Here is a 57,671-nt window from a genome sequence, read left to right on the forward strand (position 1 = left end):
GGATCTTGGCGAATATATATTGCAGTTGGCGAAGGAAACGCCTTCCCATTTGATTATTCCCGCCATTCATAAGAACAAACAGCAGATCGCCAATCTGTTCGAGGCGGATTCCGGACGTCCCTTCGAGCCGGAAACGAAGATTTTGGCCCAATATGCCAAGAAGAAGCTGCGCAATTACTTCCTTGAGGCGGATATTGGCCTTACAGGCTGCAACTTCGGTGTAGCGGAGACAGGCTCGATCTCGCTCGTTTCCAATGAAGGGAACGGACGGATGGTTACGACGATTCCGAAGGTGCATGTCGTGGTGATGGGGATGGAGCGTCTGGTGCCGAACTTCGAGGATCTTGAGGTGGTGCTCAATCTGCTGGCGCGCAGTGCGACCGGGCAGAAGCTGACCGCATATACGTCGATTCTTACGGGCAAGAAAGGACCGCAGGACCTGGACGGCCCTGAGGAGCTGCATGTTATTATTCTGGACAATGGCCGCTCGGGCCAGCTGGGCGATCCCATCTTCCAGGATGTGCTGAACTGCATCCGCTGCGCAGCCTGCCTGAATGTATGCCCGGTCTACCGCAACGTCGGCGGACATACGTACGGGTCCGTTTACAGCGGCCCGATCGGCGCCGTGCTGACACCGCTCCTGCAGCAGGATATGAAGGAAGCGGGTACTCTCGCCTATGCATCTAGCCTTTGCGGCGCTTGTTACGAAGCATGCCCGGTGAAGATTCCGCTGCATGACATGCTGGTGCATCTCCGTCACCGCAAGGTGAAGATGAAGCTGACCGGTCTGCCGGAGCGTGTGGCCTTCAAAGCATACGAAACGATGTTCGGCAATGTCACGCTTTTCAAGCTGGCGACCAAAGCCGGCTATTATCTGCAGAAGCCGCTTGTCCGCAATGGCTTCATCAAGAGCGGGCCGCCGCCGTTGTCTGGCTGGACCCAGTCACGCTTCATGCCGATGCTGCCGAAGCAGAAGTTCCGCGACAAATGGGCCGCGCTGCAGGCTGAGCTTGCCGCCAAAGCCAAGGCTGACTCGCAAAGCGGCAAGGCGCCGGTGAAGGCGGATGCTGCAGGAGCCCAAGCAAGAGCTGAAGCGATTCAGCAGAAAAACCGCAAAGGAGGCGGTAGCCATGGCGCCAACTAATGGTATAATGCATGGTAAAGAAGAGTTTATGAAGCGGATCGCCAATAATCTCGGGCGCAAGAGCCCGATGAGTACGCCGCCTGCGAAGCCGATCCGCGGCGTGCCCGATCACTATCGGGCAGTCGAGCTGACGGCGGAAGAGCGCCTGGATGCATTTATCGCCAACTGGACGGCGCTGAGCGGCAAGGTTCTGCTCGTAGACGAAGCGGATGCGCCGCATACCATCGGCCAGTATTTGCTGCAGGTTTGCCAGGATCATGATATTACCCGCACCGTGCGCTGGAATCATGACGGCCTGAATGCCCTTGAACTGGATGAGACGCTGCGCGGAGGGGGCATTGAATCCCTGATCTGGCGCGAAGGCGGCGAAGCTGATGTGAAGCCGCGCGACCTGCCGACCGGGCCCGACGGCAACTGGGCAAGGCGCAGCGGGCTGCTGCAGGCAGCCGAGCAAAGCCGCCTCGGGATTGTCTGGCCGGACAGCGTGATCGCCAATACCGGCACGCTAGCCTTGTTCAGCGAAGGCGGCAAAGGCCGTTCGGTCAGCCTGCTGACAGAGGTTCTGTTCGCGGTCTTCCGGGCAGACCAGATCGTGACCCGCATGGGAGACACGTTCCAGCTCTTCCGTGCGCTTCATCCGGATGCGGCGGCGATGCCTTCTTCCCTGAATCTGATCACGGGACCAAGCCGGAGCGCCGATATCGAGAACGATTTGACCATTGGCATACACGGGCCGGGCAGCGTGTACGCGATTATCATTCAATAAAGAGGAGCGATTATCTATGTCCAATCATGAACAATTGAAGCGCATTACCGATCGTATTCAGTCGCGTCAGGAGCCGCAGAAGCTTTCCCCCGCATCGGTGTGGGACCCGGCGCTGAGCGCTGAGATCGAGAGCCTGAGTTTCACCACCCCCACAGCCCATGCGGCCGTGGACAAGGCGATGATTGCGCTGAAGGCGGGCCTTCATTTGTGCAATGACAGTTTGGACGAGTCGCATTCCTATTCGCAGGAAATAGAAGATGACAGTACGGGCAGCTACTGGCATGGCATCATGCACCGGATGGAAGGCGATTATTCGAATGCCAACTACTGGTTTCACCGTGCCGGGGCACATTTGTCGCAGGCGAATATACAGGTCAGGGTAAGCGATTATTTGCGGACCGACGTTGATCTGGAGAAGCTGCCGCAAGGGGCTGTGCGTGAGGCATTGCAGGCAATCAGGGACGCGCAGGTCTGGCGGGCACAGGTGCTGACCGATGCCATCGCAGCCCAGGAGCGCGGCAGGGAGCAGGAAGAGACGCGAACGGTGCTGGAAATGATCCAGCGGATTGAGCTCTCGGAGCTGCTTGCTTTCACTGTGACAGCTGCAACCAAATAATAACCTCTCCTTAACCAGACGCAAAAGCCTTGGCTCACCCCCGCATAAAGGGTTGGAGCCAAGGCTTTTCTTAAACGATGTGTAAAAAGAAAGTATAAAATGTGCCTTGTCTTTTATTTTTGAGAAAGAAACTAACTTTGTCTCCATAGGACGGCGAAGTTAGCTTCTTCTTAAATATGAAATAAATCCGCTCTAGTTTGCTGCTTTTTCTGAGGGAAGAAAGCTTCTGCCCCCGCAGAGGGACTTGCGGCAGCCGTTTCTTCATTCCTGCAGGATTATTCCGTACGAACGCTGTGCGCTTTGGCTGCGTCTCCGGATACGGCCGGTGCGGATTCGCGGCGGCGTCTATTGAACGGCCACCAGTTGGCTTCGCCGACGAGATTGGCCAGAGCCGGCACCACAAGCCCCATGAAGACGGTGGAATAAAGCACCAGACCGATCACGATGCCTGCCCCGATCTGCAGCAGCGTATTCACGCCGGAGAGCATCAGCGCGGCGAAGGTGCCGCTCATAATGACCGCTGCGTAAATAATGACGCCCCCGGTCGTGGACATGGCCCGGGACATCGCGTAAGCTATTCCGCCGGGGCGGTATTCTTCCTTGAAGCGCGCCATCAGGAAGATGCTGTAATCGACTCCGAGCGCAACGATGATGAGGAAGATAAAGAACGAAGCGCTCCAGGACAGGCCCGTCTGCCCGAGCAGCCGGACAAAGATGAATTCAACGATGCCCATCGTGACGAAATAGTTGAAGCCCAGCGAGAGCAGCACATAAAGCGGCGCAAGGAACGAGCGGAGCTGAATCATCAGCAGGATGAAAATGCCGAGCAGGACAAGCGTTCCTGTACGCGTGAAATCATTTTGCGAAATGCCCTTCAGCTCCTCGATCTGCGCAGAGGTGCCGCTTACCCGTATTTGCGGGTCGGCGATGGCGCTTTTAGCCAGACTCTGCCGCAAGGTATCACGCAGACTATCCACGGTAACAAGCGCTTCCTCCGAGTAAGGATTAACCGAGAGGATCACGTCTACCTTCGTCGTCCTGCCGTCTTCGGACATGTAATATTCGAGCGCCTGCTGCAGCTCGGGACTGTCCAGCGCTTCCTTGGGCAAATTCCAGCCGGGAATCTGGCTGCCGCCGATCACCGTCTGGGCATCCTTGACCTGCGTCAATCCCGTTGAGATGTCGGAAAGTCCCTTGGCGCCGTCATTCAGACCGCTGGTTAGCTCGCTTAAGCCGCCCTTCAGCCTGGCGGCGCCATCGGCCGCCTGCGATTGTCCCTCTGCCAACTGCCCAAGTCCGCCGGAGACGCCTGCGACACCGGGGTTCAATTGGCTGAAGCCCTGCTGGATGGCTGAGGCTCCCTTGGTCAAATCCTTCAAGCCTCCGCTCAATCCCTGCTGCTTGCCGAGCAGCGCCTTCACATTGGCATCCTCTGCAAGCTCGGGATGCGCTTTAAGCAGCTTTTGAAGATCCCCGCTCATGGAATCGGCAAGCTTGGCGCTCTGCGATAACCCTCCAGCCACCTGATCGGAGCCCTTGGCTGTATCCCTCAAGCCGCCATAGATTTGGTCCAACCCTTCCTTGGCTTTGGTTGTCTGGGCCGCCATCGTGCGAAGTCCGCTCGCCAGCTTGCCGATACCGCCCTGACCGTTTGTAATGGAGCCGCTTGCGCTCGTTAAGCCATCCGCAATTTTATCGACCCCGTTCTTCATCTCATCCAGCGCTTCTGTAGCCTGGGTCAGCTGATTGGGTACGGTTAAGTCGGCGAGCTGCTCGCCGAGCGGCCGGATGGCGCTGCGCACCTCTTGAACACCCTCCAGCTGAGATAGGCTTGCGCTCGCGGTTTCAATCGCAGCCAGCGCTTCCGGCGTCCGCATGGAGCCGGAAGAGGTAAGCGCGATCGACACCGGGAATACCTCTCCGGAGCCGAATGCATGCTCAACCTGGCGGAAGCCCTGCACCGAGCTGTGGCTGGGGTCGATCTCGGCGATATCGTCGAAGGAGCGTTTGCCCTCGAACAACAGCGTAACCGGCGCAAGCACAATAACCGTGACGAGCAGTACGGCTACCGGCCTCCGCGCGGCAAGGGAAGCCATTTCGGTCCACAGCCTGGATTCGCCATGCCCCTGACCGCTCTTTACTTTCGATGGCCAGAACGTGGCGCTGCCGAAGATCATCAGCAGTGCGGGGGTCAAAGTGAGGCCCGCGATCAGGGTTACGGCTACCCCGATGGATACGCCCACTGCGGACTGATACAGCCCGAACTGGGCGAAGCCGATCAGGAAGAAGGCGACGAATACCGTGCTGGAGGAGAAAGCCACCGTTCTGCCAACGCTCTTCATGGTGCGCACCAGCGCTTCGACTTTTTCCCCGTCGCGGCTGAGCTCCTCGCGGAACCGCTGGATGAGAAGGATGCAATAATCCGTTCCGGCGCCAAAAAGCACAGCAATAAGGAAGGATTCCGTGAAAGAGGAGACAGGCATCCCGTAATTGGTTGCCAGTGCCACCAGGCCGCGTGTAATCACAAGGGACATGCCGATGGTCAGCAGCGGAATGAATGGGGTCACGGGCGAGCGGAAGACGATGAACAGGATAATGAGCACCAGTCCTACGGTAAGAAGCTCCGTCTTCTTCAAGCCTTCCTCCGAGCTTTTCTGAAAGTCCTTGGCGATAGGAGCGCTGCCTGTCAGAGAAACCTTGCTTCCGGCAGGCGCGCCCTGCACTTTCCCGTTCAGCTTGTCTACGGCTTCCTGGGTGATTGTATCGTTCTCGACCCGGTCGAAGCCGACGATAAACATCTCTGTGGTTCCGTCTTTGCTGCGGAATTTAGTGGCGAGTTCAGGGGTATCGTAAGCCGACTGAACCGACTTGAACCCTTCCTTCCCGCTTAATTCGCGAAGCTCGGCGGCTTTCTTCTCGAGCCAGGCCTGGTCGTCCTTGGTCAGGCCCGTTTCCCGTGAATAAACGACAATGGCGCTGGACTTCGTCGTAGATTCCGGATCAATCTGTTCCAGCATTTGTTTGGCCACTACCGATTCGGAGTCCGCCGGTATGAATTTCTGTTCGGTCTTGCGCACGATCGACTGCAGGTCTGGCAGTCCGAGAATGGCGACCACCGTTATGACCAGCCAAGCGATCAATACGATCCACTTCGCACGGGCCAGACCGCGGACAAAGCGTTCTGTCATGTTAGTTCCTCCCCATCTGTCTCACATTCATTCTTATTCACAAATTCACGATCCATATGAATAGTTATAGCCGATATTAAAAATAAAATCAATAATATTGTACTTACGGTCATAATTTTATTATGTGAAATTTCTTTGATAATAATAGAGTTTTTCTTTGTTTTTAATAATAGATATCAGGAAAAAAGACGAATAAGTGAACCGAAGGTCATAAATGTTTACGCTATCAAGGCAAGTATGGTAAACTAAGGCTAGCATGTTGTTATCCAGAACACGAAGCGAGGAGAACCAGCTGACATGAATCGGGAACTAAAAAAGGAACAAACGCGAATACGGATACAGGATGCTGCATATTCGCTGTTTTCCGAGCAGGGCTACGAACATACGACCATCGAGCAGGTTGCCAGGCTCGCAGGTGTCGCCAAGGGTACGTTCTTCAATTATTTTGCCTCCAAGGAGGATCTTATACATGAGCTGCAGGGTGTATTCGTCATGACGGAAATCGCGAAGCTGAAAGCGAAGCCAGGTCCGCTTATACCGCGCCTGAGAATGCTGATCTTTCAGATGGTCCAGCAATTCCCCCTTAATAAATCGTTGACGAGGGCGATGTTTCAAGCGGATTTGGCGGGAGGAGCCGCGCTAGTCAAGCACAACTGCATGGTGGAGGAAATGCTTGAGGTCATTGTTCCTACGATTGTTCTCGGTCAGGAAAGCGGGGAGCTGCGCCAGGATATGCCTGCCGCAATGATGGGGCGGCTTGCGCTGCAGACGTATTTTGGAACACTGGTCATGTGGTCCATGTCCGACGACGATGAGCCGATTGACGAGCAGATGGCGCTCACCTTCGATTTGTTTTTCAAAGGAATTGCAGGATAATTTCCTCCGACAGCAAAAGCCCCGCCGGTTTAGGATTCATGCCGGCGGGGCTTTTGCTGCAAATATAGGCTTGCATCTTATTTTCTTCCGGGTGCTTATTATTCAAAGGATGAGGGAATGACGGTAAGAGGCACCTTTTCAAACAACGGACTGACCGATTCGCTCCGGTGAATACGGCCAATGGCTTCGCCAAACAGAGGCGCGACGGAGACAATTTTGATTTTGCTGGAGCAAGCCAGATTCGGATTCTCAACCGAGTCCGTTCCGATAACAAATTCAATCGGGCTTTCTTCCAGCTTGCGGACAGCCGCCTCGGTGAAGGCAAGATGGGAAAGACAGGCGACGATGCGGGTGGCTCCCTTGATTTTCAGCCATTTGGCGAGCTCAATTAAAGTGCCTCCCGACAAGGAGAAGTCGTCCACGATCAAAGCGGTCTTGCCTTGAACATCCCCGATAATCTCCATCATTTCGGCTGCTTCATTATGATCATGTCTCGTCTTGTCGCCGATTGCGATCGAAGTGCCAAGATTATTGGCAAATTTCCTGGCCTGCTTGGCAAAGCCGGCATCGGGAGAGACAACGACCATATCCTGCAGCTTCATCTGCTTCACAGCTTCGCATAGAACCGGCAGGGCAAACAGATGATCCACCGGCTTTTTGAAAAAGCCCTGAATCTGGTGGCTGTGCAGATCCATGGCCACCACCCGGTCGGCCCCCGCAAGCTCTATGGATTCCGCGCATACTCTTGCTCTTATCGATACCCTCGGTTCATCCTTCTTGTCGCCCTTGGCATAGCTGAAATAGGGCATGATCACCGTCACAGAATTGGCGCTGGCGCGCTTGAACGCATCGATCCAGAACAAAATTTCCACAAATTCGTCATTGGGCTTTACGCCGATGGATTGCACCAGATATACATCCTTATCCCTGACGGTTTCACCAATTCGGACAAACGTGTTGCCATCGGAGAAGGTCAGCGCTTCGGAATGGCCAAGCTCCACCCCAATATAGCGGCACATTTTTTGGGCAAAGGCTTGTCCTGAGCTGCCGGCAAATATTTTTATTTCATTGTGATTCATAAGATTCCTCCGGGGTTTTAGGATATGAATGAAAAGGCTGTCGATGATGTAAGGGAAAAAATCAGTTCAGGCGGCGGCGCTGCTGTCAAAAACCGGGAAGAACGCCGTCACCGCGAATGGCCGCCGCATGATGCTTCGTATTGGGATGAAGATATCCGACGGCCTTGAAGGCCTGCCCTCCCTGGGTGACGCCGCTTAAATCCACACGAATATCCTCACTCTGCTCAAATTCGCGCAGTAGAGAGGTTTGGGTTATGCCATCGAGATCAATATACCACAGCCGGAATCCGGCTTCCGTGACAATAACAAGCTGTGCGGAGGTAAATACGAGTCTGGTTGATGCGCCATTGCGCGCAATAGTAAGTTCCGCCAGCATATAAGTCTCCAAGATGCTGCCTCCTTAAACCCTTATGATTCTTTTAGATGGCCTTTACCTTTTCTTTCAGAAGAAAACGCAGGCCATCTACTTGGCCTTTACCTTTTCTTCTTATACTACAGGATAAATGTCGAAAAAAATACGTTTGTTTCGATATTTATACGCTCATTCCATAAATCATGGACTTAAAATTTTCACACTCCTGCGATCTTTGCAACAATTTCCAATCTGGAAACGTCGATTAGTTCAAAGCCATCCATAAATATACAGAGGTTGGTTTTCGAGGAAGTTTATCCAGTTGACAAGGGGGAAGTTGGGATGCCGAAGAAAACAGAGAATGCAGCTTTATCGGCAATGAGATTGCTGGGAGTAATTGGTCTCTTCATTGGCGTACTGGTGCTCGGCGCCGCCTGTTCGTCCAATGAGAGCGACAGCAGCCGGAATGACAGTACGAACACGGCTGCATCAGCTGATCATTCGCAGGAGGGGAAGGAGGCTGCAGCCGGAGATGCGACAACGGACAGCATGTCCGAGCCGGCGGCGGGCGACCGCGCCGTGAGTTCTTCCGAGGAGCATTCAGACAGCAGCAGGCCGTTTGAAGAACCGGATCGGCGTCAGACACCGGAGCCGCAGGCGGGCATGCTGACCGCGGGCGAATGGAATGATCTTGACCGCTGGAGCGAGTGGGAGGAGCTTCTGGACACCTCTGAAGGCGCGGATAACCGCAGATACTGGTCTTTTTTTCAATTTGAACGATTGCAGGTAAAGGTAACCGGCGATGGCCGTCCGGTCCAGGATGCTGAAGTCGCCGTGATAGGTCAAAACGGGCAATCCGTCTGGGAAGCCCGGACCGATGAGAACGGCACAACGTCCGTATTTGCCGATTTATTCGAGCAGCAGGGAAACCGGGCCAATTATCTGGTTGAAGTGAAGGCAGGGGGCCAAACGAAGCGTTTTGAAAATGTGGATATTCCCCGGAGCCGGGACAGCGCCATTGAGATCAAGCTGGATCAAGGTGTGCCGGTCTCGAATACGCTTGATCTGATGCTGGTTGTGGATACAACCGGTTCAATGGGCGATGAGCTGAATTATTTGAAAACCGAGTTGAAGGATGTCGTTCAGCAGAGTCGAGGACGATAACGGGCAGCAGCTCGGGATAAGGGTCAGCACGAACTTTTACCGTGATGAAGGCGATGATTATGTCGTGAAGCCCTACCCGTTCACCGAGGATGTCGAGAAAGCCGTAAAGCAAATTTCGGAGCAGCGGGCAAATGGCGGCGGGGATTTTCCGGAAGCGGTGGACCAGGCGCTGGACAGCGCCATTTATGACCATGAGTGGAGCGAAGAGGCGCGGGCAAGGCTGCTGTTTCTAGTACTGGATGCGCCTCCTCATCACGACAGTTCCATTGTGAAGCGAATGCAGAAATTGGCCCAGGAGGCGGCAAGCCAAGGCATCCGGATCATACCCATTGCCTCCAGCGGCGTTGACGTGAACACGGAATATTTGATGCGTTTCATGGCTGTATCCACAGGAGGGACGTATATTTTTCTTACAGACCACAGCGGAATCGGGGGCGATCATCTGGAGCCGGCAGTGGGGGAGTATGAAGTCAAGGCGCTGAATAATCTGTTGGTGGACGTGATTAACCGATATTGTGAGACTGGTTAAAAAAGCGGCAGCGAATGAAATAAGCATCCTCGATTGTAGTCGTTTGTCTCATGAAATGAGCAGCTGGGGGCGCATCGCCGATACAACGGACTGTGTAAACCTGTTCCTCTGTACTCACCTGGAGAATGACGTCAGGATCAAGCTTGCTGTATGCGTTATGATCAAGCTGCCCCTCCCAGACCGATAAGGGCAGGCCGCTGTGCCAGTCCCCGATTGAGCCGTAATAGCGGATCCGCCCGTTATCCAGCCAGATCACCTGGTCTGCCCACGCCTCCCATTCATTAAGCTCATGCGTGGAGACGATAATCGTCTGGTTGCGGGCATGCGAGGCCATAAAGCGGATGAACCGCAGCCTTTCCAGAGAATCAAGCGCATTGAGCGGCTCATCCAGAAAAATATAGGCAGGTGATCCAATCCACGCTTGTGCAAGTGCAATCCGCTGCCGGATGCCTTGTGCAAGCGTTTTGATTTTGCGGGTCTTATAAGGCGCGATATGAAAAGCATTCATCAAATATTCCAAATGACGCTCGTCCGCGCCTCCCTTGAGCTCTGCCAGATAATGCAGCAGCCTGGCAGCTTTCATCTCCTCGTAAAGCTCAATCCCGGTAGGCACAAATCCGATCATGGACCTTATAACGGGCAAATCCCGTTCAGCGGTCAACCCGTCGTAGCGAATTTCACCGGCTGCAGGGAACTGGGCGGTAGCCAGCAGCTTCAGCAAAGAGGATTTCCCTGCGCCGTTGCGGCCGACCAGCAGCGTAATGCCAGGCTTAACGGCCAATCTGGGAATCCGCAGCTGGAAATCCGTACCGGCCGCGCGCCAGATGACTTGCTGGAGCTCCAGCATCCTGATTCCTCCTTTGATAAAGTAGAGTTCTCTGGGCAAATGACCAGCTTCCAGCCGTCAATTCGGGAGCAGCCTCGTGCCGAAGCTGCGGCGATATGCAAGCACCAGCAGCAGCAGACCGGCAGCAAGCACAATCGCATGAAGGGCAACAAAGTGGTGGCTGAGCGTCTGATCGATTATGGGCATTGCACGCTGCTGGGCGCCATTCCATCCTGCCCAGAGGATAAACGAGCATGCGAATGCGGCCTTGAATCCTTTCCACATCAGCACATAAGCGGCTGCACCGCTGAGCAGCAGCAGAAGCGACAGCCATTGCAGCATGAAGGGCAGCATCGGAAAAGATGCTACATGAACATTCATGTAGATGGATCCGGCAATTCCAAAAATCAGATTGAGGCCGATGACAATCATCGTTCTTACCACAAGCAGCAGTGCCGGCGGATAAGGCGTGATGCTCTCGATCATCCGCATTTCCTTATTCCAGGAGCGGAAGCTGTAGGCAAGAGAAGCCAGCAGAAGTGCGGGAAGGGCCAGTGTAAACATGCTTCCGGCCTTTTCCAGAGAGACATCATCGTGTGTGGGCAGAAGCCACAGCAGCATCACGAATACGACGAAGCTTGAACCCCAGTAAACGCGGGAGTAGGAAGACAGCTGGGAACGCAGCAGCCGCAGCAGAGACGGTCGTTTGACAAAGGGTTTCCCGCTGTGCGAGAAACGGGCATTCTCATAAGACTCCCGCAATTCATCGAAGGCGGGCTGCAGAGTCCGGATGAGCATGGCTGTATCATGGGACGAAATCGTGTTCGTCATGATTTGGGAAAGCGGCATCCGCATTTCTTCTTCCATCTGCTTTAATTCATCATCTTTTGGTGCGTTCATACCGTTGGCCTCCTTCATCGCTTTCTTCCCTGCCGGTCCGCCCTTGACCCAGCCGGGCCTTTAGTTTCCGTAATCCGCTGTACAAATGAGTTTTGACTGAACCGAGCGGCAGACTGACAATATCGGCGATATCCTGCAGCTTCAAGTCCTGATAGAAACGCAGAGTGATAATCTCACGCTGCACCTCCGGGAGCGCCTGAAGCGAATGAAGTACTTCTTTTCTGGTCTCCTGGCGCTCCGCCAGTTCCACCACGGAAGGACTTGAATCACGCTGCTCGGGAGGATCGGCAAAAGGAAATTGATCGGTTTTGAATTGGGAGCTTTTCCAGTAATCGCGGCACATATTGAGAGCTACCCGGTAGAGCCAGGCCTGGACATTGTCCGGCGGTTTTTTAAGCTGAAGCTGCTTGATCAGCTTGAGAAAGGTTTCCTGTGCAAAGTCTTCCGCACGTTCCGCGTCACGAAGCTGCCGCTGCAAAAAACCGGATAACGGAGCATGATACCGATGCACAAGCGCTTCGAAGCTTGCCTGATTGCCAGTCAACATGCCCTGAAGCAATTCCTCATCCGTCATGACTCATTCACCTGCCTTTCTCTTCATTCCAGATACGAAGCCAGTCATTCCACGTGATAAGGGGATACCGGAAAGGATTCCTGTCTATATCACTGTTGTAATAAGGCAGGTTGAGGAAAAGGTCTCTCACCTGCAATCCCTGATGCAGAAACCGCAGCAGCACGCGCTTCACGAGATCAGCCTCGCCGTTTGAGAAGGCATCGTTAATCATGGCGGCCATCAGCCGGGACGGGGGAGAATCACCCATGATCTGGATGCTGAAGGTCGGATCCGTCCCGGAATAGGCTTCCTTCTGATCAAGGGATAGAATAGCCGAGCGGATCTCCTGCACAATCGAGTAGCTGCTCTCTGGATCCGGATAATCGTCCCAATTGTTTACATTCATATAGACCTCGGTATTATCGCCGAACAGGAGAGTGCTCATGATTTTCTCCAACCCGGAAGTTGTCAAGCTGCTGTATCGATTGGCTTGAATAAGGAACATATTGCCTTGAACAATACCGCTCGCATTAGCAAAGAAGGGAAACAGGCCGCCCATTGGAAAATATAAAACCTGCTTCAGATTGTCGAGCGGCATCCCTGACCAACTGGAATAATAGCTGCGCTTCTGATTCAACTGGCTCAGGAACAAGCGGCTGTCCTTTATGCTTCCCGGTGTTGTGATGACCGTTACAGGCTCACCCGGTATTCGCACCTCTGTGAAGTCGCCGCCAAATATAAATGGAGCTTCGGCGGATTTTTGGACGAAATGCCGGACGTCCGGATTGTCATCCGGCGCTTGTGCTATCGATGCATAAATGGGTCCGGCAAATCCATGAAGCTTGACGTCAAAATTCGTACGCCAACCAGTTATAACGTCCACGCGGTCCGATATAAAGCTGCCATTTATCATTTTGAGCGTATCTCCGCCAGGAATCGGGAACCATCCCAGATGGGCGGGCAGCAGCACATTGCGGCCTTGCACAAAAGCAAACCGCGTTTCAGTGCCCCCGTCCGCCCTCCATTCATTCAGGATGCCTCCGTAAGCGATCTCGATGACATGATCATCCCTGCCGCGCTCCAGCAGATTTTTGCCGAATGAGATAAAATCGCCATCACGCCTCCATGGGGCCGGATTGCCGTCCACCTTGAGGGATAGAACCTGAAGAAGAGGATCGAGCAGGAAGGAAATCTGTCCCTCATAATGAACAGCCACCTGCCTGGCCTGACCCGATGCAGGAATAAGCTTGCCATCCCTGGTCGGAAGTACAATTCGCGCCTTCATTTCAAGTGAATTATCAGAGTGACGGACTATATCCAGGGCCATGCTGCTGATTTGAAACTGGTAAGGGATATGCTGATTAATGTTGGCATCAGGCTTCGCGGCAGCATGCATGATGCGCTGCTGGTCATACCGCTTGGACCAAAGCTGGCTATACGGAACATAAGCGGCAGCAGACAGGAGCAGACAAGCCATCATGATGATGAAGGGAGTTTTGGCCTTGTATACCGGCCTTTCCCGGGCAAAGAGCGCACCGGCGGCCGTCAGCATGAACAGACTGAATGCCGCCCCAAAAATTCCAATCATCATGTATTCCCGGCTTATCAGCTCAAATGTCCAGATTTCATTGTTTGCATAACTGGAGATGCCCATGAGCTGGTTGAGACTGAAGACTTTCACAGGATACCAATGAAGGCCTTCCACCAGCAGGCTTGGTACGAACAACGCACCGAACACCCACCCGCAGAACCCGATCGGCAGCGAGAAGCGCAGAGGCATGAGCGCCCCCAGAAGAATCCCAAGCGCAGTCCCTGCTGCAAATGACATCTCGTAAAAAAGCGAGTACCAGATTATCTCACGGAGAGCCGATGCCGAGGCGAGGTCATAATGCCAGGCTGCGGCCGCATAACTGGCTTGAATCAGCAGGGTGAATACGCTCATATAAACAAAACCTGCTGTCCACTTGCTGGCAATAATGACGCGATTGGTGACCGGCAATCCAAGACTCCACTCAAAGGAGGCATGGAGCGTGTCCCGCCGGATAAGCAGCACGCCAAGCAGGATCGGAACGAGTGTGACGAACATCATGATGGTGCCATGTGCTTCTGCGGCCTTGAGATTAAGATTTAAAAGCTGATTCTGCCGCGAATTAAAGCATTGGAGAAGCATCCATACACCTGCTGCTGGAGGAAGCAGCAGCGGCCAGCGCCGCTTGTACAACAGCTGCAGTTCCAGCCGGATTTGCAGAACCAGCGTCCTCATTGCCCATCCTCCGACGGCAAGCTTGATATCAGAGCCGTATAACCTTCCTCAACGGTTGGAGCAGCAGCAGAAGCGTACGGTGAAGGGGGCGTATCGCCAATCGCCCGGCAGTATATGCCGTCCTCTGTTTTCCGGGCGGTCATCAGCCATTCCAACGACATCGACCGCCATTCGTGCTCGGATGCTTCCCACTCCCACAGTTTGCCCTCGGCGAAACGGACGAGTCCGGCCAGCGGTCCTTCGTAATGCAGCTGGCCTTTACCCAGCACGATTACACTGCGGCAGCCCGCCGCCACATCATTGAGCACATGCGTGGAAAGCAGGACTGTGCTTCTGTGAGCGAGCTCTGCGAGTACATTACGCAGCCGGATACGCTCCTCAGGATCAAGGCCTGCTGTCGGCTCATCTACAATAACTGCCTGCGGGCTTCCGACGAGCGCCTGGGCAATGCCGAGGCGCTTTACCATTCCGCTGGAGTAGGTCCGGGCGGCACGGTCAGCCTGCTCTTCCAAATGCACGGCATGCAGCAGCCGGTCCACTTCAGCATCCTGCTCATGCCTGGTTCCGGTATTTTTCAGCCGGGCCACATGTCTCAGCAATTCCCGTGCGGTCAGCTGCGGGTACATTTGAAAGGTTTGCGGAACATAGCCGATATGGCGTCTGGCGGATACACCGCTGCGGACTGACACTCCCCGGATGGTGGCGTCTCCGGTTGACGGGGCGAGAAGGCCGGCCAGCAGGCGCATAAGCGTCGATTTTCCGGCCCCGTTAGGGCCGAGAAGTCCATACAGGCCTTTGGTAAACTCCATGGATAACGGTTCAAGCGCCCAGCTTTTTTTATATTTTTTCCCTAAATGGTCGGCCGTTAGCATCGAAGCTCCTCCTCCTGCCCAATCGACGAATGCATGGCGTAAAAAGTTTTGGGATTGCCAGCGGCGAAAGGTGCTGGACAAGACGAACCTTTATAGTACAAACTATTATGGAATGGTCTATCCTAAAAAGCAGGCATTTGCTCCATTATAACAGGACAAGTCAAGTTTAAGCCGGGGGAAGCCAAGCACGCCCACCTAAGAAGCTGCATATCCGTCTAACCCGGCAGGGATTGAAAAGGGGGGATAATTGTGTATTGATTTTCTATGGATCCGATACATATTGCAATATAAGAGAGCCGGCACTTTTTCCATGCTTTGCTTATATTTCAGCGCTTCCTGGCTTTTTTTATGAAAGGGGTCACCATGTCGATAAACCGGGCGGAAAAAATAACTTTAGGTACAGCTCTTGCTGCCGTTATCAGCTTTATTCTTATACAACTTGTTCATGGTGAGCTGTATTACCAGATTCCCGACCATCTGAATTTGCTTGTCCATTCCATCATGGAGTTTATCAACTTCGCGATCAGCTTCACGATCCTGGTATTAGGATGGCTGTTTTTCGTGAAATCATTATCGCGCCAGAGGTTGTTTACCGGAGCCCTGTTCAGTATCGTAGGCCTGTTCGATATGCTGCACGCTCTCACAATGGAAGGGATGCCTTTCTTTCATTATGTGGGAGATACGACATTGTCCCAGATTTATGCGGCTTCGGCGCAGTTAATCGGATCGGTCGGCCTGTTTGTTATTTTCCGGTGCAATGATGCCCCTATACCGGCCCTGATCAGGCGTCCGGTCGTTTTTTTCATGCTTGGCTTCGGCCTGCTCCTGGCCGTTCTTTTTTATTCTTTCACCAAGTGGACGGATATCGGCATGTTTTCCGGTACGTCGCTGGTTGTTGTGCAGGCCATGGTCGGGACGGTTGTTTTCGTTGCTTACAGCGCCAGCATCGGGATGATTCTCTACCGCAACCGCAACGAGCGGCCGCAAGCGCTTCTTACGATCATCCAGTCGCTTGTTTTCTTCCTGTTTGCCAACCTGCAGTTTTTCCTCAGCAAAAACCTCCATGACACCGATATGCTGGTGGGCCATATTTATAAGTTTGCCGGCTACTATTATCTTCTCAAGGGCATCTATTATGTAACCATTGAGGAGCCGTTCAAGGAACAGGAGCGTTCAGAGGCGCGTATCAATTATTTGGCTTATCATGACGAGCTGACAGGCTTGTCGAACCGGAGACTGCTGACGGAACGGTTGAATATCGAGATTGAGCGTGCGCAGCTCAGCAAGAATCGATTGGCGATACTGCTGCTGGACATTGACCGCTTCAAAACCATTAACGATGCGCTGGGCCATTCCTTTGGCGATCAGATGCTGCAGGCCGTGTCTGAGCGGCTGCGCGCGGCTGCGGCAATGCCGGAGCATGTGTTTCGGATGGGAGGAGATGAATTCGTCATCCTGCTGCCGGACCTGACTGAGAGCTTGGCGGCGGAGCAGCAGGCGCAGACGCTGATGGCGCTATTCAACCAGCCTTTCCTGCTGGACCAGGCTGAATATCATGTAACCATCAGTGTGGGCATTTCTTTTTATCCCCAGGATGGAAAAAGTGTGGACGTGCTGATGAAAAATGCCGACACGGCCATGTACAACGCCAAAATTCACCGGAATGAATTCTCCAGCTACATGCCGGATATGAATATGAAGGCTCATGACCGGCTGCGCCTGGAAAGCGATTTGCGCCGGGCGTTGGAGCAGGAGCAGTTCACCCTTGCCTATCAGCCGCTTGTCAATTTGGCTACGAATAAGGTCGTCGGAGTGGAGGCTTTGGTCAGATGGCTTCATCCGCAGCGCGGCCTGCTGCCGCCAGGGGAATTTATTCCGCTGACGGAAGAGAACGGCCTTATTCTGCAGCTGGGCGAGTGGGTGCTGCGTTCCGCGTGCTTGCAAAATAAAGCTTGGCAGGATGCGGGAATGCCGCCAATGATGATGTCGGTCAACCTGTCCATGCGCCAATTCCGCCAGCATCAGCTGGCTGAACGGATCAAATCGATTCTGGAGCAGACGGGTATGGCATCCCAGTATCTGGAGCTGGAGATTACGGAGAGCATGACCAGCGACGTGGAGTTCGCTACCGAGACGCTCACCAGCCTGAAGAAGCTGGGCGTGCAGATCAGCATTGACGACTTTGGAACGGGATACAGCTCTTTGGTTTATCTGAAACGGTTTCCGATAGACAAGCTGAAAATCGACCGTTCGTTCGTTAGCGATCTGACCAATGGCGGCAGCGACGCTGCAATTGTAACGACGATTACGTCCATGGCCAAGAACCTGAAGCTGAGAGTGACTGCTGAAGGGGTGGAGAACGACGAGCAGATCCGTCTCCTCCGGGAACGCCAATGCGAGGAAGCGCAGGGCTATTACTTCACCAAGCCTATTCCCGCAAGCCTGTTCGAGAACTGGTATCGTCACCGCAGTCAGACGGCTTGACTCTGTAAATCAATCACGAATTTGAAATCCTATTTCCAAACGAACAGGGCTGCCTGGTTGACCGGTGATTTCTTAGGTCATTCCAGGACAGCCCTGTTTGGTTTGTGATATCCGCTAATCTGCTGTGAACCGGAGGATGTGCGCCTGCACTTAATGCCGTACGGAAACCATACATAGGAACCTGCCATGAGGTGGACGTTCATTGGCTGCTCATTCTGCTGATGGTTCCGGCTGGCTTAGGGCTCAAATTGGTGCCGCTGTTTGCTTTATTGATTCTATCTTTGGGCCGGTACGAAGAGAGGATATTTGAGAATTCGGTCCAGTTCGTATGCCGCGATAAAGATTCCGGTACAGGAACAATGGCTTTGGATCTGGCCGTTGAGACCGAGAATATGACTGCGAAAGAAAAGAGCAGGCATACCGATGTATAGACGCCGACGCGCTTCATCCAGTGGATCGCAGAGGTTCCATCATCCCGGTGAATCCGTCTTCTGCGGGCATTTTGCCGCCATATCAGCAGGGCGGCAGCACCTGCAAGCGCTGCGATCAGGATCATCAGCTCATTCTGAAACTGAACGGGCAGCGGATATAAAATCATTGACGCATGGATGATGGCGCCCACCGTCAAGGTCTGGATCGGAACAACAAGCCTCGCCTGCGCCGCGCTGCGCCGTTTGGTCCGGTTGGCCGGGAGCTCCGGCTCATCCGCCTTCAGACGAATGATCTCCATCAGCTTGGGTCTGGAGTATATCGCACATGCCGTGAGCGGCATGGCTACCATCGGAACAAACAGCAGCGCTTTATCCCATACAAACCACCAGCTGTAGGTGGAGAAGAACAGGAATAAGGCGATCTGCCCGGAGGCGAGCAACGCCAGCAGGGCCAGCAGCCCCAGACTCAGCTTCGCGCTGCGCTGCATGTCGGCAATGGTATGGCGAAAAGCAATGCTGCCGGTTCCATAACCCGCCAGCAGAGCAACGAGCAGATATACGATGGCGAGTATCGCATTGATACCCAATATAGATTCAGACATCATGAATTCCCCCGTTCTATTCTCTGCTTTAATCTTACAGGGGATAGAAACAATTGTTATCGTCCCATGGACCAGACTGTTGCTGGACTTTAGTCGAGCATGCCAGTCAGACCGCGAGCTTACTCTTGAGAAGTTAGATAATAGATCTTAAACGATGAGGTTTAGCGCCGCCATGTATTCGCGTTACTGTTAGCTGAGCTGGCCGTCGAAACAACCGGTTGAGCATAGTTAATGGTCCGGTCAGCATACTCTTGATTGTCTAGCTTGTCAATGTTTGGGTCTAGGCCCTCTGGTCCAGTCCGAGTTCGGCAATCATGTTGTGATTTTATGGATGATAAACCATATTAAAACCCCAAGCTTGTGTGAAGACGCTTGGGGTTGCTGTTTTATACCGTCATCACACTGGAAACTGACAGGCTTTCTACAGATCGCCCCAGTTGAGATTGGACGACTTGCTGTAATTCGTTACTTTTTGCTCGAAGAAGTCGGTTTTCATTCCGTTCATGTTGCTGAAGCTTTCCACCCATCGCATCGGATGCTCGACAACCTCAGGGTAGAGAACTTCGAGTCCAAGCTTGCGCAGACGTTCATTCGACAGGAAACGGATATATTGATCGATGATCTCGTTGGTGATACCGGCAATCTGATTATTGGTGATATACTGCCCCCACTCGATCTCATGCTCAACGGCAGTCTTCATCATCTGCCGCAGCTCTTCGATCAGCACAGGTGTGAACAACTCCGGATTTTCTCTGCGGACTTCGCGGAAAATCCCTTGGAATAATGCCAGATGGGTCAGCTCGTCACGCTGAATATATTTGATCTCGGATACGGTTCCGAGCATTTTTCCTTGTCGACCCAGGGCATAGAAGAAGCTGAAGCCGCTGTAGAAATAGATGCCCTCGAGTATATAGTTGGCCATAATGGTCTTGATCAGGTTCTGGGAGGACGGGTTGGAAATGAAGTTCTCATACAGATCGGTAATGAACCGGTTGCGTTTGAGCAGATGCTTGTCCTCGCGCCACAGATTGTAGATCTGGTCGCGTGCTTCAGCCGAACATACGCTGTCCAGAATATAGGAATAGGATTGACTGTGGACAGCTTCCTGGAAGGTATGGACGGTCAGGCACAGATTCACCTCAGGCGCCGTTACATACTCATTGACGTTAGGCAGGTTGGCTGTTTGCAGAGAGTCCAGGAAGATCAGGAAGCTGATAATTTTATCATAGCTGTTCCGTTCGGAAAGCGTTAAATTCTTATAGTCCTTGGCATCCTGGGCAAGGGGAATCTCCTCGGGAATCCAGAAGTTGTTCATCATGGTGCGGTACATCTTGGTCGCCCAGTCGTATTTCACATTATTCAATTCAATAAGGTTTGTGGTGTTGCCGCCGATCATGCGGCGCTTGCCCCAGTCACGGTCGCCATCTTCGTTAAACAGCTTCTTTTTCTGCAAATCCATTGGCTTGCTGCCTCCTTTATTACTAAGAAACCTTGCCCGGCAAAATCAGTACTCAAGTCACCATTACTTGCCGGCATTGGACAACTCAAGGGTTGTGGGCAGGAAAGCTGCAGCGCTTTACGCGCTGCAGCTTTCGCAATCCTCTACTTCAAGGCTTTTATTGCGGCAATAGTAGACCGTTTTGAGACCATTCTCCCAAGCGGCCATGTATAGATCAAGAAATTCCTTCGCCGTGTATTCCGGCGTGATGTACAGATTGAACGATTGAGCCTGATCGATATGGCGCTGTCTGCGGCCCGCAGCCTTGATGCTCCAGTGCTGATCGATATGGTGCGCTTCCTTGTAGAACCAGAACGTCTCCTCATTGAGGTTAGGCGCTGTTTGCGGGATGACCGCGTTCTTTTTTTCCTCGACGAAGAATTTGCTGAATATCGGGTCAATACCAGCGGTTGAGCCGGCAATGAGCGATGTGGAGGCGGTTGGTGCAATGGCGAACATCCAGGCGTTGCGGACACCATGCTCGGCTATCTCTGCCCTTAGTTTCTGCCAGTCCGGGCTATCGTAACCGCGGCGGTCGAAAAATTCTCCCGTTTGCCATTCGCTGCCTTCAAATACTTTATATGCGCCTTTCTCCTTGGCGATCTCCATGGATGCCTTGATGGCGCAATAATTAATCCACTCGTAGAGCTCATCGGCTTTCTCCAGATGCTCTTCGGATTCCCACGCGATTCCATTGAGCGCCAGCCACTGATGATAGCCGCTTGTCCCAAGTCCGACAGCGCGGTACTTCTGATTGGTAATTTCCGCTTGAGGGATCGGGTAGTGGTTAATGTCGATCACGTTGTCCATCATCCGCATCTGGCAGGTGACAACCTCTTCGATTTCTTCACGCGACCGTGTGCGGCCGAGGTTCAGAGAGGAGAGGTTGCACACGACGTAATCTCCGCTTTTGACCCTGGTCGTGATCATGCCGTCTTCATGCGTCGATGATTCGTATTCAGTAGGACTCATGTTCTGGCAAATTTCCGTACACAGGTTGGAGCAGTAGATTACGCCTTTATGCTTGTTCGGATTGGCGCGGTTAACCGCATCGCGGAAAAAGACGAACGGCGTGCCGGTCTCAAACGAGCTGGTCAAAATACGTTTCATGATGTCAATGGCAGGCACTTCATCACGGGAAAGATTCGGATTGCCCACACATTCCTCATAACGGCTCTCCCACTCTTCGCCCCATGAATCCTCAAGCGACCAGCCCATCATGGAACGGACCTCATGCGGATCGAACAGATAGAAATTCTCGCGGTCCTTCACCTTGCGCATAAACAGATCGGGAATGCATACGCCGGGGAAAATATCATGCGCCTTCATCCGGTCGTCTCCGTTGTTTGTCTTGAGGTTGAGGAAGTCCAGAATGTCCTTATGCCAGATATCCAGATAGACAGCTACCGCGCCGGAACGGACGCCCAGCTGGTCCACCGCAATTGCGGTATTGTTATAGTTCTTGATCCATGGCACAACTCCGCCGGCAACGCCCTTGAATCCCCGGATATTGGAGCCGCGGCTGCGCACCTTGCCGATGTAGATCCCCATGCCGCCGCCGAATTTGGAAACCTGCGCGAAGCTGGAATCGACATTGTAAATTCCCCACAGATTGTCCGGCACCGTGTCGATGAAGCAGCTTGACAGCTGATGGAACGGTTTGCGGGCATTGGCAAGCGTCGGAGTGGCAACCGTCATTTGCAGACGGCTGAGCACATCGTAAAACTTGCGGGCCCAGGCGAGCTTGTCATCTTCTTTCATGGCCAGATGCATCGCGACTCCCATGAAGAGCTCCTGGGGAAGCTCAAGCACATCGCCGCTGAAGCTCTTGATCAGATAACGGTCGGCAAGCGTCTTGAGCCCGATATAATTGAACAAATAATCGCGCTCCGGCACGATGTAATTGCCCAATTCGCGGATTTCTTCGCGGGTGTAATGCTCAAGTATGTATTTGCCGTATAATCCTTTATCCGTCAGATAGGTAATCAGGGAGTAGAAATCCCCGTAGCCGAAGTAGCCATACTTGCGGTTGATTGCGGATTCTTTATAAAGATCGTACATCAGCAGCTTGGCTGCAACGTATTGCCAGTTCGGCTGTTCGATGCTTGTCTTCTCGACTGCCACCTGTGTAAGCGTACGTTGGATTTCCTTGGTGGTAATATTGTTGCGGAAATAGGGGAGCAGAGCGGTTTCGAGTTCCAGCGGATCGCAGTCACTGTATCCGACGCATGAGAAATCGATGACCTTTTTAAGCTTGGAGAAAATCAGTTCTTCTTTCTGGCCGTTCCTTTTAATAATATCCACGAGCGCAAGTCACTCCTTGTCGAAGGGCTTTGGTTACAACCCCTATATACACAATATGTTGATAATATTAAACAAAATTACACCAATATATTGTGGTTTGTCAAGGAATATGATTCGACAATAAGGGTTCCGGAACCTCTCCGAAACCGGTCTGAAAATGGATGAAAACGTACGGCTGCGCGTTTTTTTGGGCCATAAATTGAAAGATTTGGAATTCCAAAATAGTTGAACATTCCGTAGGGCCAACATTTATCACCAAATGTTCAGATTTGCAGATTGGTGTTCGGCGGAATCGTTTAGTAAACTGGAAGTTAGATATTTTGCTGCCCAGCGAGAGGACGTGAGGTTGCCGGCCATGACAGAAACAAGACGCTCGATTACCACAACATGCAAATCCTTCTTCACCCTCCTTACTGTTTTTATGATGATAGCGGTTATGCTCCTTGGCATACCGGGGAAAGCAGAAGCCCATGCGGAGCTCGAACGAGCTTCGCCGGAAGCCAATACCCGGCTGGATGGAACCCCTGAGGATGTGGAGCTTACCTTTAATGAATCGATTGAGTCCCAGGTAGGGTCGCTTGAGGTTCTGGATTCCAGGTCCAATTCCGTAACCTCCAATGAACCTGTAACCAGTCAGGACCGTAAATCACTCAAGCTTCAGCTGCCGAAGCTTGGCGAGGGTGTGTATACGGTTGCTTATCAAGTCATTTCGGCGGACGGGCATCCGATCAGCGGTTCCTATGTATTCATGATCGGTAATCCCCCGGAAGGCGTGGACGCTTCGGCTTTTGATCCGCATCAGGCTCTCGGGCACGAGGGACACAGCGCGTCCACGCAGCTGTCCACCGGACAATTCATTCTTTACGCCGTCCGGATCGCTTATTATGCCGCCCTGTTGTTTGCTGTCGGCTTGGTATTTTGGTCCGTCCTGGTACGCAAGCGCAGTACGCTGATCGAGGAGACCATGAAGAAATGGGAGCAGCTGGCGATGCGTGCTTTGCTCGTCTCCGCTCTGCTTTATGTGTTTATTCACTCGCGAGAGATTCTTAAGGACTACCCGTCCAGCGAATACAGCCGCTTGTTCCTGTCCACTTCTATCGGGCATCTGTGGATTGGATTGCTGGTACTTGCTGTGATTGGATTTGCCGTATTGCGGTTCAGCCGTCCCTTCAAGCTCATTTGGGCGGCGGCCATTCTCGGTGTGGAGAGCTGGAGCGGGCATGCTGTGGTTTTCAAGCCGAAGCTGCTGACTGTGCTCCTCGACTTCATCCATCTGGCTGCAGGCGCCGTGTGGGCGGGGGGGCTTGTGCTGGTGCTTGCGCTCTGGTTCAGCGACCGCAAGGAGGCGGGGCGTTTCGCGCTGACCTTCTCCCGGGCCGCGCTTCTTTCCATTACTTTGCTCGTGCTCTCCGGCGTAGGAATGACACTGCTTTTCCTGCCATCATTAAAATATCTGTTTTATACGTCATGGGGTACTCTGCTGCTTATCAAGACAGGGGTTGTGCTGCTTGTTCTCGTTACGGGGGGCATTCTTCATCTGCGAACGCGCAAAGGAGAGCTGCCCACCACCTCGCTGCTGCGGGTCGATGCCGGTCTGATGGCCGTCATTATCGCAGTCGCCGCACTATTTACGTATGTCAGTCCGCTTCCTGCAAATGAGCCGGTCTATTATCACAAGATGGGCGAGGATATGCATCTGACGCTGCAGATCAATCCCAACAAGCCCGGCGTTAACCAGTTAATCGCAAGAGTCTGGCTGCCGGATAAGGTGGGGGAGCCCAAGTCGGTGCTGCTGCGCCTGCGGTCAGCCGACCATGAAGAGCTGGGGCCGATCGATGTGCCTATACAGTCCTTTGTGGACAAGGAGCTGACTACCTTCGACGGCTATATCAAAACATCCTATAAGGCCGAAGGGCCCTTCATTCCTTTTGCGGGCCGCTGGATCGCCGAGGTCCGGGTCATGGACAAGGAAGATAATGAAATCGTCAGAACGTATGAGTTCCGAAATTATTAAAGCCGATCGGGCCGGAGCTGCAATGGGGCAAAAGGCGGAGGGGAGCGGAAAATGACCAAGGAGGATATAAAGGAATCGGGTATTGCGGAAAACAGCCAAACGGATACCGATGCCGGGAAGGCAAGCGGTCAACATGAAGCGGGCTTGCCTTACAGACGGATTAAATGGCTGATTCTCTGGATGCCGACCCTGACGATCGCGATGTGGGAATATTTCCGGCACACTCTCCTTCTTCCCTATCTGTCCATGGATTTGGGCAACTTACTGGCGCCGGTCATAGTTTTGACCGTTACGGCGACGCTCGGGCGGAAGCTGTTCCAGATGCTGGAGCAGACGAGCGAATCGCTGCAGAAGGAGAAAATGGCCAAAGCCGCATTCATGGAGCGTGAACAGCTGGCACGAGAGCTTCATGATGGCATATCCCAGTCGCTTTTCCTGCTGTCGGTCAAGCTCGATAAGCTGGAGCATGCGCAGGATAATGAGCGCATCCAGGAAACCAAGGAGCAAATCAGGCAGACGGTGAGGCATGTCTATGAGGATGTTCGCCAGTCTATAGCAGGCTTGCGGAGCCAACCGTCTATAACGGATGTCCAGTGGATGGAGTCGGTGTCCGCGATGGCGGAGGAGTTTCGGCTTGGAGGACTTGCCGTGAAGCTTGACTGGCAGCTGACCGAAAGTGCTTTGAGCAGCAAGGAAAAGGTAGAGCTGCTCGCAATCGTGCGCGAAGCGATGCTCAATGTCCGGAAGCATGCAGCTGCGACGCTGTTGATCGTACAGGCCAAGCCGACAGATGCGGCAGGGAAGACGGGCGGCTTTCACTGCACGGTGGAGGATAACGGTATTGGAGCCTCCGAGAGCCAGCTCTACGCCAAAGGAAGATACGGCATCCGCATGATGCAGGACCGCGCAGCGGCTATGGGCTGGACCTTCAGAGTCAGCAGCAGCTTTGCATCGGCGGATGTACAGCAGAACGGAACCCTGATCACTGTGGAGAAGGAATAGAGACGGTGAAGGAAGGAGGATACCGGATGCCGGAATCGAAAAAAATACGTGTGCTGCTGGCAGATGACCATCCGCATGGCCGGGAAGGAATCCGCGATATTGTGAGCGCAGACGATTCGTTTGAAATTATCGGGGAAGCAGTGAATGGCGAACAGGCCGTTTTGCTTGCCGCAGAGCTCGGGCCCGATCTTGTTCTGATGGATATCAATATGCCGGTCATGAACGGTATGGAGGCGACGCAGTCCATCAAAACAATCGATCCGCGGATCAAGATTGTGATGGTTACCGTCTCGGACGACATAGCCGATTTGTTCGAAGCGATCAAACGGGGCGCACAGGGCTATTTGCTCAAAAATCTCTCTCCCTCCGCCTGGATGGAATATTTGCGGGCGATCGTTATTGATGAAGTTCCTCTCTCCAAAGAGCTGGCATACAGACTGCTGCAGGAATTCAACGGCGCTTCCGCAACGGGCGGCCAAGAGCGGCCAAGATTGCCCGAAGACGCCGAAGGCGCTGCAGGAGTCATGAAATCGAGAGCGGGAGCGGCAACAAACAACTCAGCACGAGGACGTCAGACTGAAGAGCAGCAGCGGGTCATCGGGAAGCCAGACGGCAAAACGCCGTTGACTGTACGGGAAAGAGAAGTGCTCGAACGGGTTGCTTCCGGCAGCTCGAACCGCCAAATTGCCGAGGATTGCGGGATTTCTGAGAATACGGTGAAAAATCACCTCAAAAATATTTTGCAGAAGCTTCATCTTGATAATCGTGTACAGCTCACGCGCTATGCTATGGAAAAAGGGCTGCTGCCGCGCAGCGGCGATGTCATGGATTAATCACATTTGCATAGCCCTATCGAGTCATGCGTCTCCCCCGCCGCCACGATATAATAGGCAGGTATCAGGGGCCAATGCCGCTGAAATACGAAACCGTTGAACTTGCCGAAGATGGATTAGGGGGATTACGAGAAGATGAGTAAGAAGAAAAAATGGTCAACAGTTATGATGACAATGCTATCGCTGTTTTTGTTCGCCGGTATCGCCAGCGCTCATGTAACGGTACAGCCTGCTGAAACAACGCAGGGTACCTATGAAGTATTTACAGTTCGCGTTCCGAGCGAAGAGGAGAATGTGACGACAAAATCGGTTCAGGTCAAGGTGCCTGAGGGCGCAGCGGTAAGCCGTGTCCAACCCAAGCCGGGCTGGAAGGTCGAGCTTGAGAAAACGGCGGAGAATGCTATTGCTTCCATTACATGGACGGCAGAGGGCGAAGGTCTGGCACAGACCGAGTTCGATGAATTCCGCATCCAGGGAAGAGTGGCCGACGATGCCAAGGAACTGGTATGGAAAGCTTACCAGACCTACAGCGATAACACCGTAGTGGAATGGGTCGGCGCTGATGGCTCCGATCACCCTGCTTCTGTCACGACGGTATTGGCAGGTACGGCTGAAGGGGATGCTCACGGAGCGGCCGCGGCTGTGTCCGGTGATAATGCAGCGGTTCCGTCTGATTCCGACAGCAGCACAGATGCGGTAACCTTGTGGCTGGCGATAGCCGCGCTTGCAGTTTCGGTCATTGCGTTGATTTTCGTCCTGGCCAGACGCAGAAAAGCTTAGGCTCAGAGCCCGAAGTTGAATTTCATTGGGGAACCAGGGGAGCGCGGCCTTGCGAAGAGGCTGCGCTTTGCTTATAATTAGTTGATCAGGTAAATGGATAGCTATTTAACGAAGCTATAAACATGATGCGATGATGGAGAAAAGTAAGCCGCGGTTCGCGCACAGGGAGAAGACGCCATGATTGAGAGCGTCTTTGCAGATCAAACGCCGCCCAAGTTCACTCCAGAGCAGACTGCTTGAACCGCGCACCTTTTTGGTGTTGCAGTAGGGAAGTCCGGGCCCGGCCCGTTAAAGCCGGTATGAGGGATTGCCGTCCATGATTAGATGAAGGGCAATCCGAATTAGGGTGGTAACACGGTTCTTTCGTCCCTTACGGGGAGAGAGGGCCTTTTTTTGTTTTTCTTAAAACGGATATATCGATCGACTATTGACTATTGTTGAAGGGAATGAGAGTAATGAAGGAAAGATTGGAAGCCTTGCGTACGGAGGCGCTGCAGGAGCTGGGGCATGTCGCGAATCCACAGCAGTTGAACGACCTGCGGGTTAAATATTTGGGGAAAAAGGGTGCGTTAACCGAGATTTTACGGGGAATGGGCGGCCTGAGCGCTGAAGAGCGTCCCGTTATCGGACAGGTGGGCAATGATGTCCGCGCTGCGATCGAAGCTGTAATTGAGGAGAAGCAGGCTGTGTTCCAGCAGGCAGAAACCGAAAATCGCCTTCGCGCGGAGACGATTGATGTTACGCTTCCCGGCAAACGTCTTCCGGCCGGCGCGGTGCATCCCTTGAATAAGGTCGCTCAGGAAATTGAAGACGTCTTTATCGGGATGGGCTATACGATCGCGGAAGGCCCTGAGGTGGAGACGGACTTCTATAATTTTGAAGCCTTGAATCTGCCCAAGGATCACCCGGCAAGGGATATGCAGGATTCGTTCTACGTTACGGATGAAATTCTGATGCGTACCCATACTTCGCCGGTGCAGATCCGGACGATGAAGGCGATGAACGGCAAAACGCCCGTTAAAGTGATATGTCCGGGCAAGGTGTACCGCCGCGACGACGATGACGCGACGCATTCGTTCCAATTTATTCAGATTGAAGGGCTCGTGATCGGACCTAACATCCGCATGAGTGACTTGAAGGGGACGCTGCTTCAGTTCGCACAGCAGATGTTCGGCATGCAGACGCAGATCCGTCTGCGTCCCAGCTTCTTCCCGTTCACGGAGCCAAGCGCCGAGGTCGATGTGACCTGCGCCCAATGCGGCGGCCGCGGCTGCCGGATGTGCAAGCACACCGGTTGGCTGGAAATACTCGGCTGCGGAATGGTTCATCCGCGCGTTCTGGAAATGGGCGGCTACGATCCGGATGAAGTGAGCGGCTTTGCATTCGGAATGGGCGTCGAGCGTATTGCCTTGCTGAAATATGAAATCGATGATATTCGTCATTTCTACACGAACGATCTGCGCTTCTTAAGCCAGTTTGTGCGAATGTAACGGGGGGGTCAAACAGATGAACGTATCTTATAAATGGTTAAGTGAATATATCGATCTGTCGGGCTTTGACGGGGAACAGCTGGCAGAGCTCATGACGCGCGGGGGCATCGAAATCGATGTTGTCGAGAAACGCAACAAAGGGATCACCGGCGTGGTGGTCGGTCATGTGCTGACCCGCGAGAAGCACCCGGATGCGGATAAGCTGAGCGTGTGTACGGTGGATGTCGGTCAAGGGGAACCGCTGCAGATTGTATGCGGCGCGAAGAATGTTGCAGCAGGGCAGCTTGTTCCCGTGGCTGTGGTTGGAGCCAAGCTTCCAGGCGACTTTGCCATCAAACGGGCCAAGCTGCGCGGCGTGGAATCGCAGGGCATGATCTGTTCGGCGAAGGAGCTTGGCCTGAATGAGAAGCTGCTCCCCAAGGATCAGCAGGAAGGGATTATGGTGCTGCCGGAAGGAACGGCAGTCGGCAAATCCATACTGGATGTGCTTGCCATTGAAGATGAAGTGCTGGAGCTTGACCTGACGCCTAACCGTTCCGATTGTCTGAGCATGCTGGGCGTGGCTTATGAGGTCGGAGCGCTGACAGGGAGACCGGTTCAGCTGCCGGACACGAAGGTCAGCGATGCGGCGGAGGAAGCTTCCTCCCATATCACGGTGAACATTGAGGCGGAGGAGCACTGTACGCATTATGCCGCCCGGTACATCAAGGGCGTGAAGATCGGTCCGTCGCCGCAGTGGATGCAAAATCGTCTGATAGCGGCCGGAGTCCGGCCAATCAATAATGTGGTCGATATAACCAATTTCGTGCTGCTGGAGTATGGACAGCCGCTGCATGCTTTCGATGCCGACAAGGTGGAAAGCGGCAGCATTGTCGTACGCCTTGCCCGCGAAGGGGAAACCATTGTCACGCTCGATGACCAGGAGCGCAAACTGGAGCCGCATATGCTGCTCATCACAGACGGAGAGCGGCCTCTTGCCCTTGCCGGCGTCATGGGAGGCGCATCCTCGGAGGTAACCGCCAGCACAGTCAATATTTTGCTGGAATCTGCCCGCTTCAACGGCGCAACCATCCGCAAAACCTCGCGTCAGGTAGGGCTTCGCTCGGAATCCAGCATCCGTTTCGAGAAGGGCGTGGATCCTGCGCGTGTTATTCCCGCGCTCGACCGCGCTGCTTCACTCATGGCGAAATATGCGCAAGGACTTGTGCTTGAAGGGATTGTCGAAGAGCTAGCCGATTCGCCGGAGGAAGTGGTTGTCACGATGACGCTGGATAAGATCAACCGTTATCTGGGCACAGAACTTTCGAAGCTGGAGACCGAGATTATTTTCGGTCGCCTGCAGTTTCCGTTTGAGTTCGGGCCCAATGGCGTGTTCACGGTAAATGTGCCGTCCAGACGGGGAGATATTACCCGCGACGTGGATATTATTGAAGAAGTCGCGCGTCTGCACGGCTATGATGAAATCCCGACTACCGCGATCGAAGGCCCATCCACTCCCGGCGCGCTGACCAAGCCGCAGGCCATCCGCCGTGAGCTGCGCAGGCGACTGACCGATGCCGGATTGAATGAGGTTATGACCTATTCCTTCACGCATCCGGACCGGACGCGGCTGTTCCCTTCCCTCTCGGACAAGGGAGCTCAGCCGGTCAGATTGTCCTTGCCCATGAGTGAAGACCGGAGCGTGCTGCGGACCGCCCTGCTACCGCAAATGCTGGAGGTGGCGGCCTATAACCGCAACCGCAAGAACGACAATCTGGCGATCTTCGAAATCGGCAGCGTCTTCCATACCGATGAAGAGCTGCTGACACGCCTCCCGCATGAGAAGCACCGATTGGCCGTTCTTCTTAACGGCAGCCGGAATGAGGCAGGCTGGAATCAGAAGCCGGCAGCCGTGGATTTCTACGATGTGAAGGGTGTAATGGAAACCGTCACTCATATACTTGGCATTGGCGGACTGATCCATTATGAGTCTGCACAGCCTGAGCATATGCACCCCGGTCGCACGGCAGCAGTCGTGCTGACGACCGAGCGCGGACCCGAGACGATCGGGTACATCGGCCAGCTTCATCCAACGCTGCAGCATGAACATGATCTGGCAGATGTTTATGTGCTGGAGGTTGAGCTCGGTCCGCTGTACGATGCGGCAGCATTCAAAATTGCATACAAGATTCTCCCGCGCTTCCCTTCGATCGAGCGGGATATCGCCGTAGTGATCGACCGCGAGCTACCGGCCGGCAAGCTGCTTGAAGCTGCGCGCGATACCGCGGGCGAGCTGCTGGAGTCCGTGAATGTGTTCGATGTGTACACGGGCGAGAGGCTTGGAGCAGATAAGAAGAGCGTTGCCATCTCGCTGATTTACCGCCACGGCGAGCGAACGCTCACGGATGAAGAAGTAACGGATCTCCATCAGCGCGTTGTCACAAAATTAGAAGATTCTTTTGGGGCAGAATTGCGTAAATAGGCAGGAGATAAGCGAAGCCGCATCGAATTAGTTCATTGCGAACCGATATCGATGCGGCTTCGTCTGTTATTCGTTTGTTAAGCTTTGGTTAAGAAGAACGGCCAGCGGATGGATCGTGTCCGGGCAAACAGCGGGTTTTGGACGAATGGCATCGTGTGCAGCTTGTAAGGCAATAGATCGAATTGGTTTAGCTTACGCTTTCGAAGATCAGATGCTTCGAGAACTTTTTAGGAGGACATGCCCTCATGGACGCTGCCGAACGCGCACGTGTAACAGTTGACATATATGGAAATCAATTTAAATTTACCGGTCATACCAACCCTGAATATATCAAGCGGATAGCCGCTCTGGTTGATGAGAATATGCATAAATTGGCGAAAGGGTATCCAAGGCTGGATTTGCCCAAAATTGCCGTTCTTGTTGCTGTGCATATGGCGGAAGACGTTTTCCGGCTCAGCCGCGAGAACGAGCGCATGCAGGAAATCGAGGCGCGGCGGGACGCGGCGGTTGCCGAGCTTGAGGAAAACAAGCTGCTGCTTGATTCCGTAAGGGAGAAAGCGGCTGCAGAGCTCGCTGAAGCCGAGGCCGAGCTTGCCATGGCCCAGGAAATCGCCCACGAGGAATTGGAGCGGATAAGCTCTGTTCTGCAGGGCCGGCTGGAGCATGCCGCGCAGCAGGCCGATAAGGAGCTTGCCGCACAGCGCGACGCCCACCTGGAAGAGTTGAAGACGGAGAGGGAGATCGCCCGTCTGGAAGCGGAGCAGCTGCTCGCCGCGCATGACAGTGAGCTGACGAACATGCGGGAATCCGCACAGGCGGAGCTTGAACGCCTGCAAGAGAACCATGCAATGGAAGCGGATCAGCAGCGCGAGGCTGCGAATATCGAGCTTAATCATGTGAAGGAGTCGCTCAGCTCGGAGCTTGCGCTGGAGCGGGAGGCGCATGCGCAAGCGGCGGCTTTGGCAGCTGCAGAACTGGAACAGGAGCGGACAGAGCTTGCACGTCAGCTGGAGAAAGCGCAGTCCGATGCCCAGGATGAGCTTGCGCTTGTCCATGCCATTCATGGCGAGGAGCTTGATCGTGAGCGCGAAGCCGCGCGCAAGGAAGCACAACGAGCAGCTGCTGAATGGGGCGTGACGCTGGCGCGGCTGCACGCCGATCAGGCAGCTGCAGCGGAAGCGGCGCAAGCGGAGCTTGAGCTTGCCCAGGCTGTACATGACGGGCAGCTGGCGCAGCTGCGGGAGGAGCAGATAGCCGCAGGTGAAACAGCGCAGCTGGAATTTGCGCGGCTGCGCTCAGAGCTGCAGGCAGAGCTCGCGGAAGCCAAGGCAGCGGCCGAGGCCGAACTGGAGAGGGTGCGGATGGCCTCGCGCGAACGCATTGAACGTTTGCGGGCGGATGCCGACCGCGCAGCAGCGGCGGCAGCCCTGGCTGCTGAGGAGCAGCTAAGGCAGGTTCGTGAAACGGCCGCAGCCGAATTGGAGCAGGAGCGCGCGGCTTCAGCCGCGGCATTAAGCGAGGAACGCGAAATTGGGCAAGCCATGCTGGAAGAGGCGGAGCGGACAGCCGCCGCAGCCGCAGCGGCGGCTGGTCAGGCAAAGCTTGCGGAGGCGGAGCAGGCGTTTGCGCTTATGAAAGCGGAGCTGGAGGAACAGCTGACCGAGGCGAGGGAGTCGTCCCGGTTGGAAGTTGAGCGTGAGCGGGCAGCCGCGGAGACGGAGCTGCGGGAAGAGCGCGAGCTGGCGCAGGCGATGGTTGCGGAAGCGGAGCAAGCTGCTGCGGCGGCGAAAGCAGAGCTGGAGAAGCAGCTTGAGCAAGTGCGGGAAGCGGCTCATCTGGAGCTTGAGCGTGAGCGGTCAGCTGCCGAGGAAACCATTCGAGAAGAGCGCGAGTTCGCGCAGGCGATGGTGATGGAAGCAGAGCAGGCAGCGTCTGCGGTGAAACAAGAGCTTGCGGAAGCGGAGCAGTCTGCTGCGGCGGCTAAAGCAGAGCTGGAGGAACAGCTTGAGCAAGTGCGGGAAGCGGCTCGTCTGGAGCTTGAGCATGGGCGGTCAGCTGCCGAGGAAACCATTCGAGAAGAGCGCGAGTTGGCGCAAGCGATGGTTGCGGAAGCAGAGCAGGCAGAGTCTGCGGCGAGGCAAGAGCTTGCGGAAGCGGAGCGGGCTGCGGCGGCAGTGAAGGCGGAGCTGGAGAAGCAGTTGGCACAAGTGCGGGAAGCGGCTCGTCTGGAGCTTGAGCATGAGCGGTCAGCTGCCGAGGAATCCATTCGAGAAGAGCGCGAGTTGGCGCAAGCGATGGTGGAGGAAGCGGAGCAGGCAGCGTCTGCGGTGAAACAGGAGCTAGCGGAAGCGGCCCAGGCCGCGGCGATGGTGGAGGCGGAGCTGGAGAAGCAGTTGGCCGAAGCTAGAGAATCGTCGCGCCTGGAGCTTGAGCGTGAGCATGCAGATGCCGAGGAAGCCATTCGGGAAGAGCGCGAGTTGGCGCAAGCGATGATTGAGGAAGCGGAGCAGGCAGTGTCTGCGGTGAAGCAGGAGCTTACGGAAGCAGAGCAGGCTTCAGCAGCAGTGAAGGCGGAGCTGGAAAAACAGCTGGCACAAGTGCGGGAAGCGGCTCGTCTGGAGCTTGAGCGTGAGCATGCAGTTGCCGAGGAAACCATCCGGGAAGAGCGCGAATTGGCGCAAGCGATGATTGAGGAAGCGGAGCAGGCTGCATCCGCGGCGAAGCAGGAGCTTGAGGAAGCGGAGCAGGCTGCGGCAGCAGTGAAGGCGGAGCTGGAGAAGCAGTTGGCCGAGGCGAGAGGGTCGTCGCGACTGGAGCTTGAGCATGAGCGTGCGGCGGCCGAGTCCGCGCTGCGGGATGAACGCGAGTTGGCGCAGGCGATGCTGGAGGAAGCAGAGCAGGCAGCTGCGGCAGCAAGAGCAGAGATGGAGGAGCAGCTGGTTCGAGTCCGGGAAGCAGCCCAATTCAAGCTAGAACAAGAGCGGGCAGAGTCAGAGAAGACACTACGAGCGGCAAACGAGTCGGCGCAGGCCAAGCTGGAAGAAGCGGAGCGAGCCGCTGCGGCCGCTCGTGCAGATCTCCTTGAGGAGCGTGAAACCTCTCAGGCAATGCTGGAGCAAGCAATTCGCGAAGGTGAAGAGCAAGCTGAGATGATCAGAGAGGAGCTTGTGTCCGGGCGTGAGAAGCTTGAACACAGGCTTACAGAGGAACTGGACCGTCTGGCGCTGGAGTGGCAGCAGGAACGTGAGCAGCTTACCGGCAAACTGGCGCAGGTACGTCGTGACAATAATGAAGCGCAAGCTGCATTATCCGAGCAGCAGCAGGAAGTGGAACGCCTTGCAATGGAGGCTGCTGAACGCGAGGAATCGCAGCGTACGACTGTAGATATTCTCGAGCGGGATCTGCTGGAGCGCGAGATCGGCTATGAAGAGCTGCAGCGTCAATTCGCCGAACTGCAGCAGCAGGATATCCGCCGCTCCCAAGCCCTGCAGCAGCAGGAGATGCAGCTCGCGGAGCTGCGTGACCAGCTGACCATTGCGCAGCATACAGCAGATGAAGCGGATAACCGGCTAGCCCAGCTGACAGAGCAGCAGGAGCTTCTGAAGGAAGAGCTTGAGAAACATAGCGCTCAGGAACAGGATCTTCGCCAGAAACTGCAGACGGCAGAGGAACGTGCTGCCGAGATGATGAATGAAGCCAGAATGCAGATGGCAGAGGCCGAGCGCATCGCCGAGGAAACAGCAGCGGAGGCAAAGGAAAGAGAACGCACCGCTGTCTCTGAGCTTGAGCGTGCGAAGCAGGAAGCTGCCGCGCACGCCGAAGCGGAAGCCGGTTTGTACGAGCAGCTGCTCCAAAGTGAAGAGGAGACCAGCGAAGCCAGGCTCCGGATGCAGCAGCTGCTGGACAGAATCACAGAGCTGGAGGCGCTGGCGTCGGAGACAAGCTTGTCCGGTATCGATTTGCAAGCCGAGCATGAGCGTCTGCAGATTGAACATGGGAAACTGAAGACCGAGTACTCCAAGCTGCAGACGGAATACAATGAATGGATTGAACTGATCGAGGAAAGTTAAAGCCAAAAATGCCGAAGGGACGATTACGTCCTTCGGCATTTTTCGGCTGAAACGGGTCTAACTATCGAGAAAAAAAGCTCCACGCTCTATTGTGTCAACAAGAGCATGGAGCTTTTTTTCAGTTCCAGGTTAATTCCGTTCATCTATTCGACTTTGATTTTGGCAACCATTTGGGTGTGGCCATTACCGCATGGAATGTTGCAGTGAAGCTCATACTCTCCTGCATCCGCAATCGTTACATCCTGCGATTTGCCATTGGTCAGCTTAACATTCAGAGCTGGAATTTCTATGCCGTGAACCCCGTCTGCATCCAGGGTGATGGTAGTGGCTTCACCTTTTTTGATGGTGTAGACCTCTTTATCAAATTCCCAGTTGCTTGCCTTGATCACGACTTCATTAGCGGCGGCTGCGCTTGTCTCTGTTGCGGCGCCGTTCTCAGGTGCGTTGTTATTGGCACTGTTGTTCGAACCGCAAGCGGCCATGATCAGCACAAGAACGGTAACTGCGGACACCAGCAATAATTTTTTCATCTAAGTAAACTCCCTCCATTTATTCTATAGGCCAACCATGCATATTCCATTATAACTGGAATAGTTGGAAATTGCAGTGTCAAACATATGAATGGCTGATGAACAAATGATGAACATTTCAAATAAAATCACTGTAACCGTTAGTTATCGCGCTTAGCAGTAATCCATTTCTATCCGGACAGCAAAACCGGGTATAACGACGATCCGTCATACCCGGTCTTGTTGCCAGGAATTCCATAAACTTTAAGCGTGCTGTTTATCGCGGTCCCGTCCTGCATCATACGGTGTGGCCACCGGAATGAACAAGTCGATGATCCCGATGACAAGAGCGGCCAGAATGGCACCCAGCCAGGTAACATTCACCCCGCCTACGATAAACTGGGCAATCCAGATGACAACGACACTGGCGATAAAACCGACAATGCCGCGGCCGAATGGGGTAACCCGTTTGCCGAAGATGCCTTCGATAATCCAGCCAAGAGCTGCGATGACGAGCGCCAGCAATAACGCGCTCCAAAATCCGCCGACACTGAACTGAGGCACGATGTAGCCAACAATCATCAGCACGATGGCTGAAACAACGAAACGAACGACATGACCCAGAAAATGCATGTGCAAACCTCCTCCGTGTTTTTAGCAATACTCCCGCACTCATCGATAATGAGTAATTTTCGGAAGTATAGTTTAACTTCATGGGATGCATCATTATTGTCTCCCGCTTTGCTGCTGTCATTCATGGCAGCATCCGTCATGGCATACGTTGTACGCATCGGCTATAATAAGAATCGAGGGGAGTTGTGCTCGTTTTGGACAATAAAATCTTACACACACTAGAATTTTCAAAAATAGTAAATAAATTATCGCAGCACGCGTCGACCTCGCTCGGTAAAGCGGTGGCCGATGCCATTCGTCCGAGCTCCGATCTGGAAGCGGTCAAACTGACGCTTCAGGCTACGGATGAGGCGTATAAAGCGGACCGTCTGAAGGGCAATGCTCCCTTCGGCGGAATCGTAAACATTCGTCCGGCCTTGCTGCGCTCCATTATAGGTGGAACGCTGAATCCTGCCGAGCTGCTGGAAATCGCAGAGACGATTCGCGGCTCGCGGCGGGTAAAGCGTCATGTCCTTCAGCTCCATGATGATGATCCGGTTCCCATGCTGGCCGATATGGCGCAGCAGCTGACCGAGCATAAGGTATTGGAAGATGCCATTCTCAATTGCATCGACGAACAGGCGGAGGTCATGGACAGCGCAAGTAATGAGCTTGCCGGCATCCGCAGAGAGCTGCGGGGCGGGGAGGCGCGGGTCCGTGAAAAACTGGAGCAAATGGTCCGTTCTTCATCCGTGCAGAAGATGCTGCAGGACGCTATCGTAACTATTCGAAACGATCGGTACGTCATTCCCGTAAAACAAGAGTACCGTTCCCATTTTGGCGGTATCGTACATGACCAGTCAGGATCGGGAGCGACATTGTTTATTGAACCGGAAGCGATCGTTGCCATGAACAACAAGCTTCGTGAGCTGCGGTTGTCCGAGACCCGCGAAATTGAGAAAATACTGCAAAAGCTGACCTTGCAAACAGCGGAATACGCAGAAGAGCTGCAGCTGGATCTGGAAGTGCTTGGCGAGCTTGATTTTGCTTTTGCCAAGGGAAGACTCGCCCACCAGATGGGGGCGACGCTGCCCCGCATGAACGACCGCGGTTATTTGAAGCTGCGCCGCGGCAGGCATCCGCTTATCGCCCGTGAGAATGTCGTCCCTACCGACGTGGAGCTCGGCAATTCGTATTCGACGATCATCGTCACAGGACCGAATACGGGAGGCAAAACCGTGTCGCTCAAGACAGTTGGGCTGCTCAGCCTGATGGCCATGTCCGGCATGTTCGTGCCCGCCGAAGACAACAGCCAGCTATGTGTATTTGACGCGATTTACGCCGATATCGGCGACGAGCAAAGCATTGAGCAAAATCTTAGCACGTTCTCCAGTCACCTGACCAACATCATTCGCATACTGGGCAATATGACGCCCAAGAGTCTGGTGCTGCTGGATGAGCTGGGTGCGGGAACCGATCCTGCGGAAGGCTCCGCTCTGGCGATTGCCATACTGGAGCATATGCACAAGCTGGGCTGCCGCATTATTGCGACCACGCACTACAGCGAGCTTAAGGCATATGCCTATAACCGCAAAGGTATCATCAATGCGAGCATGGAGTTTGATGTGCAGACGCTCAGCCCCACTTATCGTCTGTTGATCGGTGTGCCGGGACGAAGCAATGCGTTTGCTATTGCAGAGCGGTTGGGCCTTCAGCGGTCGATCATCGATGTGGCGCGGGGCGAGGTCAGTGAAGAGGATATGAGGGTCGAGAATATGATTGCCTCGCTGGAGGAGAACCGGCTGGCGGCCGAAGCCGAACGGAACTTGGCGGAGAGATTGCGCAAGGATCTGGAAGCTCAGCAGGCGAAGCATGAAGCGGAGCGCAGCAAATTTGACGAGCAACGCGACAAACTGCTTGCCAAAGCTCAAGAGGAAGCTCATGAGGCGATTGCCAAGGCAAGAAAGGAAGCCGAGCAAATTATCTCCGATTTGCGCAAGCTTGCCATGGAGGAAGGAGCGTCAGTCAAGGAGCATAAGCTGATTGACGCGCGCCGCAAGCTGGATGAAGCTGCTCCGGAGCTGAAAAAATCAAAATCCAACAAGCCAAAGAACGCTGCAAAGCCGCAGCGGATCGAACCCGGCGACGAGGTCATGGTTTACAGCCTGGGTCAGCGCGGCCATGTCATTGAGATCAACGGCAGCGATGCCCTGGTGCAGCTCGGCATTCTGAAGATGAAGGTGGCTACCGGCGATTTGGAGCTGGTGAAACGGGCTGAAACCGCCAAGACCCAGCAGCCTAAGCTTGCTGCAAGTCTCAAGCGGACCCGCGACGAGAATGTGCGTATGGAGCTTGACTTGCGCGGGGCAAATCTTGAAGAAGCGATTGTGGAGGTTGACCGTTTCCTGGATGAATCCTTCCTTGCCGGGCTTGGCCAGGTTTACATTATTCATGGTAAGGGAACCGGCGTTCTGCGAACGGGTATCAGTGAGTTTCTGCGCCGTCACAAGCATGTCAAGACTTATAGACTGGGCAATTACGGAGAGGGTGGAGTCGGCGTCACCGTCGCGGAAATGCGTTAATTCAGCTTCATGCCAACAAACAGTATGCGTTTCCTATTTTTTGGATAAAAGGGAGGCTCTTAATGGAAAACGAAATCGACACGCTGCTCAGCAATCCTTATGCGGCGTCACTTGCTTGCGTTTCAGTCGCCATTTTGGCACTGGTCGTTTTCCTTTATTTCTTTGAGTACGTAACCCGGTACAAATGCTGGCATGAAATTAAACAGGGGAACATGGCCGTCGCCTTGGCAACGGGAGGCAAAATTTTCGGAATCTGCAATATATTCCGGTTCTCGATTCAAGCCAACGATACGGTGTATCTAAGTTTATTGTGGGGGACATTCGGCTTCCTGCTGCTTATCGTCGCTTATTTTCTGTTTGAATTCCTGACCCCCGTATTCCGGATCGATGACGAGATCAGGAAGGACAACCGGGCTGTCGGCTTTATTGCCATGATTATCTCGGTGTCCATCTCCTATATAATCGGCGCTACGCTTGCCTGATTGCCGATTGCGATCAGTACCAGACCAACAAACTTCGGAGAGGGCCTTAACGCTAATGAAATATTTATGGGGAACTTTATTTGCGCTTGCGTTGCTGTTTGTCGTGCTTGGCGTATTTTATTTAACGAAATAAAAGGGTGGAGGAGAAATGGATGGCGGAAGTTGAAAATACGGTTTGTCCGTGGTGCCAAACGGAAATCGTCTGGGATGAAGAAATAGGGCCGGAGCGGCATTGCCCGCATTGCGAGAATGAGCTGTCCGGATACCGGACGCTGCAGATCGGCCTGGACGGGAATGACGAAGACGAAGATGAAGAGGAGATTGGGGAAGAAGATTGGGAGGAGCGCAATGGTCGTGCGGAGGCGAGCGGAATAAGCCTGGCGCCTGATTTGTCGGAGCTTCGCCATTACAACCGGGACCAGCTGGTGCTCAAAGAAGCAATGGACCGGCTGCTCGACGATCAGCTTGAAGCACCGGAGTGTCCGTCCTGCCGGGAATTCATGCTTGAGGCAGGAACCCAAACCATAACGGAAGCGCAGTTCAAGCCGCGGACCCCGGCAACCATGACGGAGCCGCTTCTGACGCCGCCGTTCCAGATTGTGTTGTACGTCTGCCCTTCCTGCTTTCACACCGAGCAGCGTCTTGGGGTTCAGGAGCAGGAACGGCTGATCCAGCTATTATCAAATGAGGTCGGGAACGGAAAATAATGGGAAGTTATTCAATCCGGCATGCATTGTTGCTTTTGAGGGTACCTTACGTCAGGTAAACGCTCAAAAAGCAAACATGCGGGAGGGATAGGTTTGGAGCACAGCAAGCATGCCGTCCGCTCAAGAGGGTCCGCTCCATCCGCCCCAGGCAAACTGCGGACAGAATCCTTCGCAGGAGACGGACGCTCCGGCAGTGGGCCGGCTTTGGACAAGCAGGCTGTTCTGCTTCTTGCGGTACAGGGGCTTATTGCGATTGCCACAGCCTTGTCGGGTACTTTCCTGCCCATTTACCTGTGGAAGGCAAGCCAATCGTTAGCGCTGATCGGGTGGTTTCATTCCACCTTGTATACGGTTAGCGGACTTACGTTCTGGATTGCCGGCAAATGGGTCAAGGAGCATAACAAGATGAACAGCCTCCGGCTGGGGATTGTATTGTCGGGGGTATTTTATTTTGTTATCCTTCTGCTTGGTACCCGGGCGGTTACATATGCAATCCCGCTCGGTGTGCTTGGAGGACTTGGGCAAGGATTTTTCTGGCTGGCCTACAATGTGGTTTATTTTGAAATCACGGAGCCGGCCAACCGGGACCGCTTCAACGGCTGGACAGGGCTGATTGCCTCCGGTGCAGGTATTGTCGTTCCCTGGATATCGGGATTTATTATTACGGCTTCTACGGGTAACCAGGGCTACAGTATAATCTATACCGCATCGGCCATCATATTTGGCATTGCCACGATTCTCAGTTTTTGGCTCAAAAAGAGAGAGGCTGCCGGCCGCTATGAATGGCTGTATGGCTTCAGGCAGCTCAAAACTCCCGGTGACCCTTGGCGCCGCGTTGCGCTTGCGATTGTGGCGCAGGGCATACGCGACGGGGTATTTATGTTTCTTGTCGGGCTGCTGGTCTTTATGGCGACAAGAAATGAACAGAAGCTTGGCAGCTTCTCGCTGATCACTTCGCTGCTTGCTTTGATCAGCTTCTGGCTGATCGGCAGGCTGCTCAGGCCGCACTTGAGGAGCCGGGCGATGCTGTTTGGGGCTGCAGCGGTGACGGCGGCCATACTGCCGCTGTTTTGGCCGCAGCGCTATGAAACGCTGCTGATATTCGGGATCGGAACGGCGCTTTTTATGCCGCTTTTTATTATTCCCATGACATCGGTGGTCTTCGATTTGATCGGGCGCAATGAGGAAAGCGTCAAACGGCGGGAAGAATTCGTTGTCCTGCGGGAAACCTCCCTGACAATTGGACGCCTAGTTGGGATTGCCGCTTATTTGCTCGTACTGCCCCAGGCAAATTCCGCACCGCAGGCTATTCCTTGGCTCATGCTGATCATTGGCGCTTTTCCGTTAGCGTGCTGGTTCCTGGTACGGGGCTATGTGAACAGAAGTCCTGCCGGAAGGAAGGAACCGGTCTGACCCAAGCGGCTGGACAAATATCCGGGTGGCCTCACATGGATCAGACGATGCTTTATTGGAGAATAAGCAGAGCAAAAGGAGAAGCCCTGATAAAGCGGGGCTTCTCTTTTTTTGGGTAAGGTATATTTGCAGACTATACTTGCTTATCTTCCTCTTTGTGATCGGCAACGAGATCCTTGGCTGATGATTTGAACTCATGAAGCGTGCGTCCTACTGCACGTCCGAGCTCCGGCAGCTTGGTAGGGCCGAAAACAATCAAAACGACAACGAGAATCATCATAAGTCCGGGCAGTCCGATATTTTGCAGCATAGGATCACTCCTCTATTTTTTAATCTTGATTGTAGCGCTTGGGATAGACGGCAACAGCTTCAATTTCAATGAGCCAATCAGCATTGACCAGGGCGGCGACTCCAAGTGTGGAGCGGGCCGGTTTAACGGGATTTTCCGGTGTGTTGAAAAATTGCGCATAGGCTTCGAACCAGCCGTCAAAATCAAATTTGCCTTCTTTCAGAGTATCCTGGGCGATGTATACGCGGAGATAAGCGACATCGGCAAGCGTCAAATCCTGCTCCTTCAACTGTTTTTCAATTTCCTTCAGAATGCCGATTCCCTGGGTCTTGGTATCGCCGTATCGTTCATATACGGTTTTCCCATCCTTGTTGAGCACAGGCGGTACAGTACCGCTTGTCGAAAAAGTGGCTGAACCGGCAGGGATGGCGACCGAGCTGGAGATGGAAGAAGTGGGGCTTCCGTAGTATTCCACTTCATTAATAGGCTCCTTCAAATATCTGTTCGGGGTCTCGGGATCCCCCTGTGCGGCAAATGCGCTCACACAAAGAAAGCTGGATATGACGGCTGTGCCCATCAATAATTTGACTTTTTTCGGCAGGCTCAATAATATTCCTCCTTATGGTCTATTAGTCTTTCAGGACGCGCTGATGGATGTCCGTTACAACCGAACGGGCGGATTCAATCGCCCCGGCCTGCCAAGCCGTGATGTAGCTGATATGCTCCCCGGCAAGGTAGATTCGTCCGTCCGGCTTGCAAAGCGTAGGATAGTAGGTCTTCCGGTCGTCTCCGGAATAAGATACCCAGCCTCCGAGATTGTATTTTATTTTTTTCCAGTCGATCGAGAAGGAGGTCTGGAACTCATCATAGAATTGCGGATGAATTTTGGCCCCCTGCATCATGGCATGCTTTTCGCGTTCCTGATAGGACATTTTGCCCAGCTTGTCGGCGTTGGAGCCAAAGACATAGTAACCGAGCAGAATGCCTTTCTTGGAAAAATATTTCGTAGGCGGGTAGTACATTTGGGTGATATCCATATTGGTCATGGTATTGCCGCCGTAGATTTGCTCATCCTCTTCCCAGAAGCGGCGTTTGAACTGAAGCCCCATTTTCCCTGCGGAGGCATATCCGACGCTGGAAATCGCTTTGGCCATATTAGGCGAGAAGTCTGCCGGGATGCCCTTGAGGACAGATAAGGGGATTGTGCAGATGCAGAAATCGCCTGTCACTTCTCTGTCGACATTCTTCTGCAGATCCGTATAGACAATCCGCACTCCCGAGGAGGACTGACGGATTTCTTTAACCTCCGCCTTGTATTTGATCTGGTGTCCTACCCTTTTCTCAAAGGCTTTGGAGATCATATCCATGCCTCCGACAGGGTGGAACATCATCATTTGCATATCATAGCTGTATTCGCTGCTGAAGAAATTGCCGAAGCCGGAATTAATGATCGCTTTCATGTCAAAAGGGTCTCTCAGCACCCCGGCGTCCAGTCTGCTTCCCGGTTCGTCCTTATAGCCGCCGCGTTCAGAGCCCCGGTAAAACAAATCCTCTTCAAGATTCCCTTCCGCCTTGAGATAGTTGACCAGTTTAATTTTCTCGTCTGCCGTAATCGGGAGATCGAGCGCTTTCTGATTAACGGCTTTCGCCATCATCTCGGAAACATAACCTCTCATATCGGCTTTGGCAGCCCGTTTGCGGATCTTCTGGCCGGAAAGCGCGCCCACATTCTCGTTATAATAATAAGCGCTGTCATTCACGTTGTTGAAGGGCTCCATCTCCACGCCAAACTCACGGCAGTAGTCCATGGTCACATGAAACTGCGGAATGCGCATTGGACCTGCGTTCAGGTACATGCCGTCATCGAACCGGGCGATCTGCTTGGAAGCGCCCACCTCAGCTTCTGTCGTGCCCTTCCTGACCGACCAGTTCCGTCCGCCCGCCCGTTCCCTGGCTTCAAGAATGGTAACGTCGTAGCCGGCTTTACCGAGCTCGTAGGCAGCTGTCATACCGCCGATACCAGCTCCGAGAATAATGACTTTCTTGCCATTGCGGTTGGTTGCCGTTAAATCGCCACTTCGGGGAGGCGTGAAATCTGCTGCTTTTACGGTTTCAGGCGAAAGCAGGCCGAGTGTTCCCATAACACTGAATACGGCCGCCGATCCTCCGACTTTTCCAACGGTCGTTAAGAACTGCCTGCGGGTAATTTCATTCGGTTTCTCTTTAGTCTCCACGGCGCGACATCTCCTTCTCAAAGTAGATTCAACCTTGCAAGGAAAATGTATCACACCGCTTGCCGTGGCGAATCAAAAAATGTTAGATTATCTAACATAAATTATTTTTATGCGCAGCCTGAATTTAATAAATATTTATAATAGACTTGCAAAGATTTAAAGCGCTTGCTATAATCCGTCCCAACCCCCTTGATTAACGTCATGTTTCTTAACATTTAAGGTTATTTTACTTACTGAATTGATGTTGAAGCATTCAAACACCAAAGGAGGCTAAGCGTTATGGAAGAGAAAGTGATGTATATAGGGATGGTGTGTGAGCTTACAGGATTATCTGAAAGGCAGATTCGTTACTACGAGGAAAGAAAGCTGGTTTTTCCCGTTAGGACCAAAGGAGGAGTTCGAAAATATTCATTCGAGGACGTGGATAATATCCGTGAGATCAACCGGAATATAAAGGATGGTTTTCGGACGTTTGAGCTGAAAGGCATGCTGAACAAACGTCTGCACGGAAGAGGCCAGGCATAATTCAAATACGAAAGGGGAAACCGTGATGTTTGAAGAAAAGAAGATGACCTTAATTGAACATCTTGCAGAGCTTCGAAAACGGATTATCGGGGTAATTGTCGTTCTATTTCTGACCATGATCGGGGGCTTGATCCTTTCGCCAAAAGTACTTCTCTATCTGAAAGGCGTTCCGCCGGCTTCCGGAATTACATGGAATGTTTTCTCGCCCTGGGACGCGCTGCGTATCTATATGCAGGTTGCCTTTGTGATTTCGGCAGCCGTCACTCTCCCCTATATCCTGTACCAGCTCTGGAGCTTTATGAAAGTCGGGCTAAAGAAGGAGGAACAGGAGGCTACGCTGCGCTACATTCCCTACTCGGTCCTATGTTTCCTGATTGGAATTGGATTCGCGTATTTTGTCGTATTTCCGATGAGCTTCAGTTTTACTTCCCGGATATCCGACCAGCTGGATCTTACCCAGACGTACGGCATCGCCCAATACTTCGGTTTCATGCTCAGCATCGTAATACCCATGTCCCTGGCTTTTGAACTGCCGGTTGTTATTATGTTTTTGACAAAAATCGGTGTGCTTACGCCCAAGGTATTGAACAGCATGCGCCGTTATGCCTACCTGGGACTTGTCATTTTGGCCAGTCTGATCTCACCGCCTGAACTCATTTCGCATTTGATGGTCTTTATCCCTCTGGTTGTTCTTTATGAAATCAGCGTCTTGCTGTCCCGTGTCGTCTATCGCAAGAAGACAAAAGTGCCGGCTATCGATGCAGCTGTAATGAACGGGTGATCCGGTGCGGATAACTCTGCTTCCTATCTATCCGGCAAATTGAGAGGATAGGCATGACGACCCGTATAACCTGTATATAATGAAGCAAAAAATAAGGGGCTGCCGCGGCGGTCCCTTTTTCATGCGTCCTTGCTTTACTCTGTATTGACGAAACGATATATATTCATTAGCTGCAGGGCGTTAGATCCATTATAATTGATGGTGGAACAACAAGCGTACGCTGATCCGGCGAGCAGCAGGATTGGAAGCTAATGAAATAACGGAAGAGGATTGGGATCATGGCTAAAGTGAAGGACGGCATCATCGGTTTATGCGTTGGAGACGCTTTGGGCGTTCCTGTCGAATTTCGGTCGAGACAAGCATTGGAGCAGTCGCCGCTGACGGATATGACAGGCTTCGGCTCGCATAATCAGCCTGCAGGAACCTGGTCGGATGACAGCTCTCTTACCTTCTGCCTGATGGACAGCTTGGCGGAATGCAGAGAAATTGATTTGGTTGATCTGGCAGGCAAGTTCGGCGAATGGTGCTGGAGAGCCAAATGGACGCCGCATGACGAAGTATTTGATATCGGCATTGCCACCCGGGAGGCGATCATCAGACTGGAAGATGCGGCGCTGCCTCCGCAGCTTGCAGGCGGATCAGATGAATTCAGCAATGGGAACGGTTCTTTAATGAGGATTCTTCCGCTTGCCTATTACCTGGAGGGTCATTCCTTTGAAGAGCGCATACATGCCGTAACGCGGATATCTTCTCTTACCCATAGACATCCGATTTCGATTATTGCTTGTGTAATCTATGTGGAAATTGCTATTTCCCTGATAGAAGGGAAGCATTTAGAGGACAGTCTGGATCAGGCTAAGGAAGCTGTTGCCCGGCATTATGCCCTCAGTCCGGAGCTTTCGGCTTTCGATCGCGTTATGCAGGGGGATTTGAAGCGGCTGGGCAGGAATGAGATTCAGTCCTCCGGTTATGTGGTTCATACGCTGGAAGCCAGTCTGTGGTGTCTGATGAATTCCGGAAGCTATGAGGAAGCGGTATTGAAAGCAATCAATCTGGGCGAGGATACAGATACGACCGGAGCTGTTACAGGTGGATTGGCCGGTCTGATGTACGGACTTGACGGTATCCGCAAGAGCTGGATCATACAGCTGGCAAGGCTTGAAGAGATTATGGGCTTATGCGATCGGTTCGAAGAGGCCATAGAGCAAAGAAAGTGAAATCAGGGAGGATATAATGGGGCGTATTGTAAACAGCATAACGGAGCTTATCGGAGATACACCCGCGGTTTGTCTGCAGCGATTGACGCAGCCGGAAGACGCGGAGGTGATTGTAAAGCTGGAGAGATTCAACCCCAGCGGCAGCGTGAAGGACCGCGCGGCGTCTTCCTTGATTCTGGATGCCGAGCGAAGAGGCAAGATTCAGCCGGGGGATACGATTATTGAACCAACAAGCGGGAATACCGGAATAGGTCTGGCGATGAATGCCGCAGCCAAAGGCTACAAGCTGATTCTGGTTATGCCCGACAATATGTCGCAGGAGAGAATCTCGCTGCTTAAGGCCTATGGTGCAAAAGTAGTTCTGACGCCGGCGGCGGAGCGGATGCCCGGCGCGATCCGCAAAGCAATGGAGCTGCAGGCTGAACGGCCAGGCAGCTATATTCCCAATCAATTCGAGAACCCTGCGAACCCCGATATTCACCGGGTAACAACGGCGCTGGAAATTATCGAACAAACGGAAGGCCGACTTGACGCTTTTATTGCCACTTCAGGAACAGGGGGCACAATAACCGGTACAGGCGAAGCCTTGAAGGCGGCCATTCCCGGTCTGCATATAGCTGTCGTCGAGCCATTGGGATCGCCAGTCCTGTCCGGCGGCCAGCCTGGGCCGCATAAGCTTGTGGGCACCAGTCCCGGCTTCGTCCCGGCTATACTCAACACCTCCGTATATAACGAAATTATCCGCGTGTCCGATGATGATGCCATCCGCACCATGCGCGATCTGGCCAGACTGGAAGGACTGCTTCTGGGCCCGTCCTCCGGGGCGGCTGTCTGGGCAGCCATGCAGGTTGCCTCCCGGATAGGAAAAGGCGGGCGTGTGCTCTGCATGGCCCCGGACAGCGGCGAGCGTTATTTAAGTATGGAGCTATATTGAAAGAAGAAGAGGAGGACGCATGGATGTTTAATTTTTCCAGCTGCTCAAGGCTTCCCTGACAATAAGCCGTCTTTCATTGATGTAGTTCTTGAATACCTCCGGCTCTTCTTGAAAAGTGTGGAAGGGCCACTTTCTCGTGAAATCGTCTCTGATCGCTGGCGTAAGCTCCCCGTGCAGCTTCATCAGGACGGGCTCCAGCCGCTGTATGGTAAATTTATCAGTCAACAGCTGGTTTAGAATACGGCGATAAGCCAGCCGGCAGGAACGGTAGGATAATATTTTGCGCGTCAGGATGTTGTACCCCTTTACCCGGACCAGATCGCTGCCGCATAATTTGCCATAGCAGTTTCTTCCCCAAGTGCCCTCATAATCCCAGGGGATAATCCGGTACTTGCCGCTTGTTGTATGCTCATAAAGGGCATAGTTCTGATCAAATCCGTCATAATTTCCGGTCAGCACGGCGCCGGCAAGCCACTTCAAGTAAAGTCCGATGTCGAGCCGCTTGACGAGATAGGAACGTAGAGCTTCGCCGGCGGGGCGGTTAATCCGTCTAACGAAGCGGGTCAGGCGGACAGGTGTCTCCTTCGTCCCCTTCATCACGCGGTAACCGGAAAAAAGTGTAGATTTATGCTGATTCGTATCCGGGTCGATGAGACTGAAGTTGGCATTGTCATTAACCGCGTAGATGAGCGCCCTGGAGCCGATTTTCCGTTTTCTGAAGAAGGTCTGGTCCACGGCTTCGATATCCAGATAAACGCCGTGGGGCTGATCATTCCATTCCAGCCAGAAATGACGGGTTGAGGGTGCCGGTACCTGGATGGAGTTGAAAAAATGAAAGGAAAGGGCATTGCGCATCATCGACGGGTCGTCGAATTCAGCATTCCAATGCATGGTCTTATTATTACCATACCGCAGCTCGTAAGATTTTTTGGGATAATTGCGAGTATGGCCCCCGCGGAAGCGAAGCTGCGCCTCATAGGATTCTCCGTCCATTTCAAGTTTAACGGGAGCGAATTCATTGCTCCATACATCAGCCTGGAGCCTTGACAAATCGTCCTCATTGATCGTTATTTTGCGGGTCGGCAGTCCTTCCCCGGACATTGGACCATCTCCTTAACCAAAAGATAAAGCCTATCGGTAAAGACGATAGGCTTTTTTTATGATTCTTTACATTATGCAGGCATCAGCCTAATGGTCACTGCTGGTATGCCATGATTTACAAAGTCTGCAGGGTGAAAGGCTGCACCTTAATAGCGGTTTCCGCCGCGAGAACCTTGTGTACCTTGAGCCCCTCCGGAGCCTTGTGTACCCTGAGCCCCTCTGGAGCCTTGTGTACCCTGAGCCCCTCTGGAGCCTTGTGTACCCTGAGCCCCTCTGGAGCCTTGTGTACCCTGAGCCCCTCTGGAGCCTTGTGTACCCTGAGCCCCTCTGGAGCCTTGTGTACCCTGAGCCCCTCTGGAGCCTTGTGTACCCTGAACGCCTCTGGAGCCCTGTGTGCCGCCAAGTCCACTTGAACGGTTCTCGCCTTGCGTCCTTTGAACATCGCCGGATCTGTGCTTGTTACCTTTTGTTACATGATCCTCGCCCTCTGCGCACGGCATACCATTGGTATCTTCTTCCGTACTCTGCGCATCCTGCTTCTTTGGACTGCATTTCGCTCCTTTCCATGACTTCTTTGAAGTTTTTTTGCTGCGTTTATAACCTTTGCCATTTGTACCGCTCATGAATAATTTCCTCCTTATATCATATTTATACAGGCTATGAAAATAATCTATCTATCGCGCTAGGTTACAATCCAACTTGAACAAAATAGATATGAATCTACTTATTGTGCTGGGTTGCAATCCAACTTGAATAAAAATAGATATGAATCTAGTACCGGATTATTGCGAGATACATATAGATATATTACAAATTGCTCAACATGATGGATTTCATGGAGGCAAGTATTGGAGGGATGAAAGACGAAACGAGTCGGTTGTACCGGATTGTCAGCAGCTGAAGTTTTTTGAAGGTTGAACCTTGGAATTAGTCGCGAAGGAAAGAAAAGTGCTCTGGTGTTCATTATCCGCAATCTTTCGACTATGCGGCCTCGGATCTGATGATCGTCATTATTGAGCTATTAGAAGAAAGAACTTGTCACCGATCAGCTTCCACCAGCTTCTCTTCTAATAGTTGAAAGTATCAAACCGCTTATAATCTATTCATTCATGGAGGGATTCTTCAATGGAACATATTCAAAAAGCAAGCCATAACAAAAAAACAGTTAGCTTAAGCAGCAATGCCAGTCCTGGCAGCAAAGGACATAAAAGCTATACAAGTAATGCATCCGATGCGTCCCCTTCAATGGGCGGCGGCAGCCACTATGACAACTATCTGAACAGCCTGATCGGCAAACAAATAAAAATTAACCGCGGCGGTCCTGAGTCTCTTGTCGGCAGACTGGTTGGGGTACAAAGCGATTATGTTGCCTTGTATGCTAAAGAAGGTACTGTGTATATCAATTCAAGTCACGTAAAAAGCATTACCGAGCTTGAAGGCAGCAAAAGCCAAGGAAGCTGGACGCCCAACTATATTGTCGCATCTGATTTTGTTGGCGTTTTACACAAAATGGTTAAATCCTTTGCTCAAGTAAACTGGGGCGGTCCTGAGAAAGTGGAAGGCTTCATAGCCGAAGTGGGAAACCAGTCGCTGCTCCTTGTTGTCAACGGACAAGATTTGATGCGTATTCCGCTCTACCATATCAAAACCGTTAAATCTTCCGGCAAATATGCCAGCAGCGGAAGCAAGGGCAACAAATCGGGAAGCGGCAGCAAATCCGGAGGAACTCAAGGAAGCGGAAGCGGCAGCGGCAAATCCGGAGGAACTCAAGGAAGCGGAAGCGGCGGCAAATCCGGAGGAACCCAAGGAAGCGGAAGCGGCGGCGGCAAATCCGGAGGAACTCAAGGAAGCGGAAGCGGCGGCAAATCCGGAGGAACTCAGGGAAGCAGAACTGGAGGCAGCCAGGGCAATAAATCCGGAAGCAAAAGAAACAGTACGGGAGGAAGCGGGAAGGGCAAATCCCGCAGCAATCAAGGAAGCAGAAACAGCAGCAGCAAAAAATCAGGAAGAAAAGGATAATTACCGCACGAGCAGCATCAATCGCGCCAATTGTAACCGTGAACCTTTCACAAGGATGGGAATCAGGGCTGAATTCATGCCGGTGCCGGCATATCAAGCCGGCGCTGGCAGCAGCTTTGCCACCTGCAATTAAAATCTATCATCAACCGATTTATATCAAATGCGCCTCAATAATATCTGGATGCAAATCTCAGGATGAAAGGAGGTTGTTCTCATTGAAAAGTCGTCATCCTTTATTAGACCAGTATGTTGAGCTTGACGTTTCCGGCGCTTCTCTACCTATAAAAGGAAAACTGATCGATTTGGGCCAAGACATATTAGTCGTGCACAATGGGAGACAATTTTTGTATATACCATTTGTTCATCTGCAGCAGATGCGGTTAATCGTTAATGAGTATCAGGATATCGAAGTGCCGGAGCCGCATTTTGAGCAGCAAAATGATCTTATTTCATATCGAAAAGTATTGATGAACGCAAAAGGCATGTTTTCCGAACTGTATATTACCGGCCATCAGTCGATCCATGGCTATTTAACGAGTGTGATGAACGATTTCTTTGTTTTTTACTCGCCGGTCTATCATTCGGTCATGGTTTCCCTGAAGCATCTGAAATATTTGATACCATATAACCCCAATGTCACGCCGTATACCTTGACGCCGGAGCAGTTTCCGCTCAAGCCTTCTCCCATTACGCTTGCCCGTACGTTTGATCAGCAAATGAATAAACTGCTTGGTGAATTCGTCATCCTGGATCTCGGCGAGAACCCAAATAAAATCGGAGTCCTCAAAAGTATTGATCAGAGCATGATCGAACTGTCGAACGCGGATGGCAAATCCATTTATCTGCATTTTGACCATGTAAAAACAATCCATCTTCCTTAATCCGGAAAGATTGAATTCTTCCTGAAAAGGAGGAATTCGGATACATATAAATTTCAGGCGGAGGACATAATACGGAAGGTTCAATGAATTGGAAAAAAGGAGGGAGTTTTCACATGATGCAGCCTATCTCATCCAAGGAAATGGAATATATCGTCGATTCCATATCCAATGAGGATCTATTGATGAAGCAATGCGCTGCTGTAGCCGTTGCAGCGCAGACCCAGGGAATTAAACAGGTATGTTCGCAAATGATATCGATGCACCACCAGAACACGCAGACATTAATGAATTCACTTCAGCAGCATCAGCAGCTGGCGCCAACCCAGCCGCAAAATTAGAGGAACGGGAGGAATCCGATATGTATCAGCAGCAAAATATGCAAAATGGACAAGTTCAAATGCTCATGCCGGAAGAGGATATGGCTTATACCGTCCTGGCCGATCTGAAACGTGTGGTTCGGGAGTACGCGACAGCGGCAACAGAATCAAGCTGTCCGGAAATCCGCGGGATGTTCACCCATTTGCTGAATAATACGCTTCATATGCAGGGAGAATTGTTCAACGCGATGAAGCAGGCCAATATGTACAGCGTCTCATCGCCTGCGCTCCGTCAGGATCTGACCAAGCAGCTCCAGCAAAATCAGCAAACCCTGGTCAAGACGGAACAGCATCTGCAAAAGCTTCAGCAAAGTCAGTCAAGCCAACAAATGCAGCAGCCTTCCGGGCAGCACCAGGCTTATCAGCAGCAGCAGCAAATGCCGCAGCAAAACGGCCAGTATTATATGTAGCTTAAACAGCCCTTTGGGCCGTTTTTTTCGGAAGAGCCCCCTGATGGGGCTCTTTCCTGTTTGCAAGCCTTACATCTTTGCGCTTTGCAGGAAGCTTGGATTCGTTGTAATATATTCATTATAACTAATGACGCGAAGGCAGGACTGTCCACCATTGTAGTCCTTTGGAGGGCGGTACTGCCTGCGGTTGATTAATATTGCTTTGGGAGGGTATGACGATGAATGAGCGCAAGATGAAAATATTAGAGCTGCTAAAAGAAGATGCGCGCCGCAGTGCGGATCTGATCGCGACCATGCTGGATGAACCGGTGGCGGAAGTGAAGCAGGAGATTGCAGAAATGGAAGAAGACCATATCATCGTCAAATACGCCACTGTCGTCAACTGGAGCAAAGTGGAGGATGAGAAGGTAACGGCTTTGATTGAGGTGCAGATTACACCGGAACGCGGCCGGGGCTTCGAGGGCATCGCGGAGCGGATTTATTTGTATCCCGAAGTGAAATCGGTCTATTTGATGTCAGGCGCTTATGACCTGCTGGTAGAGGTTCAAGGCAAGACGCTGAAAGACGTCGCATCCTTCGTTTCCAACAAGCTGTCACCCATTGACGCGGTTCTGTCCACCAAAACATTTTTTATTTTGAAGAAGTATAAACAGGATGGCATTATATTCGAAGAGCATGAAGACGATCACCGTCTTCTTATCTCACCGTAAAGGGTGACCGATCATGATAAAAGACGAAGAACTTCAGCAGAGCACCCTGACAAGCCGGACTTCCATGGCTGACTATCTGTCGCCGCAGGCGCGGGTTATGAAGCCATCGGGAATCCGCCGATTTTTTGATTTGGCAAGCGGCCGCAAGGACATTATTACGCTTGGCGTGGGCGAGCCTGATTTTGTTACGCCATGGCATGTCCGCGAGGCCTGTGTGTACTCGCTGGAAATGGGCAAAACCCAGTATACCTCCAATGCCGGCACGCCGGAGCTGCGCGAGGAAATCGGTCATTATCTGAACCGTCAATTCGATGTCTCCTATGAACCCGGCAATGAAATACTGGTGACGGTAGGCGGAAGCGAAGCGATCGATCTGGCGCTGCGTGCGCTTATTGCCCCAGGGGATGAGATTCTTGTTCCTGAGCCTTGTTATATTTCCTATTCGCCGATCACCTCCCTGAGCGGAGGCGTACCGGTCGGAATTGAAACCTATGCCAAGGATCAGTTCAAACTGACGGCCGAGTCGCTGCAGGCTGTCATCACACCACGGTCCAAAGTACTTATTTTATGCTATCCCAGCAATCCGACGGGCGGTATCATGACCCGTGAAGACTGGCTGCCGATTGCAAAAGTGGTCGAGGAAAATGACCTGATCGTCATTTCGGATGAAATTTACGCGGAGCTTACGTACGGCACCAAGCATGTCAGCTTTGCCTCGCTTCCGGGCATGAAGGACCGGACTATTCTGGTCAGCGGCTTCTCCAAGGCGTTCGCCATGACCGGCTGGCGGATCGGATATGCCTGCGGGCACCGCGATCTTATAGCGGCTATGTTGAAAATTCATCAGTATACCGTCATGTGCGCACCTGTAATGGCTCAGGTCGCAGCTCTGGAAGCTCTCAAAAACGGACTGGAGGAAAAAGACCGCATGGTGGAGGCTTATAACCAGCGCCGCCGTCTCGTGGTTCACGGGTTCCGCGAAATCGGCCTGGAATGCCATGAACCCCAAGGAGCGTTCTACGCCTTTCCTTCTATTAAGGCAACCGGACTCAGCTCCGAAGAGTTCGCCACCGCCCTGCTGCTTGAGCAAAGTGTTGCCGCCGTGCCCGGAGATGTGTTCGGTCTCGGCGGGGAAGGCCATCTGCGCTGCTCCTATGCTACATCTGTCAGCCAACTGACTGAGGCGATTGAGCGGATAGGCAATTTTGTCCGCAAATATACGGCAGGATAAGTCCGTTTTGGCCGCAAAAAATTATATTCATAATTGTAATTGTTTGTTATAATTTAGTAAAACTGCAAGGAACCTAGGAACAACGAAGAAGAATAAATGAACAAATTACATCTTCCGTTGCTATATCCTTAAAGTATTGTGGGGTAAATTCCACGAAACAACAGCATTAGATCGACGACAAGGAGGGATGGCAATGGCTTTTGCGGATTATGGCCTATCGTTCAATAATGAGCCGGGCACCGTGTCAGCTAGACAGTTGTCTTCCTCGATACAATCGCTAGAAGCTGAGATTTATGCGCTCCGAACGAAGATGGAGCAATCCTATACGGAAGAAACGACATTTAATTCCGATATCGTGATTGATCTCAGCCGGAGGCTGGATTTGAAGATTAATGAGTATATGCATGTCATGAGAAAAAAGTCGAAATCATCATAATGCGGATTTTCTTACCCGGGAAGCCCCTGACGAGGGCTTCTTTTATTTTTTTTATACTCTTATTTATGCTATATTTGACGTAGATATTCGATGTGGAGGGATTATGTTGCTGCGTTTGCCGACAAGGTTTCGAGCTTTATTTGCAGGTTTTGCGTTACTGGTATTATGTATGACTCTTTCGGGCTGCGGATCCAATGCCGATCTGACTGTATTTATTATGCCCAAGGAATATTTGCCGGATGGTGTGGCTGCCAAGGTCGAGGAGCAGCTCAAAGCCAAATTTGGCGAAGAGAAGACGATTGAAGTAAACGCTTCTCCAATGTACAACGACCAGAAGCTGATTGTGGAAATTGCTGCCGGAGGAAACGGAATTCTGATCCTCCCCAAGGATACCTTGATGAGCATGATTACTCAGGGCCCGGCGATTCAGCTGGACAAGTGGTTCGACGCTTCCGCCTATCCGGAAGGTGTGCTTGAGAGCGACCTCGGCGATTCGAAGAATCCGAAGCTCGTCAAGGGCTTGTTCGCGATTCCCGTCGAAAAGACGATATTCAAGGATGCGGGCTATAACGAACCCAATATGCTGATGATTATTCCGGCAAATGCGCCGGATCAGGATTTATCCATTGAAGTCATGAAGGAGCTCGTCAAGCCATGAGATTATATACCCGAACGGGAGACGATGGGCAAACGTCGGTAAAGGGCGGACGTGTCCGCAAGGATGATGAACGTGTTGAAGCTTACGGTACGATTGATGAGCTGAACTCATTCGTTGGCCAGGCGGCGGCTGTAGCAGCGGCAGCAGGCGGGCTGGATGAGCTGGTGGTGCAGCTGGCCCAGATCCAGCAGGAATTATTCGATTGCGGTTCTGATCTTGCTTTTGCTGAACCTAAGAGCCGTCAGATGAAAATGGATGCGGAGCCGGCGGTTAGACTCGAGGGGTGGATAGACGCTCATGTGGAGGCGGCTCCGGAAGTGACCCGCTTTATTCTGCCGGGAGGAAGTGAAGTGTCGGCCCTGCTGCATGTATGCCGGACTGTATGCCGCAGAGCGGAGCGCCGCGTCGTTACATTGTCGGCGGAGCTTCCCGTCAATCCCGAGGCACAGAAATATATCAACCGGCTCTCTGATTATTTCTTCGCAGCTGCCCGTTTTGCCAATGCCAGACTGGGTGTTCCCGATACGGAGTATGTGCGCAGCGCCGAAGTATTCCGCAAAAAGAAATGAGCGGCCTCTATTATGACCCGCTGGTGCTTGAGATATCCGCCGAAGATGAGGGCAGGATGGTCCGGACGGTGCTTGAGAAGCGGCTGGGCGTCTCCCGCAAGCTGATGTCGCGGCTGAAGCTGACGGAGCAGGGACTGACGCTGAACGGGAAACGCGTGTTTACGAATGAGCGGGTCAAGCAGGGCGATTGTCTGGCCGTGCGTATGGAACAGGAGCAATCCGATGATATATTGCCTGAGCCGATGCCCCTCGATATTGTATACGAAGACCGCGAGCTGCTGATTGTGAACAAGCTTCCTGGAATCATTGTTCATCCCACGCACGGACATTACACGGGTACGCTTGCCAACGGGGTTGTCCATCACTGGCTGGAGAGGGGAGAAACGGTCCGTTTCAGACCGGTCCATCGGCTGGATGAGGAGACATCAGGACTTGTCGCAATCGCCAAGAACCCCTATATCCATCAGCAGTTGTCGGAGCAGATGCAGGCTGGCGAGATCGACAAGCGCTACCGGGCGTTTGTCTATAAATCTCCGGATCCGGCGTACGGAACGGTGGATGCCCCGATTGACCGCAATCCCGAAGAACCGCATTTGCGCGTGGTTATTCCAGGCGGGTATGCTTCGGTTACCCATTACGAGACCGAAGCTGTTTATCGGAGCGGCGGCGCAGCGAAGATCAAGCTGAAGCTTGAGACAGGACGAACGCACCAAATTCGGGTACATATGAAGCATATCGGCTGTCCGCTTATCGGCGATAAGCTCTATGGTTATGCATCGTCCAGTAGAAGCAGCGGCGGTTCAGCCGAGCTGGAAGCAGCTGTGGAGCGTCAGGCGCTTCATGCGGCAACGCTCGGCTTTACCCATCCCATGACGCATAAATATATGGAGTTTGAAGCAGCTCTTCCGCAGGATTTGCAGCAGCTGGAGAAGCTGCTTCTTGCCGGACCGCGGGTAAAATGAGGATTTTGGCTTTAACGAAAGGAAGCTTTCTATGAAGAAATTGACATTCTATGGTTATCCCAAATGCGGTACCTGCCGTGTTGCCGTTAAATCGCTGAGTGGCAAAGGCTATGAGCTGGACTCGCATAATCTGTTCGAACAGGCGCCATCCGCTGAAGTATTAACAGAGCTGATCGGGCGGAGCGGACTTGAGGTGAAGAAATTTTTTAATACCTCGGGAGAGGCTTATAAAGAATTGAATCTAAAAGATAAGCTCCCCACTTTATCAGATAAGGAAAAAATAGAGCTGCTGGCTTCCAATGGCAGATTAATCAAAAGGCCGGTCGTAACAGACGGCTTAAAGGTAACGGTAGGTTTCAAGGACGACGACTATGATCGTGTCTGGGGTAGTTGACAACGTTGGAGGGAACTGGCTGGTGACGAAGAAATGGCAGGCCGAGCGACTGTCCATGCTGGGTTCTTCCATATTCGCAGAGGTGGGACATTGGAAGAGCAAGGCGCGCGAACAGGGGCTTGATGTAATCGATTTAAGTATTGGCAGTCCGGACCTGCCTCCTTCGCAGCGGGTTCGGCAGGTATTAAGCGAGGCTGTGCTGAGAGACGGGGCCTATCAATATCCGGGATCGAGAGGAAGCGCAGCTTTTCTGGAGCAGGCGGCAGATTGGCTGGCATTCCGCTTCGGCATTTCGGTTGATCCCGAAACCGAGATGCTCTCTCTTATGGGCTCGCAGGACGGTCTTGGCCATCTGGCGCTCGCTCTGTGCAATCCCGGCGACATCGCGTTGGTGCCGGACCCGGGCTACCCCGTTTACGCTGCAGGGCTCGCCCTGGCTGGAGTAACACCGTACCATATGCCGCTGCTTGCAGAGAACGGCTATCTTCCGGATCTGGCTTCGATACCGGCTGAGGTGCTGGCCAAAACCAAATTCATGCTG

The 57,671-nt window shown here is 52.9% G+C and carries 52 protein-coding genes (2 of these 52 cut by a window edge); 34 read left to right on the forward strand and 18 right to left on the reverse strand.

Translation table 11 applies throughout. The features are described from left to right. The 3 genes in view from ACFOLF_RS27220 to ACFOLF_RS27230 are tightly spaced (at most 16 nt apart) and all read left to right on the forward strand, a layout consistent with a single transcriptional unit that may run on beyond the window. On the forward strand, window positions 1–1,144 hold the 3' portion of the coding sequence (locus ACFOLF_RS27220) for a LutB/LldF family L-lactate oxidation iron-sulfur protein (protein WP_379112912.1). The gene continues 488 nt to the left of window position 1, outside the view; only the last 1,144 of its 1,632 coding nucleotides appear in the window; its start codon lies off the left edge, out of view; the stop codon is at window positions 1,142–1,144. Beyond that, a complete protein-coding gene (locus tag ACFOLF_RS27225) occupies window positions 1,131–1,910 on the forward strand; it encodes a LutC/YkgG family protein (protein WP_210045557.1) in 780 nt (259 codons plus the stop codon). Before ACFOLF_RS27220 ends, ACFOLF_RS27225 begins: the two co-directional genes overlap by 14 nt. 16 nt (window positions 1,911–1,926) lie before the next feature. Then, the gene (locus tag ACFOLF_RS27230; RefSeq protein ID WP_210045558.1) at window positions 1,927–2,526 is read left to right on the forward strand and encodes a hypothetical protein; all 600 of its coding nucleotides are present in this window, start codon (window positions 1,927–1,929) and stop codon (window positions 2,524–2,526) included. 275 nt (window positions 2,527–2,801) lie between these two features. Here the strand turns inward: ACFOLF_RS27230 and ACFOLF_RS27235 are convergent, their stop codons facing one another. Continuing rightward, complete coding sequence (locus ACFOLF_RS27235; protein WP_210045559.1) at window positions 2,802–5,714, reverse strand: MMPL family transporter; 2,913 nt, start codon at window positions 5,712–5,714, stop codon at window positions 2,802–2,804. A 297-nt stretch (window positions 5,715–6,011) separates the two neighbouring features. On the opposite strand from ACFOLF_RS27235, the gene ACFOLF_RS27240 reads away from it, so the two are divergent. After that, complete coding sequence (locus ACFOLF_RS27240; protein WP_210045560.1) at window positions 6,012–6,590, forward strand: TetR/AcrR family transcriptional regulator; 579 nt, start codon at window positions 6,012–6,014, stop codon at window positions 6,588–6,590. Window positions 6,591–6,688: 98 nt separating this feature from the next. On the opposite strand, the gene ACFOLF_RS27245 is transcribed toward ACFOLF_RS27240, so the two are convergent. Together ACFOLF_RS27245 and ACFOLF_RS27250 are read right to left on the reverse strand one after the other, a co-directional pair. After that, window positions 6,689–7,669 carry a ribose-phosphate diphosphokinase gene (locus ACFOLF_RS27245; RefSeq protein WP_210045561.1) on the reverse strand — a complete coding sequence of 327 codons (981 nt, stop codon included), beginning with the start codon at window positions 7,667–7,669 and terminating at the stop codon, window positions 6,689–6,691. A gap of 85 nt (window positions 7,670–7,754) precedes the next feature. Next, on the reverse strand, window positions 7,755–8,057 hold the full coding sequence (locus tag ACFOLF_RS27250; RefSeq protein ID WP_379112908.1) for a hypothetical protein: 303 nt from the start codon (window positions 8,055–8,057) through the stop codon (window positions 7,755–7,757). A 306-nt stretch (window positions 8,058–8,363) separates the two neighbouring features. Between ACFOLF_RS27250 and ACFOLF_RS27255 the strand changes: the two genes are divergently transcribed. Together ACFOLF_RS27255 and ACFOLF_RS27260 are read left to right on the forward strand one after the other, a co-directional pair. Continuing rightward, entirely contained in the window at window positions 8,364–9,185 is an 822-nt protein-coding gene (locus ACFOLF_RS27255; RefSeq protein WP_210045562.1) for a hypothetical protein, read from the forward strand. Next, entirely contained in the window at window positions 9,157–9,714 is a 558-nt protein-coding gene (locus ACFOLF_RS27260; protein ID WP_210045563.1) for a VWA domain-containing protein, read from the forward strand. The genes ACFOLF_RS27255 and ACFOLF_RS27260 overlap by 29 nt, the downstream gene beginning before the upstream one ends. Here the strand turns inward: ACFOLF_RS27260 and ACFOLF_RS27265 are convergent. Genes ACFOLF_RS27265 through ACFOLF_RS27285 form a run of 5 tightly spaced genes read right to left on the reverse strand, consistent with a single transcriptional unit; the run spans window position 9,689 to window position 15,128 of the window. Continuing rightward, a complete protein-coding gene (locus ACFOLF_RS27265) occupies window positions 9,689–10,561 on the reverse strand; it encodes an ATP-binding cassette domain-containing protein (RefSeq protein ID WP_210045564.1) in 873 nt (290 codons plus the stop codon). The two genes, ACFOLF_RS27260 and ACFOLF_RS27265, sit on opposite strands and share 26 nt — an antisense overlap. A 57-nt stretch (window positions 10,562–10,618) precedes the next feature. Beyond that, the gene (locus tag ACFOLF_RS27270) at window positions 10,619–11,440 is read right to left on the reverse strand and encodes a hypothetical protein (RefSeq protein WP_210045565.1); all 822 of its coding nucleotides are present in this window, start codon (window positions 11,438–11,440) and stop codon (window positions 10,619–10,621) included. Then, window positions 11,421–12,014, reverse strand: coding sequence for an RNA polymerase sigma factor (locus ACFOLF_RS27275; protein ID WP_210045566.1), 594 nt, complete (start codon window positions 12,012–12,014; stop codon window positions 11,421–11,423). The genes ACFOLF_RS27270 and ACFOLF_RS27275 overlap by 20 nt, the downstream gene beginning before the upstream one ends. Before the next feature lie 7 nt (window positions 12,015–12,021). Beyond that, entirely contained in the window at window positions 12,022–14,256 is a 2,235-nt protein-coding gene (locus ACFOLF_RS27280) for an ABC transporter permease (protein WP_210045567.1), read from the reverse strand. Beyond that, a complete protein-coding gene (locus ACFOLF_RS27285) occupies window positions 14,253–15,128 on the reverse strand; it encodes an ATP-binding cassette domain-containing protein (RefSeq protein WP_210045568.1) in 876 nt (291 codons plus the stop codon). The genes ACFOLF_RS27280 and ACFOLF_RS27285 overlap by 4 nt, the downstream gene beginning before the upstream one ends. Window positions 15,129–15,491: 363 nt before the next feature. Here ACFOLF_RS27285 and ACFOLF_RS27290 point away from each other — a divergent pair, with 363 nt between their 5' ends. Beyond that, a complete protein-coding gene (locus tag ACFOLF_RS27290) occupies window positions 15,492–17,612 on the forward strand; it encodes a putative bifunctional diguanylate cyclase/phosphodiesterase (protein WP_210045569.1) in 2,121 nt (706 codons plus the stop codon). A 199-nt stretch (window positions 17,613–17,811) separates the two neighbouring features. Here ACFOLF_RS27290 and ACFOLF_RS27295 read toward each other — a convergent pair whose 3' ends face one another. The 3 genes from ACFOLF_RS27295 to ACFOLF_RS27305 form a co-directional block, all read right to left on the reverse strand. Continuing rightward, a complete protein-coding gene (locus ACFOLF_RS27295; protein ID WP_210045570.1) occupies window positions 17,812–18,648 on the reverse strand; it encodes a hypothetical protein in 837 nt (278 codons plus the stop codon). Between the two features lie 418 nt (window positions 18,649–19,066). Then, window positions 19,067–20,104, reverse strand: a complete 1,038-nt coding sequence (locus tag ACFOLF_RS27300; RefSeq protein ID WP_210045571.1) for a ribonucleotide-diphosphate reductase subunit beta — start codon at window positions 20,102–20,104, stop codon at window positions 19,067–19,069. 117 nt (window positions 20,105–20,221) lie between these two features. After that, entirely contained in the window at window positions 20,222–22,447 is a 2,226-nt protein-coding gene (locus ACFOLF_RS27305; protein ID WP_210045572.1) for a ribonucleoside-diphosphate reductase subunit alpha, read from the reverse strand. A gap of 355 nt (window positions 22,448–22,802) precedes the next feature. On the opposite strand from ACFOLF_RS27305, the gene ACFOLF_RS27310 reads away from it, so the two are divergent. The 7 genes from ACFOLF_RS27310 (at window position 22,803) to ACFOLF_RS27340 (ending at window position 35,097) form a co-directional block, all read left to right on the forward strand. Next, on the forward strand, window positions 22,803–24,461 hold the full coding sequence (locus tag ACFOLF_RS27310) for a copper resistance CopC/CopD family protein (protein WP_210045573.1): 1,659 nt from the start codon (window positions 22,803–22,805) through the stop codon (window positions 24,459–24,461). A gap of 51 nt (window positions 24,462–24,512) precedes the next feature. After that, on the forward strand, window positions 24,513–25,463 hold the full coding sequence (locus ACFOLF_RS27315; RefSeq protein WP_379112905.1) for a sensor histidine kinase: 951 nt from the start codon (window positions 24,513–24,515) through the stop codon (window positions 25,461–25,463). Between the two features lie 26 nt (window positions 25,464–25,489). Then, window positions 25,490–26,296 (forward strand): response regulator, encoded by an 807-nt coding sequence (locus tag ACFOLF_RS27320; protein ID WP_210045574.1) that lies wholly within the window; start codon window positions 25,490–25,492, stop codon window positions 26,294–26,296. 135 nt (window positions 26,297–26,431) lie between these two features. Further along, window positions 26,432–27,076 carry a YcnI family copper-binding membrane protein gene (locus tag ACFOLF_RS27325; protein ID WP_210045575.1) on the forward strand — a complete coding sequence of 215 codons (645 nt, stop codon included), beginning with the start codon at window positions 26,432–26,434 and terminating at the stop codon, window positions 27,074–27,076. A 455-nt stretch (window positions 27,077–27,531) separates the two neighbouring features. Then, a complete protein-coding gene (gene pheS, locus ACFOLF_RS27330) occupies window positions 27,532–28,566 on the forward strand; it encodes a phenylalanine--tRNA ligase subunit alpha (RefSeq protein WP_210045576.1) in 1,035 nt (344 codons plus the stop codon). Window positions 28,567–28,582: 16 nt separating this feature from the next. Continuing rightward, window positions 28,583–31,027 carry a phenylalanine--tRNA ligase subunit beta gene (gene pheT, locus ACFOLF_RS27335; RefSeq protein ID WP_210045577.1) on the forward strand — a complete coding sequence of 815 codons (2,445 nt, stop codon included), beginning with the start codon at window positions 28,583–28,585 and terminating at the stop codon, window positions 31,025–31,027. Between the two features lie 245 nt (window positions 31,028–31,272). Continuing rightward, window positions 31,273–35,097 (forward strand): hypothetical protein, encoded by a 3,825-nt coding sequence (locus tag ACFOLF_RS27340; RefSeq protein ID WP_210045578.1) that lies wholly within the window; start codon window positions 31,273–31,275, stop codon window positions 35,095–35,097. A gap of 143 nt (window positions 35,098–35,240) precedes the next feature. Here ACFOLF_RS27340 and ACFOLF_RS27345 read toward each other — a convergent pair whose 3' ends face one another. Both ACFOLF_RS27345 and ACFOLF_RS27350 read right to left on the reverse strand, forming a co-directional pair. Beyond that, a complete protein-coding gene (locus ACFOLF_RS27345; protein WP_210045579.1) occupies window positions 35,241–35,627 on the reverse strand; it encodes a cupredoxin domain-containing protein in 387 nt (128 codons plus the stop codon). A 243-nt stretch (window positions 35,628–35,870) separates the two neighbouring features. After that, a complete protein-coding gene (locus ACFOLF_RS27350; RefSeq protein ID WP_210045580.1) occupies window positions 35,871–36,239 on the reverse strand; it encodes a phage holin family protein in 369 nt (122 codons plus the stop codon). A 194-nt stretch (window positions 36,240–36,433) separates the two neighbouring features. On the opposite strand from ACFOLF_RS27350, the gene ACFOLF_RS27355 reads away from it, so the two are divergent. The 4 genes from ACFOLF_RS27355 to ACFOLF_RS27370 all read left to right on the forward strand — a co-directional run bounded on the left by ACFOLF_RS27355 (window position 36,434) and on the right by ACFOLF_RS27370 (window position 41,402). Continuing rightward, window positions 36,434–38,800: an endonuclease MutS2 gene (locus tag ACFOLF_RS27355; RefSeq protein ID WP_210045581.1), complete on the forward strand. Its 2,367-nt coding sequence runs from the start codon at window positions 36,434–36,436 to the stop codon at window positions 38,798–38,800. A 62-nt stretch (window positions 38,801–38,862) separates the two neighbouring features. Next, complete coding sequence (locus tag ACFOLF_RS27360; RefSeq protein ID WP_210045582.1) at window positions 38,863–39,282, forward strand: DUF350 domain-containing protein; 420 nt, start codon at window positions 38,863–38,865, stop codon at window positions 39,280–39,282. A gap of 152 nt (window positions 39,283–39,434) precedes the next feature. Beyond that, on the forward strand, window positions 39,435–39,989 hold the full coding sequence (locus ACFOLF_RS27365) for a hypothetical protein (protein WP_210045583.1): 555 nt from the start codon (window positions 39,435–39,437) through the stop codon (window positions 39,987–39,989). 93 nt (window positions 39,990–40,082) lie between these two features. Further along, window positions 40,083–41,402: an MFS transporter gene (locus ACFOLF_RS27370; protein ID WP_210045584.1), complete on the forward strand. Its 1,320-nt coding sequence runs from the start codon at window positions 40,083–40,085 to the stop codon at window positions 41,400–41,402. Window positions 41,403–41,535: 133 nt separating this feature from the next. On the opposite strand, the gene ACFOLF_RS27375 is transcribed toward ACFOLF_RS27370, so the two are convergent. Genes ACFOLF_RS27375 through ACFOLF_RS27385 form a run of 3 tightly spaced genes read right to left on the reverse strand, consistent with a single transcriptional unit; the run spans window position 41,536 to window position 43,925 of the window. After that, window positions 41,536–41,712: a twin-arginine translocase TatA/TatE family subunit gene (locus ACFOLF_RS27375; RefSeq protein ID WP_210045585.1), complete on the reverse strand. Its 177-nt coding sequence runs from the start codon at window positions 41,710–41,712 to the stop codon at window positions 41,536–41,538. A gap of 19 nt (window positions 41,713–41,731) precedes the next feature. Continuing rightward, complete coding sequence (locus tag ACFOLF_RS27380; RefSeq protein WP_379112902.1) at window positions 41,732–42,298, reverse strand: RidA family protein; 567 nt, start codon at window positions 42,296–42,298, stop codon at window positions 41,732–41,734. Between the two features lie 22 nt (window positions 42,299–42,320). Next, complete coding sequence (locus tag ACFOLF_RS27385) at window positions 42,321–43,925, reverse strand: flavin monoamine oxidase family protein (RefSeq protein WP_210045586.1); 1,605 nt, start codon at window positions 43,923–43,925, stop codon at window positions 42,321–42,323. Window positions 43,926–44,204: 279 nt separating this feature from the next. Here ACFOLF_RS27385 and ACFOLF_RS27390 point away from each other — a divergent pair, with 279 nt between their 5' ends. The 4 genes from ACFOLF_RS27390 (at window position 44,205) to cysK (ending at window position 47,382) form a co-directional block, all read left to right on the forward strand. Next, the gene (locus tag ACFOLF_RS27390; protein ID WP_210045587.1) at window positions 44,205–44,450 is read left to right on the forward strand and encodes a MerR family transcriptional regulator; all 246 of its coding nucleotides are present in this window, start codon (window positions 44,205–44,207) and stop codon (window positions 44,448–44,450) included. 25 nt (window positions 44,451–44,475) lie between these two features. Continuing rightward, entirely contained in the window at window positions 44,476–45,231 is a 756-nt protein-coding gene (gene tatC / locus ACFOLF_RS27395) for a twin-arginine translocase subunit TatC (RefSeq protein ID WP_210045588.1), read from the forward strand. Window positions 45,232–45,509: 278 nt separating this feature from the next. Continuing rightward, window positions 45,510–46,448, forward strand: coding sequence for an ADP-ribosylglycohydrolase family protein (locus tag ACFOLF_RS27400; RefSeq protein ID WP_210045589.1), 939 nt, complete (start codon window positions 45,510–45,512; stop codon window positions 46,446–46,448). 16 nt (window positions 46,449–46,464) lie between these two features. Continuing rightward, complete coding sequence (gene cysK / locus ACFOLF_RS27405) at window positions 46,465–47,382, forward strand: cysteine synthase A (protein WP_210045590.1); 918 nt, start codon at window positions 46,465–46,467, stop codon at window positions 47,380–47,382. A 27-nt stretch (window positions 47,383–47,409) separates the two neighbouring features. Here cysK and ACFOLF_RS27410 read toward each other — a convergent pair whose 3' ends face one another. Together ACFOLF_RS27410 and ACFOLF_RS27415 are read right to left on the reverse strand one after the other, a co-directional pair. Continuing rightward, entirely contained in the window at window positions 47,410–48,483 is a 1,074-nt protein-coding gene (locus tag ACFOLF_RS27410; protein ID WP_210045591.1) for a CotH kinase family protein, read from the reverse strand. Window positions 48,484–48,629: 146 nt separating this feature from the next. Then, the gene (locus tag ACFOLF_RS27415; RefSeq protein ID WP_379219558.1) at window positions 48,630–49,106 is read right to left on the reverse strand and encodes a hypothetical protein; all 477 of its coding nucleotides are present in this window, start codon (window positions 49,104–49,106) and stop codon (window positions 48,630–48,632) included. A gap of 502 nt (window positions 49,107–49,608) precedes the next feature. Here ACFOLF_RS27415 and ACFOLF_RS27420 point away from each other — a divergent pair. From ACFOLF_RS27420 to ACFOLF_RS27475, 12 genes are all read left to right on the forward strand, one after another. Next, window positions 49,609–50,502, forward strand: coding sequence for a hypothetical protein (locus ACFOLF_RS27420; protein ID WP_210037166.1), 894 nt, complete (start codon window positions 49,609–49,611; stop codon window positions 50,500–50,502). A 344-nt stretch (window positions 50,503–50,846) separates the two neighbouring features. Next, entirely contained in the window at window positions 50,847–51,383 is a 537-nt protein-coding gene (locus ACFOLF_RS27425) for a DUF2642 domain-containing protein (RefSeq protein WP_379112896.1), read from the forward strand. Window positions 51,384–51,496: 113 nt separating this feature from the next. Beyond that, a complete protein-coding gene (locus ACFOLF_RS27430; protein ID WP_210037168.1) occupies window positions 51,497–51,721 on the forward strand; it encodes a hypothetical protein in 225 nt (74 codons plus the stop codon). 20 nt (window positions 51,722–51,741) lie between these two features. After that, complete coding sequence (locus ACFOLF_RS27435) at window positions 51,742–52,170, forward strand: spore coat protein (protein WP_210037169.1); 429 nt, start codon at window positions 51,742–51,744, stop codon at window positions 52,168–52,170. Between the two features lie 218 nt (window positions 52,171–52,388). Continuing rightward, window positions 52,389–52,880, forward strand: a complete 492-nt coding sequence (locus tag ACFOLF_RS27440) for an Lrp/AsnC family transcriptional regulator (RefSeq protein WP_210037170.1) — start codon at window positions 52,389–52,391, stop codon at window positions 52,878–52,880. Between the two features lie 13 nt (window positions 52,881–52,893). Next, window positions 52,894–54,111, forward strand: a complete 1,218-nt coding sequence (locus ACFOLF_RS27445) for an aminotransferase class I/II-fold pyridoxal phosphate-dependent enzyme (protein WP_210037172.1) — start codon at window positions 52,894–52,896, stop codon at window positions 54,109–54,111. A gap of 193 nt (window positions 54,112–54,304) precedes the next feature. Further along, complete coding sequence (locus ACFOLF_RS27450; protein WP_210037174.1) at window positions 54,305–54,547, forward strand: Spo0E family sporulation regulatory protein-aspartic acid phosphatase; 243 nt, start codon at window positions 54,305–54,307, stop codon at window positions 54,545–54,547. 103 nt (window positions 54,548–54,650) lie between these two features. Then, window positions 54,651–55,205 carry a hypothetical protein gene (locus ACFOLF_RS27455; RefSeq protein ID WP_210037175.1) on the forward strand — a complete coding sequence of 185 codons (555 nt, stop codon included), beginning with the start codon at window positions 54,651–54,653 and terminating at the stop codon, window positions 55,203–55,205. Beyond that, a complete protein-coding gene (locus tag ACFOLF_RS27460; RefSeq protein WP_210037177.1) occupies window positions 55,202–55,774 on the forward strand; it encodes a cob(I)yrinic acid a,c-diamide adenosyltransferase in 573 nt (190 codons plus the stop codon). Before ACFOLF_RS27455 ends, ACFOLF_RS27460 begins: the two co-directional genes overlap by 4 nt. Next, on the forward strand, window positions 55,771–56,736 hold the full coding sequence (locus ACFOLF_RS27465) for an RluA family pseudouridine synthase (protein WP_210037178.1): 966 nt from the start codon (window positions 55,771–55,773) through the stop codon (window positions 56,734–56,736). Before ACFOLF_RS27460 ends, ACFOLF_RS27465 begins: the two co-directional genes overlap by 4 nt. A gap of 31 nt (window positions 56,737–56,767) precedes the next feature. Further along, entirely contained in the window at window positions 56,768–57,130 is a 363-nt protein-coding gene (locus ACFOLF_RS27470; protein WP_210037179.1) for an arsenate reductase family protein, read from the forward strand. Next, window positions 57,108–57,671 carry the start of an aminotransferase class I/II-fold pyridoxal phosphate-dependent enzyme gene (locus ACFOLF_RS27475; protein ID WP_210037180.1) on the forward strand. Its footprint extends 681 nt past the window's final position, so the window shows 564 of its 1,245 coding nt (coding positions 1–564); it begins with the start codon at window positions 57,108–57,110; its stop codon lies off the right edge, out of view. Before ACFOLF_RS27470 ends, ACFOLF_RS27475 begins: the two co-directional genes overlap by 23 nt.

Origin of the sequence: Paenibacillus sepulcri, assembly GCF_042647105.1 — a bacterium.
In the GTDB taxonomy this organism is placed as follows: domain Bacteria; phylum Bacillota; class Bacilli; order Paenibacillales; family Paenibacillaceae; genus Paenibacillus_Z; species Paenibacillus_Z sepulcri.

Coding starts and splice junctions, on each gene's coding strand:
- ACFOLF_RS27230 (WP_210045558.1), top strand. CDS start 1,927: ATGTCCAATCATGAACAATTGAAGCGCATTACCGATCGTATTCAGTCG.
- ACFOLF_RS27445 (WP_210037172.1), top strand. CDS start 52,894: ATGATAAAAGACGAAGAACTTCAGCAGAGCACCCTGACAAGCCGGACT.
- pheS (WP_210045576.1), top strand. CDS start 27,532: ATGAAGGAAAGATTGGAAGCCTTGCGTACGGAGGCGCTGCAGGAGCTG.
- ACFOLF_RS27315 (WP_379112905.1), top strand. CDS start 24,513: ATGACCAAGGAGGATATAAAGGAATCGGGTATTGCGGAAAACAGCCAA.
- ACFOLF_RS27340 (WP_210045578.1), top strand. CDS start 31,273: ATGGACGCTGCCGAACGCGCACGTGTAACAGTTGACATATATGGAAAT.
- pheT (WP_210045577.1), top strand. CDS start 28,583: ATGAACGTATCTTATAAATGGTTAAGTGAATATATCGATCTGTCGGGC.
- ACFOLF_RS27285 (WP_210045568.1), bottom strand. CDS start 15,128: ATGCTAACGGCCGACCATTTAGGGAAAAAATATAAAAAAAGCTGGGCG.
- ACFOLF_RS27320 (WP_210045574.1), top strand. CDS start 25,490: ATGCCGGAATCGAAAAAAATACGTGTGCTGCTGGCAGATGACCATCCG.
- ACFOLF_RS27310 (WP_210045573.1), top strand. CDS start 22,803: ATGACAGAAACAAGACGCTCGATTACCACAACATGCAAATCCTTCTTC.
- ACFOLF_RS27235 (WP_210045559.1), bottom strand. CDS start 5,714: ATGACAGAACGCTTTGTCCGCGGTCTGGCCCGTGCGAAGTGGATCGTA.
- ACFOLF_RS27240 (WP_210045560.1), top strand. CDS start 6,012: ATGAATCGGGAACTAAAAAAGGAACAAACGCGAATACGGATACAGGAT.
- ACFOLF_RS27435 (WP_210037169.1), top strand. CDS start 51,742: ATGTATCAGCAGCAAAATATGCAAAATGGACAAGTTCAAATGCTCATG.
- ACFOLF_RS27350 (WP_210045580.1), bottom strand. CDS start 36,239: ATGCATTTTCTGGGTCATGTCGTTCGTTTCGTTGTTTCAGCCATCGTG.
- ACFOLF_RS27410 (WP_210045591.1), bottom strand. CDS start 48,483: ATGTCCGGGGAAGGACTGCCGACCCGCAAAATAACGATCAATGAGGAC.
- ACFOLF_RS27265 (WP_210045564.1), bottom strand. CDS start 10,561: ATGCTGGAGCTCCAGCAAGTCATCTGGCGCGCGGCCGGTACGGATTTC.
- ACFOLF_RS27270 (WP_210045565.1), bottom strand. CDS start 11,440: ATGAACGCACCAAAAGATGATGAATTAAAGCAGATGGAAGAAGAAATG.
- ACFOLF_RS27460 (WP_210037177.1), top strand. CDS start 55,202: ATGAGATTATATACCCGAACGGGAGACGATGGGCAAACGTCGGTAAAG.
- ACFOLF_RS27420 (WP_210037166.1), top strand. CDS start 49,609: ATGGAACATATTCAAAAAGCAAGCCATAACAAAAAAACAGTTAGCTTA.
- ACFOLF_RS27400 (WP_210045589.1), top strand. CDS start 45,510: ATGGCTAAAGTGAAGGACGGCATCATCGGTTTATGCGTTGGAGACGCT.
- ACFOLF_RS27440 (WP_210037170.1), top strand. CDS start 52,389: ATGAATGAGCGCAAGATGAAAATATTAGAGCTGCTAAAAGAAGATGCG.
- ACFOLF_RS27375 (WP_210045585.1), bottom strand. CDS start 41,712: ATGCTGCAAAATATCGGACTGCCCGGACTTATGATGATTCTCGTTGTC.
- ACFOLF_RS27300 (WP_210045571.1), bottom strand. CDS start 20,104: ATGGATTTGCAGAAAAAGAAGCTGTTTAACGAAGATGGCGACCGTGAC.
- cysK (WP_210045590.1), top strand. CDS start 46,465: ATGGGGCGTATTGTAAACAGCATAACGGAGCTTATCGGAGATACACCC.
- ACFOLF_RS27290 (WP_210045569.1), top strand. CDS start 15,492: ATGTCGATAAACCGGGCGGAAAAAATAACTTTAGGTACAGCTCTTGCT.
- ACFOLF_RS27295 (WP_210045570.1), bottom strand. CDS start 18,648: ATGATGTCTGAATCTATATTGGGTATCAATGCGATACTCGCCATCGTA.
- ACFOLF_RS27360 (WP_210045582.1), top strand. CDS start 38,863: ATGGAAAACGAAATCGACACGCTGCTCAGCAATCCTTATGCGGCGTCA.
- ACFOLF_RS27260 (WP_210045563.1), top strand. CDS start 9,157: ATGTCGTTCAGCAGAGTCGAGGACGATAACGGGCAGCAGCTCGGGATA.
- ACFOLF_RS27450 (WP_210037174.1), top strand. CDS start 54,305: ATGGCTTTTGCGGATTATGGCCTATCGTTCAATAATGAGCCGGGCACC.
- ACFOLF_RS27280 (WP_210045567.1), bottom strand. CDS start 14,256: ATGAGGACGCTGGTTCTGCAAATCCGGCTGGAACTGCAGCTGTTGTAC.
- tatC (WP_210045588.1), top strand. CDS start 44,476: ATGTTTGAAGAAAAGAAGATGACCTTAATTGAACATCTTGCAGAGCTT.
- ACFOLF_RS27345 (WP_210045579.1), bottom strand. CDS start 35,627: ATGAAAAAATTATTGCTGGTGTCCGCAGTTACCGTTCTTGTGCTGATC.
- ACFOLF_RS27325 (WP_210045575.1), top strand. CDS start 26,432: ATGAGTAAGAAGAAAAAATGGTCAACAGTTATGATGACAATGCTATCG.
- ACFOLF_RS27430 (WP_210037168.1), top strand. CDS start 51,497: ATGATGCAGCCTATCTCATCCAAGGAAATGGAATATATCGTCGATTCC.
- ACFOLF_RS27225 (WP_210045557.1), top strand. CDS start 1,131: ATGGCGCCAACTAATGGTATAATGCATGGTAAAGAAGAGTTTATGAAG.
- ACFOLF_RS27275 (WP_210045566.1), bottom strand. CDS start 12,014: ATGACGGATGAGGAATTGCTTCAGGGCATGTTGACTGGCAATCAGGCA.
- ACFOLF_RS27365 (WP_210045583.1), top strand. CDS start 39,435: ATGGCGGAAGTTGAAAATACGGTTTGTCCGTGGTGCCAAACGGAAATC.
- ACFOLF_RS27245 (WP_210045561.1), bottom strand. CDS start 7,669: ATGAATCACAATGAAATAAAAATATTTGCCGGCAGCTCAGGACAAGCC.
- ACFOLF_RS27390 (WP_210045587.1), top strand. CDS start 44,205: ATGGAAGAGAAAGTGATGTATATAGGGATGGTGTGTGAGCTTACAGGA.
- ACFOLF_RS27415 (WP_379219558.1), bottom strand. CDS start 49,106: ATGAGCGGTACAAATGGCAAAGGTTATAAACGCAGCAAAAAAACTTCA.
- ACFOLF_RS27465 (WP_210037178.1), top strand. CDS start 55,771: ATGAGCGGCCTCTATTATGACCCGCTGGTGCTTGAGATATCCGCCGAA.
- ACFOLF_RS27470 (WP_210037179.1), top strand. CDS start 56,768: ATGAAGAAATTGACATTCTATGGTTATCCCAAATGCGGTACCTGCCGT.
- ACFOLF_RS27255 (WP_210045562.1), top strand. CDS start 8,364: ATGCCGAAGAAAACAGAGAATGCAGCTTTATCGGCAATGAGATTGCTG.
- ACFOLF_RS27455 (WP_210037175.1), top strand. CDS start 54,651: ATGTTGCTGCGTTTGCCGACAAGGTTTCGAGCTTTATTTGCAGGTTTT.